General features: G+C 40.1%; 43 protein-coding genes and 4 pseudogenes. 12 read left to right on the top strand and 35 right to left on the bottom strand.

What is annotated here, in order from left to right; genetic code table 11:
• Window positions 1-210: 210 nt before the first annotated feature.
• The 7 genes and pseudogenes from SIN01_RS05640 (at window position 211) to SIN01_RS05605 (ending at window position 6848) form a co-directional block, all read left to right on the top strand.
• Window positions 211-2055, top strand: coding sequence for an ABC transporter ATP-binding protein (locus tag SIN01_RS05640; protein WP_010024819.1), 1845 nt, complete (start codon window positions 211-213; stop codon window positions 2053-2055).
• Entirely contained in the window at window positions 2052-3905 is a 1854-nt protein-coding gene (locus SIN01_RS05635) for an ABC transporter ATP-binding protein (RefSeq protein WP_047035323.1), read from the top strand. Before SIN01_RS05640 ends, SIN01_RS05635 begins: the two co-directional genes overlap by 4 nt.
• Window positions 3906-4032: 127 nt before the next feature.
• Window positions 4033-4581, top strand: coding sequence for a tyrosine-type recombinase/integrase (locus tag SIN01_RS15380; protein ID WP_162198731.1), 549 nt, complete (start codon window positions 4033-4035; stop codon window positions 4579-4581).
• A pseudogene (locus tag SIN01_RS15190) lies at window positions 4580-4687 on the top strand (RNA polymerase subunit sigma); the annotation flags it as partial. The gene SIN01_RS15380 and the pseudogene SIN01_RS15190, both read left to right, overlap by 2 nt.
• Entirely contained in the window at window positions 4684-4914 is a 231-nt protein-coding gene (locus tag SIN01_RS05620; protein WP_010027523.1) for a helix-turn-helix domain-containing protein, read from the top strand. The pseudogene SIN01_RS15190 and the gene SIN01_RS05620, both read left to right, overlap by 4 nt.
• A 513-nt stretch (window positions 4915-5427) precedes the next feature.
• Window positions 5428-5649: a DUF3173 domain-containing protein gene (locus SIN01_RS05610; RefSeq protein WP_010026914.1), complete on the top strand. Its 222-nt coding sequence runs from the start codon at window positions 5428-5430 to the stop codon at window positions 5647-5649.
• Between the two features lie 5 nt (window positions 5650-5654).
• Window positions 5655-6848, top strand: coding sequence for a site-specific integrase (locus SIN01_RS05605; protein WP_010026913.1), 1194 nt, complete (start codon window positions 5655-5657; stop codon window positions 6846-6848).
• 133 nt (window positions 6849-6981) lie between these two features.
• Here the strand turns inward: SIN01_RS05605 and SIN01_RS05600 are convergent, their stop codons facing one another.
• The 9 genes and pseudogenes from SIN01_RS05600 to SIN01_RS05560 form a co-directional block, all read right to left on the bottom strand.
• Window positions 6982-8220, bottom strand: coding sequence for a tyrosine-type recombinase/integrase (locus SIN01_RS05600; RefSeq protein WP_010026912.1), 1239 nt, complete (start codon window positions 8218-8220; stop codon window positions 6982-6984).
• Window positions 8213-8419, bottom strand: coding sequence for a DUF3173 domain-containing protein (locus tag SIN01_RS05595; RefSeq protein WP_029548309.1), 207 nt, complete (start codon window positions 8417-8419; stop codon window positions 8213-8215). The genes SIN01_RS05600 and SIN01_RS05595 overlap by 8 nt, the downstream gene beginning before the upstream one ends.
• A 497-nt stretch (window positions 8420-8916) precedes the next feature.
• A complete protein-coding gene (locus SIN01_RS15650; protein ID WP_084688971.1) occupies window positions 8917-9081 on the bottom strand; it encodes a helix-turn-helix domain-containing protein in 165 nt (54 codons plus the stop codon).
• A 58-nt stretch (window positions 9082-9139) separates the two neighbouring features.
• Window positions 9140-9607 carry an RNA polymerase sigma factor gene (locus tag SIN01_RS05580; RefSeq protein ID WP_010024635.1) on the bottom strand — a complete coding sequence of 156 codons (468 nt, stop codon included), beginning with the start codon at window positions 9605-9607 and terminating at the stop codon, window positions 9140-9142.
• Window positions 9608-9879: 272 nt separating this feature from the next.
• On the bottom strand, window positions 9880-10596 hold the full coding sequence (locus SIN01_RS05575) for a 4'-phosphopantetheinyl transferase family protein (protein ID WP_010024634.1): 717 nt from the start codon (window positions 10594-10596) through the stop codon (window positions 9880-9882).
• Window positions 10593-11963: an MFS transporter gene (locus tag SIN01_RS05570; protein ID WP_010024633.1), complete on the bottom strand. Its 1371-nt coding sequence runs from the start codon at window positions 11961-11963 to the stop codon at window positions 10593-10595. The genes SIN01_RS05575 and SIN01_RS05570 overlap by 4 nt, the downstream gene beginning before the upstream one ends.
• Window positions 11953-12795 carry an alpha/beta fold hydrolase gene (locus tag SIN01_RS05565; protein ID WP_029548143.1) on the bottom strand — a complete coding sequence of 281 codons (843 nt, stop codon included), beginning with the start codon at window positions 12793-12795 and terminating at the stop codon, window positions 11953-11955. The genes SIN01_RS05570 and SIN01_RS05565 overlap by 11 nt, the downstream gene beginning before the upstream one ends.
• Window positions 12792-13583, bottom strand: coding sequence for a thioesterase domain-containing protein (locus SIN01_RS15545; RefSeq protein WP_272947209.1), 792 nt, complete (start codon window positions 13581-13583; stop codon window positions 12792-12794). The genes SIN01_RS05565 and SIN01_RS15545 overlap by 4 nt, the downstream gene beginning before the upstream one ends.
• A gap of 96 nt (window positions 13584-13679) precedes the next feature.
• Window positions 13680-15494, bottom strand: a pseudogene (locus SIN01_RS05560) (non-ribosomal peptide synthetase); the annotation flags it as partial.
• A gap of 302 nt (window positions 15495-15796) precedes the next feature.
• Here SIN01_RS05560 and SIN01_RS15760 point away from each other — a divergent pair.
• A pseudogene (locus SIN01_RS15760) lies at window positions 15797-16638 on the top strand (IS4 family transposase); the annotation flags it as partial.
• Between the two features lie 88 nt (window positions 16639-16726).
• Here the strand turns inward: SIN01_RS15760 and SIN01_RS05555 are convergent.
• The 6 genes from SIN01_RS05555 to lgt form a co-directional block, all read right to left on the bottom strand.
• Window positions 16727-17023 (bottom strand): ArsR/SmtB family transcription factor, encoded by a 297-nt coding sequence (locus SIN01_RS05555; protein WP_010024626.1) that lies wholly within the window; start codon window positions 17021-17023, stop codon window positions 16727-16729.
• Window positions 17024-17239: 216 nt separating this feature from the next.
• Window positions 17240-18400: a murein hydrolase activator EnvC family protein gene (locus tag SIN01_RS05550; protein WP_010024625.1), complete on the bottom strand. Its 1161-nt coding sequence runs from the start codon at window positions 18398-18400 to the stop codon at window positions 17240-17242.
• Between the two features lie 855 nt (window positions 18401-19255).
• Window positions 19256-20890: a mercury(II) reductase gene (merA, locus tag SIN01_RS05545; protein WP_010023127.1), complete on the bottom strand. Its 1635-nt coding sequence runs from the start codon at window positions 20888-20890 to the stop codon at window positions 19256-19258.
• Window positions 20891-20910: 20 nt separating this feature from the next.
• Window positions 20911-21303 carry a mercury resistance transcriptional regulator MerR gene (gene merR / locus SIN01_RS05540; RefSeq protein WP_010023125.1) on the bottom strand — a complete coding sequence of 131 codons (393 nt, stop codon included), beginning with the start codon at window positions 21301-21303 and terminating at the stop codon, window positions 20911-20913.
• Window positions 21304-21419: 116 nt separating this feature from the next.
• Window positions 21420-22583: a geranylgeranyl reductase family protein gene (locus tag SIN01_RS05535; protein WP_010023123.1), complete on the bottom strand. Its 1164-nt coding sequence runs from the start codon at window positions 22581-22583 to the stop codon at window positions 21420-21422.
• A 604-nt stretch (window positions 22584-23187) separates the two neighbouring features.
• Entirely contained in the window at window positions 23188-23973 is a 786-nt protein-coding gene (gene lgt, locus SIN01_RS05525; protein WP_010023121.1) for a prolipoprotein diacylglyceryl transferase, read from the bottom strand.
• Window positions 23974-24299: 326 nt separating this feature from the next.
• Between lgt and SIN01_RS05520 the strand changes: the two genes are divergently transcribed.
• Together SIN01_RS05520 and SIN01_RS05515 are read left to right on the top strand one after the other, a co-directional pair.
• On the top strand, window positions 24300-24674 hold the full coding sequence (locus SIN01_RS05520) for an ArsR/SmtB family transcription factor (RefSeq protein ID WP_010027495.1): 375 nt from the start codon (window positions 24300-24302) through the stop codon (window positions 24672-24674).
• Window positions 24667-26781: a heavy metal translocating P-type ATPase gene (locus tag SIN01_RS05515; protein ID WP_010027496.1), complete on the top strand. Its 2115-nt coding sequence runs from the start codon at window positions 24667-24669 to the stop codon at window positions 26779-26781. The genes SIN01_RS05520 and SIN01_RS05515 overlap by 8 nt, the downstream gene beginning before the upstream one ends.
• A 281-nt stretch (window positions 26782-27062) precedes the next feature.
• Here SIN01_RS05515 and SIN01_RS05510 read toward each other — a convergent pair whose 3' ends face one another.
• From SIN01_RS05510 to SIN01_RS05430, 17 genes and pseudogenes are all read right to left on the bottom strand, one after another.
• The gene (locus tag SIN01_RS05510) at window positions 27063-27716 is read right to left on the bottom strand and encodes a methyltransferase family protein (protein WP_010027497.1); all 654 of its coding nucleotides are present in this window, start codon (window positions 27714-27716) and stop codon (window positions 27063-27065) included.
• Between the two features lie 61 nt (window positions 27717-27777).
• A complete protein-coding gene (locus tag SIN01_RS05505) occupies window positions 27778-28149 on the bottom strand; it encodes a cupredoxin domain-containing protein (protein WP_010026851.1) in 372 nt (123 codons plus the stop codon).
• A 19-nt stretch (window positions 28150-28168) separates the two neighbouring features.
• A complete protein-coding gene (locus SIN01_RS05500) occupies window positions 28169-30280 on the bottom strand; it encodes a copper-translocating P-type ATPase (protein ID WP_010026853.1) in 2112 nt (703 codons plus the stop codon).
• Window positions 30281-30680: 400 nt separating this feature from the next.
• Window positions 30681-32516, bottom strand: coding sequence for an ATP-dependent zinc metalloprotease FtsH (gene ftsH, locus SIN01_RS05495; protein WP_047035333.1), 1836 nt, complete (start codon window positions 32514-32516; stop codon window positions 30681-30683).
• A gap of 196 nt (window positions 32517-32712) precedes the next feature.
• A complete protein-coding gene (locus SIN01_RS14995; protein ID WP_155217843.1) occupies window positions 32713-32886 on the bottom strand; it encodes a hypothetical protein in 174 nt (57 codons plus the stop codon).
• A 438-nt stretch (window positions 32887-33324) separates the two neighbouring features.
• On the bottom strand, window positions 33325-33489 hold the full coding sequence (locus SIN01_RS14990; protein ID WP_010025839.1) for a hypothetical protein: 165 nt from the start codon (window positions 33487-33489) through the stop codon (window positions 33325-33327).
• A gap of 29 nt (window positions 33490-33518) precedes the next feature.
• Window positions 33519-33710, bottom strand: coding sequence for a hypothetical protein (locus SIN01_RS05485; RefSeq protein WP_010025838.1), 192 nt, complete (start codon window positions 33708-33710; stop codon window positions 33519-33521).
• Window positions 33711-34027: 317 nt separating this feature from the next.
• Entirely contained in the window at window positions 34028-35437 is a 1410-nt protein-coding gene (locus SIN01_RS05475; RefSeq protein ID WP_010025835.1) for a sensor histidine kinase, read from the bottom strand.
• Window positions 35434-36141 (bottom strand): response regulator transcription factor, encoded by a 708-nt coding sequence (locus tag SIN01_RS05470; protein WP_010025834.1) that lies wholly within the window; start codon window positions 36139-36141, stop codon window positions 35434-35436. The genes SIN01_RS05475 and SIN01_RS05470 overlap by 4 nt, the downstream gene beginning before the upstream one ends.
• A gap of 149 nt (window positions 36142-36290) precedes the next feature.
• The gene (locus SIN01_RS05465; RefSeq protein WP_010025833.1) at window positions 36291-36950 is read right to left on the bottom strand and encodes a TIGR01906 family membrane protein; all 660 of its coding nucleotides are present in this window, start codon (window positions 36948-36950) and stop codon (window positions 36291-36293) included.
• 196 nt (window positions 36951-37146) lie between these two features.
• A complete protein-coding gene (locus SIN01_RS05460) occupies window positions 37147-37962 on the bottom strand; it encodes a DUF4247 domain-containing protein (RefSeq protein WP_010025832.1) in 816 nt (271 codons plus the stop codon).
• A gap of 19 nt (window positions 37963-37981) precedes the next feature.
• Window positions 37982-38485 (bottom strand): DUF4178 domain-containing protein, encoded by a 504-nt coding sequence (locus tag SIN01_RS05455; protein WP_010025831.1) that lies wholly within the window; start codon window positions 38483-38485, stop codon window positions 37982-37984.
• Between the two features lie 95 nt (window positions 38486-38580).
• Window positions 38581-39246 carry a PspA/IM30 family protein gene (locus tag SIN01_RS05450; RefSeq protein WP_010025830.1) on the bottom strand — a complete coding sequence of 222 codons (666 nt, stop codon included), beginning with the start codon at window positions 39244-39246 and terminating at the stop codon, window positions 38581-38583.
• Window positions 39247-39691: 445 nt separating this feature from the next.
• Window positions 39692-40096, bottom strand: a pseudogene (locus SIN01_RS05445) (transposase); the annotation flags it as partial.
• A gap of 111 nt (window positions 40097-40207) precedes the next feature.
• Window positions 40208-42337 carry a heavy metal translocating P-type ATPase gene (locus SIN01_RS05440; protein ID WP_370646049.1) on the bottom strand — a complete coding sequence of 710 codons (2130 nt, stop codon included), beginning with the start codon at window positions 42335-42337 and terminating at the stop codon, window positions 40208-40210.
• Window positions 42338-42417: 80 nt separating this feature from the next.
• The gene (locus SIN01_RS05435; protein ID WP_029548228.1) at window positions 42418-42780 is read right to left on the bottom strand and encodes an ArsR/SmtB family transcription factor; all 363 of its coding nucleotides are present in this window, start codon (window positions 42778-42780) and stop codon (window positions 42418-42420) included.
• Window positions 42781-42881: 101 nt separating this feature from the next.
• A complete protein-coding gene (locus SIN01_RS05430; RefSeq protein ID WP_010025826.1) occupies window positions 42882-43238 on the bottom strand; it encodes a zinc ribbon domain-containing protein in 357 nt (118 codons plus the stop codon).
• A gap of 347 nt (window positions 43239-43585) precedes the next feature.
• Between SIN01_RS05430 and SIN01_RS05425 the strand changes: the two genes are divergently transcribed.
• Both SIN01_RS05425 and SIN01_RS05420 read left to right on the top strand, forming a co-directional pair.
• Entirely contained in the window at window positions 43586-44470 is an 885-nt protein-coding gene (locus SIN01_RS05425) for a cation diffusion facilitator family transporter (RefSeq protein ID WP_010025825.1), read from the top strand.
• Between the two features lie 193 nt (window positions 44471-44663).
• Window positions 44664-44861: a DUF1737 domain-containing protein gene (locus SIN01_RS05420; RefSeq protein WP_010025824.1), complete on the top strand. Its 198-nt coding sequence runs from the start codon at window positions 44664-44666 to the stop codon at window positions 44859-44861.
• A 332-nt stretch (window positions 44862-45193) separates the two neighbouring features.
• Here the strand turns inward: SIN01_RS05420 and copZ are convergent, their stop codons facing one another.
• From copZ to SIN01_RS05405, 3 genes are all read right to left on the bottom strand, one after another.
• The gene (gene copZ, locus SIN01_RS05415; RefSeq protein ID WP_047035337.1) at window positions 45194-45409 is read right to left on the bottom strand and encodes a copper chaperone CopZ; all 216 of its coding nucleotides are present in this window, start codon (window positions 45407-45409) and stop codon (window positions 45194-45196) included.
• 64 nt (window positions 45410-45473) lie between these two features.
• Window positions 45474-45689, bottom strand: coding sequence for a copper ion binding protein (locus tag SIN01_RS05410; RefSeq protein WP_047035339.1), 216 nt, complete (start codon window positions 45687-45689; stop codon window positions 45474-45476).
• Between the two features lie 67 nt (window positions 45690-45756).
• Complete coding sequence (locus SIN01_RS05405; protein ID WP_047035340.1) at window positions 45757-48156, bottom strand: heavy metal translocating P-type ATPase; 2400 nt, start codon at window positions 48154-48156, stop codon at window positions 45757-45759.
• Window positions 48157-48321 lie beyond the last annotated feature (165 nt).

Raw genomic sequence — 48321 nt, 5'->3', positions numbered from 1 at the left:
TATATATAATCACTTTCTAAAGATGACATGCTTCCTGAATCCCCACTATTTTGCATCCGTACATTAATTTACATCATGAGGTATCTATTATCTATTTCAAAATCTATGTGGGAAAACATCCTGTTTTTGAGGCCAAGCACAAAATAAGATATTAATCTTTTTAATCATCATAATATATGCTAGTTCAAATTTTATAAGGAGTGAGAAGTGGTGGCGTCAGAATCTTTAAAGCCAGAATATACTGTTTTCCAAAATGTGAATTACATTGTCAAAAATTTGTGGTATTGGCAAAAGTCATTACTATTAGTATCCTGTGTCAGAATACCAGCTTTAGTCCTACTACCTTTTATTGGTATTTTAATACCTAAAATAATCATTGATATGCTCACAACGCACGCAAGTTTGTCGCATTTTATGATGGTCATAGGCGCTCTTACTTTAGCAGTGATAATTTGTAATACCATTAGCCAATACCTCGAAAACTGGACGAGATGGAATGCCATTACGAATCGGATTAATTATATAGGTCTAATTTTTATGAAGTCTATGGATACAGATTATGAGAATTTAGAAAATCCTGAAGGATTAAAAAGACAAGAGAAGGCACATCGTGCGGTCTCTGTTAATAGCAGTGGTACAGAGGCGATTATTGATACACTGGTATTGCTGGTTGTTAATTTAGTTGGGCTCCTTTTCTATGGCAGCATACTATCAATATTAAATCCGCTTTTAATACTCTTTCTATTCATTACAGCAGGCATTGGATTCCTTGCTACATATTCCTCGCAAAGATATGAACACAATAACAAAAACAAGTGGACTTTTCTAGACAAGAAAATAGATTATATACTGTCTAAATGCTCAAGCTTTTCATCAGGGAAAGATGTACGCATCTTTCCTGCTGCACAGTGGTTTGATAAATGTTTTAAAGAACTAATCAAAAAAAGATCTATCTGGTGGCGGAAAGTAGAAAACCGGAATTATTTTGCAAATGGCCTCGTTGGATTTATGGCTTTGTTACGCGATGGACTTGCCTATGTTTATCTTATTTATCTTGTTTTAAATGGTAAAATGTCGGTTGCAAATTTTACCCTTTATTTTGGAATGATTGCAGGATTCTCAGTGTGGCTTACCAGTCTAACCGATCAAATAACAAAATTGCAACATATAAGCCTGGAAATATGTGATGTTCGTGATTACCTTGCTTTTCCGGATCGATTTAATCGCGGGCAGGGTGAGCCCTTGCCTCAAAAAGACGCTTGGCCATGTTCTGTAAAATTTGATAATGTATCTTTTTCTTATCCAGAAAGTAATAAAAAAATATTGGATAATTTCTCTCTAGAGATCCGTGCAGGTGAAAAGCTGGCACTTGTTGGAGAGAACGGGGAGGGTAAAACAACTTGTATAAAGTTACTATGCGGTTTCTATCATCCTTCTTCTGGGCGCATCCTCATAAATGGTAAGGATATGACGACTTTCAATCGTGACGACTATTATCGCCTTTTTACAACGGTGTTTCAGGATATACATATTAATCCAGTTTCTATCTTGCGAAATATCGCACCAGCACTTGACACGCCAATTAACAAAGTTAAAGCCAATCAATGTATAAAACTTGCTGGTCTAGAGAAGAAAATAGACAGCTTACCTGCAGGTTTGAATACCCCAATGATTAAAGAAGTTAATGAAGAAGCTGCCCAATTTTCTGGAGGAGAATTGCAGAAGCTGTTACTTGCTCGTGCCCTTTATAAAGATTCTCCCATTTTAATTCTTGATGAACCGACGGCTGCGCTTGATCCAATCGCTGAAAACGAGATGTATCAACGCTACGGCGAATTGACTTCAGGAAAAACATCCATATTTATTTCCCACCGTCTTTCAAGTACACGATTCTGTGATCGAATTGTTTTCTTGTCGAAAGGAAGAATTATTGAAAGTGGTACACATGATGAACTAATGCAACAAAATGGGAATTATGCCAAATTGTACAACATTCAAAGCTACTATTATCAAGGTAAGATTAAATCAATCGAAGCAGGTGGTGATTTCCAATGAAATCCGTTGGATCAAAAAGGCAATTCAAAAGCTTTTTCCGTGCATTGAGAATGATCCAAAATATGACACCCCTATTAATACCTGCAACTGTCCTGAATGCACTTTTACAGTCTTTTATGCCTTTCATTCCTATCTTTATGACTGCAAGAATTATTGACGAACTCTTCGGTGCAAGGTCAGTTGCACGCCTCTCACTACTGGTCGTCAGTACAATTGTGCTTAGCTTTATTGTGTTTCTAATACTCAAGGGAACCGAGCGAATTAAAAAGATCTCAAATCAACGGCTTTTTTATTTGGGAAAATACGAAATGGATCGGTTGATACTAAGAACAAATTATGAGAACACAGAAAAACCACGTTTTCATTTGAGAAAACAAAAAATAGAAGATGCCTCCATTATAGGTAAAAGAGGGATATGGAGAATCCCTGATTTATTGGAGCGAACTTTGACTAGCTTTTGTACTGTCGTGATCTCTATTATCCTTGCTTACCCAACATTTATACCCTCCAAGTCTCAAAATGCAACTTCTTTCGAGTCATCAATATGGCAATCTATAGTGTTGATCATTCTCATTATTTTATCTTCTTGTTATTCACTATTTTCAAACTCAAGATTTAGTAAAAAATTTTTTAAAGAATTGGACCATGGAATGAAATTCAACCGACTGTTCTCTTACTATGAAGATTTGTTAAGGGATGACAATAGATTTGGAAAAGATGTGCGGATTTATCATCAGAGCGAGCTTATATTAAAATCATTTAATGATTTTAATAAACTCAATACCAGATTCCAATCAAATATCGGTAGACTACAAGGAAGGTTTTCGGGCATCAATGCTGCAGTTACATCCATAATTAGTGGTTTTGTTTATTTATTTGTTGGCATAAAGGCATTGAATGGTTCAATAAGTATTGGATCTGTCGTTCAATATGTTGGTGCGATTAATCAGTTCACAACCTCTTTCTCAAAAATGATCACTTCCATATCGGACAGTTGGCATAATATTAAATATGTCCAACTGTATTTTGACTTCTTAGACACACCAAGTTTAAAATCTGAAGGACAGATTCCAATTTCAATAGACAGGAACAGCAAATATGAGATTGAGTTTAGAAACGTTTCATTTAAATATCTTGAATCAGATGCCTATGCTTTGAGAAATATCTCGTTAAAAATTAACAGTGGTGAGCGTATAGCAGTAGTCGGAATGAATGGCTCTGGAAAAACAACTTTTATAAAATTGCTTTGTCGGCTTTATGATCCACAAGAAGGACAGATTTTATTAAATGGAGTCAATATACAACAATACAAATTTCAAGACTATATGAATTTTCTTTCTGTAGTTTTTCAGGATTTCCAGCTTTTTGCTTTTCCATTAGGACAAAATGTCTCTAGCGATATAAATTATGATGAACAACGTACACTAGAATACCTGGATGAGGTTGGAATTGGTGAAAAAGTTCGATCCCTGCCAAATGGATTAGAGACGCCTCTGTACAAAGTGGATGAAGATGGAGTGGACATTTCAGGTGGAGAAGCGCAAAAAATCGCGATCGCTCGTGCTCTGTATAAAGATTCACCATTCATCATCTTGGATGAGCCAACCGCAGCTCTTGACCCGAGAGCTGAATTTGATATTTATTCTAAGTTACAGAGAATCGTAAAGAACAAAACGATCATTTTTATCTCACATCGTTTGTCTTCCTGCCGGTTCTGTAATGAAATTCTCGTTCTCGATAAAGGAAAACTGATTCAAAAAGGTACTCATGATGAACTGGTCCAAGACAAAAGTGGCAAATATTTTGAACTGTGGAATGCACAGGCACAGTATTATCAATTAAATTCTTGAGTTTTGTCTTCTCATACGTCTATTACTACGGTTATTAGCCTATTATATTCTTAGTTAAGATAACTCACATCACATTTGGTGTGAAAACAATAGTGGCTTTATCAGTCGTATCACACCATTAAGACAATTGGGGAAATTTCTGAATGGTATTGGAACAGAAGCATATATTCTCCCCGATTCTTTTCATGGTCATGTTTCCCATCGCATCCCTCATATCTTTACGGAAGAAGAATTATTTTTATTTTTTGCTGCGACAGATAGTTTGACTCCTTGCTATCAATCTCTTGCACGACATCTTGTTGCCCCCATTCTCTTCCGTTTATTGTATTGTTGTGGGCTACGGCCTTTCGAAATAAGACTCTTAAATAATGAAGACGTTAACCTCAAAACAGGAAACATTTTCATTAAACAATCAAAAGGACATAAAGATCGCATTGTCATGCTTCCCCATGATCTCTTGAAAAGTTGCCGCACCTATAGAATAAAAATGAACTGTTTTTTTCCTGACAGTAACGCTTTTTTCCCAAACCATATTGGGGCTAATTATTCTGCACATCAGTTACGGTATCTTTTTGAACTATGTTGGTCAAAAGCAGGCATTAAAAATTATGAATTTCCAAAACCAAGGGTATATGATTTTCGACATACCTATGCGACATATCGCTTGTATCAATGATACACAAATTGCAGAGTTGCTGAAAGTGAACCGTTCAACCGTCTATCGACACCGAACCAGTGGACTAGCTTTTATCAAAAAGTTTATGGAGGGACATGCCTTATGAAAACAACTCATAAAATGGTTCCTTTTGATGTGATTGTAGCAGCTACTGATGGTGATACAGATGCGATCAACCGTGTTGTGAAACACTACAGCGGTTTTATCACTAAGCGCTCGCTTCGTCCGATGAAAGACGACTATGGGAATCATCATATGGTTGTGGATGAAATGCTCCGTGGTCGGATTCATACCCGGTTGATTACCAAAATCTTATCTTTTGAAATCAAATAACCTTTATTCTCATCGTTGATATATATCGATGTGGGTCCACGTTTTTCAAGCAAAGAGTTCGCCATTCTATTCAAGCAATCTGCAACAGTTTGCTTGAACAGGCTGACAAGCCAATGTTCCTTGACAACTGAATCCAGCAATCGAATACGTTCCGATAAAGAAAGAGCCAGTGGGCTGACACGCCAAGACCTAGTAAAATAGCGAGCGACTCCTATCAGTGACCCCACAGCCAATCCAAGGCCGGATTGGCTGCCATGACTTCTTTATCGGGATAATGATACGCCCGTATCGCCATAGTCCGAGCGTTAACAGCGTCGCAGGCAGTGGGTGCGGCTGCATGAGAACCATGCAGGGGTGAAACTCCCGTGAGCTTAGCCAAAAGCTGTTCGATGTGTGCATAAATGATTTTGTAAGGAGTTGAGACAAACAGATTTTCTCATCGAATCAAAAATATTTGCTATAATTATAGGCGAATATTGGAGTTTTCTTAGCCTATAGTGGAAAGGAGCATCGATGATCACCGTCACTAAAAAAGACTTAATTAAGCTAGGATACGGAAATTCTTTTTCAGCCGATATCATTAAAAAAGCAAAAGAATTGATGATTGCCAAGTGGCATTCTTATTATCAGTCCAGAAAACTGGACAGGGTGCCTCGTGAAGCTGTTGAAGAACTTCTGGGGATCACATTTGTGAAGGAAAACAGGTCTGATTCGTTTTTGCACGGTCAGGAGTAAAAACGATGATCACAGACCCAATTAAAAAAGCCAAAAACGGAACCTACTATTTCCGAGCAAATCTAGGCTATGATTCAAGCGGTAAAAAAATCCAAAAATACCGCAGTGGATTTAAGACAAAGAAAGAAGCACGAGCAGAATATTCCAAGTTGCTGCTGATGAAACCTGAGGAACTGACCCATTCAAAAGATAAGATGTCATTCAAGCAGTATGTAGAGGAATTGTTTCTACCGTGGTACAAAACAAAAGTAAAGATGCAAACCTATGAAAACCGATTAAATATCATCTTGAAACATTTTCCCTATTTTTACAAATTGGCAGTTTGCGAGATTGAACCGATTCACGTGCAAAAATGGCAACTCAGCCTATCAAAGAACCTAAAGCCTTCTTACGTTCGAGCAATACAAGGATTGTTCTCCATCGCCATGGATCGAGCGGTGGTCCTTGGCATCGCAACCTCAAATCCATCTAAGATCATTGGAAATGTCAAAAAACAAAAGCCACAAATTGATTTTTGGACAAAAGAAGAATTTGAGAAAGTCATTTCGTTGATTTATAAAGAAGACTTTTATCAACATTTTCTGTTCATCTCTCTCTGGTTCTTGTTCATGACAGGAATGCGCATTGGTGAAGCGACTGCCATTCAATGGGATGATCTTGATTTTGAAACAGGCGTGCTGTCAATTGACAAAACGCTCTATTACAAAAATCAGAGTGATTACCGTTTTACTGAGCCCAAAACCAAAGCCAGTGTCCGTCACATTGTGATTGATCCCACGACGTTAAATCTCTTACAAGAGTGGAAAGAAGTGCAGCAGAAGCTGATCAAAACAAACTTTGTGATGAGTTATAACGGTATTCCTACTCAAAAGCATACCATCGCTTATGCGATTGGACGTTATGCGAAAATGGCTGGCGTTCACCGAATCCGAATTCATGGCTTGCGTCATTCTCACGCTTCGCTTCTGATCAGCATGGGCGAAAACCCGCTCATTATTAAAGAGCGTCTGGGTCATAAAGACATTGAGACGACCTTAGGAACCTACGGCCATTTGTATCCCAACAGCAACTTTGACGTCGCCCATAAATTGAACGGAGTCATCGCCTTTAAACCGGCACAACAAAATTACGATGATTCCCCAAAGAACCAATTCACGGTCAACTATCTCAGAAGACGGGAATATGAAAAAGTGCAATGAAAGTGCAATGGGAAATTAAAAAAGAGCCGAAATGCCCATGAATACTGGGTTTCCAGCTCTCCGATTCCTACTCCCACTCTAAGTTTGCAGGTGTCGTCAAAATGCCTTTATATCAGCATTTCCAACACCTTTTCTATACCTTGGCGGGGATTCTGGCGGAACTCATTTTTTTAATTGCTTGATTGCCATTAAATTGAATCGCTGACTTTGGAGCGGTTTGAATATGGATATTTCCAGCCATCTCTTCAGCGATTAATTCGTCAATGCCAGACCATAAATGAGAGTAATGCTTCAACGTAATTTCGGGACTTGAATGTCCCATTCGTTTGGATAAAATTAAAACAGAAACATTAAATTCATTGATGAGATACGAGGCATGGGAATGACGCAACCCTTTCGCTTGAATACGGTGAACATTGGCTAATTTAGCATAGCGTCCAATAATTCGAGAAAGAGTGGATTTAATCATGGGCATGCCGTCATAGCTAAAGACAAAATCTTGAATATTCAACTCGGATTGTCGTTCTTTCCAATCTTTAAGCACTCGAATGGTATCATCATCCAGCGAAATGATTCGCTTTCCATCAGCGGTTTTCGTGTAATTTTTGCGTTCCCAGTCCATCTTATTTCTCATAAATAAGATATGATGAACACGAAGCCGCTTATTTTCAAAATCAATGTCCTCCCACCATAAGGCTGTTCCTTCACTCACTCGGATCCCTGTCATAAAGTAAACCCACAACATAACAAAACACAAATGTTCATATAAATCATCTAAACAAATCGTTGAAATGACTTTTTCAAACTCTGTTTTTGTCCAATAAGGAACAATTGCTTTTCCCTTTGGGATGGGTTTGACTTTTTTAGAAATATTGTACTCAAGATACTCCATTTCAACAGCCATATCCAAGCTCTTGCGAAACACACCAAAAACCAAACTAGCATACGCTTGAGAATATCCAGCCCCATCTTCAGAAAGTAACCACGTCCGATATCTTTGGACATCTTCTATAGAAAGTTTTCGAAGTTGGATGGCTGAGAAGCGATCTCTCATACGCTCTAAAGTACGTTTACGAACATAGAATGTACTTTCTTCTACATCTGTCTTGTAAGCAGGAATATAGACGTTATCCATAAACTGACCATAAGTCATATGATAATTCGCATAACCCTGAGTGGACAAATACTCATTCTTAACGCGTACCAATTCCTTGTAGGCTTGCAAAGCAGAAGTGAACTTTTTCCCTTGGCGATTGGTTCTTGATTTTTTTCTTAATCGTTTTCCAGTCAGTCGATCTTTTCCTAATTCCGTTTCATAATAGTATTGTCCAGTATCATCAACATAAACACCAGAATACTTTGTTTTAGCCACGAGTGTTTTTCTCCAATTCTAGTCCACATCCTAGAATCGATTCAACAGTCTCTTTTGGCACACGCCCTAAGCGCTTATTATTGTAAAATGGATATCCTTGTTGTACCATAATTTGTTTTGCCTGTCTAATGATATTAACAGCCGTATATTTAGAGTATCCTTTTTTAATTAAATCATCTTTGGTTATTAATTCATTCATAAGGCAAGCCATTCCCCCTTTAACCTCAAAAGATAATTCAATAAGTTTGAATCTCAGAATTACCGTCTTTATGGTTATTAATTGATTAGCAAATCGAACAGCTTTGGCAAAGCTCACGGGGGTCTCACCCCTGCATGGTTCTCATGCAGCCGCATCCATTGCCTGCGACGCTTTTAACGCTCGGACTAGGCTATGCGGGAGTATCATTATCCCGATAAAGAAGTCATGGCAGCAATCCTGCCTTGGATTGTTTGTGGGGTCACTGACAGGAGTCGCTCGCTATTTTACTAGGTCTTGGCGTGTCAGTCCGCTGGCTTTTTCTTTATCGGAACGTATTCGATTGCTATATACGACGCCTGATTAGACGTTTTCTTTTTCAAAGAACGTAGGCCTTTGTCAGCCTATCAAAGCATACGAAGTAATCAATATGCTTTAATAGAATGACAAATTCTAAATTATCGCTTATAATAAATCTTGTTATTCGTGTTTATAGGATACTAGATTTCAAAGTCTAAGATCATTTGCAGTAGAGCAGTGGTCAGCTGTTCCTGCATCTCTTTGTCTACGAAGAAATAACCGTTGCTGTATTCGTCTGTGAGCGTTTTTGTAGCAAGTGTGACAATATAGCCTTCGTAATGTTTTAATATATATTGAATGGCTATGGCATCACCACTGTTTCTGCTTCAATGATAGAAAAGGGGATCAATTTTTTCTTCTCTCTCATGGCTCGTCCTCCAATAGCGTTTTGAACATTTCTAATGCACTATGGCGGTTGCGATAGACTGTGCTTCGGTTTACACTTAATTCTTTAGCAATTTCTGCGTCTGACATTTCCAGAAAGTAGAACATCAGAATAATATCACGCTTGCGCTTTGACAAAGTATCCAGCGCTTCAGCAATTTGACAATCAGTAACTTGCACATCCATTGATAAGACTTTATAAAATCGACGGTCCAGACGGTAAGTATCAGTAGTGTGTAATTTATTTATATCTAAGTCTGAAACTTCTGAAAATAGACTTTCGTGCCTTCTTCGTCTACCAATAGAGCGACGGTAGTTACTTTTAGTACGTATCATCACCTTTCTTGCCATATAATCAAATTGAAACTGTATGGTTGTCTGAAAATCATCTTGAATCTGATAATTAACCTTTTCAGGATGTATTTTGTTGAAAGAAGATGGCCTCACAAGTATCACCCCCCTTCCAAGTCAGCAAGAAAAAAGAAAAGTTTGATTCTTTTTCTCTTTCATACTGACTCTCACCAAAGGGAAGCTATTTGTTGCAGGAAACCCCCTATCTAAAGTATTGAAAAAAGCCCGAACGGATGTAATCATCCATACAGACTTTCGAGTGCATATACATAATCTTTATTATTCAGACAAGTTTTTACAAGTTAAACAGTAACAGTGGGTATGCTAGTAATTTCATCAAATATAGTTACCTGGTTCATTATTATAATCTAAACCTCTGGATAATTCGTTGATGGGACAGCACCATCATAAAAAATTTGAGAGTCAACCATCTGAACTTTTTCTGTTTTTCTTGTATCAGCTACTGATAGGATATAATCATTATCTATCTCATACTGCTTAAATTTCCAAATACAGTTTAAATTCTCTCCCTCTGATGTAGTGGATATTTTAGGATACCGATTCTGATTAAGTTCAATAGAGAAAGAGGATAAGTCTCTGCTTAAACCTTCCCCAACAGCTTTTAGAAAACATTCCTTCATCGTCCAGATCTTAAAAAATCGTTTTTTCCGCTCCAAACTATTCTTTGAGAGCTTAAGAAATTCGCATTCTTTCTGCGTAAAAAATTGCTGAGCCACATCCAATTCAATATCTTGAATCTTTTCAATATCTATTCCAACAGGCTCATTATCTACCACGCAAACTACCCAGCTACCAGAGTGTGAAAGATTAAAATGAACATTTTTTGGGGTCATTAGTCGCGGTTTTCCATTTATTCCAGTACAAAATTTAATTTCTTGCTTAGAACAACCGCTAAATTGATTGACCGCATATCGTACTAAAAGTTCAGCAAAAACACTCCTAATTTTGTCTTCTTGTTTTCTGTATTCCTTTATCCTAACAATTCGTTCTTTGCTAATCCTTGACAATAACTTTTTGTATCGCAAAACCTCAATATTGAAATCAAGCTTTATCGCCCAAATCATTTTACAAGAGTTGAGCGGAGACCGACTGAGGAAAGAATGCCGAGTAAAGAAAGAACACTTGATCCAATCATTGCAGCGCTAAAGCCATTCGTAAATGCCGTTGTCGTCACTATATCTCCAAAGGCATAGAAAATGATGACAGAAACAGTGATTCCTACTGCACCACCAAGGAGCCGAAACATATTATAGATCCCTGACGCTTTAGCAATCTCAGCTCTGCTGACAGAACCAAGTGCTGCTTTCTGCAATGCGGGCCCTGCCATTGAAATTCCAGCACCGGCAACGATAAGCGGAATAATCATTAACCAATATGGGTTCCCTGGTACCGAACTCAGCACAATCCACAAATAACCTATTCCTTGAAGAAGCAGACCAGTGATCGCTACCAAGCGCTCACCAAATTTATCGACGGCTTTTCCAGCTATTGGCGCGATAATGACCAATGTCCCTGTCCAAGGTAAAAGTTGAAGCCCGGCAATCAATGCGTTTGATTTATCTGCAACCTGTAAATATTGTGGCAAGAAGAACACAACGCCATACATGGATGCATAAAGCAGAAAAGTAGAGATGACTCCACCACTGAAAGTCCATGATTTGAAAAAGGAAAGTGGAATCATTGGCCTTTTTTCATACCTCTGTCTCAAAACAAAAACGACTCCCAAAACAATGCTGAGCACACCAACAATTAGTGTTGAATTCTGGATCATTTTAGAAGTACTTTCTGATAACGCCCAGATAATCCCTGCCGAAGAAAGGACAATGAGTATAGAATCAATGATGTTTAACTGATTGTCCTGTAACTGAGTTTCTGGTAGTTTACGTTGTGACAGATAAATACCAATAAGACCTATGGGAACATTGATCCAGAAAATCCATTGCCAGGCAAGCTTAGCAACAATCAGGCCACCCAGTGCAGGCCCTACAATGAGAGCAAGTCCGCCTATCCCACTCCAAATACCCAGAGCCTTTCCGCGTTCGGAAGGAGGAATGGATGCCGTTAATATGGCCATCGACATAGGGGTCATTACAGAGGCACCGATTCCCTCTATGACCCGGGAAGCGATCAAAAGATCGATATTACTTGATAATGCACAAAAGACTGAACCCAAAACAAAGATAAAGAGACCGATATTATACAGCCTTCTGTGTCCGATGCGATCTCCAATCGAAACACCAATCAATAAAACAGCTGCAATTGTAATGTTATAGGCATTGAGCGCCCATTGTAGCTCGCCAACCGAAATTCCAAAGTCATTTCGAATCGCTGTTGACGCGGTTGTTACAATCATCGAATCCATCATCGCCATGAAGAAGCCAAGCGATGTGAGCACGAGTACCCAAGTTGGATTTGTTTGTTTATTTACCATTGGATACCGCCCTCCTGTCAACTCCACTGAGATGCTCAATAATTTTCTGCAGAAATATCTCTGGAGACGTTACTGGGACAACATGCATTGCGCCTGGAATGATCTGTATTATTGAATTGGGAATTATTTTTGCAGCTTCCTTTGCGACAAGCCTATACGCAGGACGAGCATACTCACCATAACTTATAGTAACAGGGCACAAGATTCTTTTTAAGTCCTCCGAAGAAGCTGGTAAATTTGGGGCACTCCGTTCAGTAAACATCAACGGAACTGTGCTTGCATTATCAAAGAATCTCTGTTTTAGTTCCTCATCGAAATCTTCAAATACTCCTTCCCGATTGCAGGCTCCATTAACAATATATTTAACAGCTTCTTTTGTATTCCCAGCTTTTACTGCTCCTATAGCGGGGCCAGCCATTTCTACACGATCACGCTGGATTTGCTGCAATATTTTTTTATCTAAAACAAAAGATGAAATGCCAGGTTCATAAGCAAACACGGATTTAACCAGATCCGGCCTTCTTGCAGCAACCAGCAAAACAAGTGACGCTCCATATGACCATCCAACGAGGTGAACAGGCGGAGTACAAACTTTTTCTAAGAAATCAACAATATCTTCTATATGATTATCAACACTAAAATTACTTTCTCTGAACTCCAGCGAGTCTTCCCAAAAACCCTCGAGCGTAGGAAAAAAAAGATGACCCGAATCGTACCAATGCTCTCTTACCTGTGACCAAATCCGTCGATCGGAAATATAGCCATGAACAAACACGATCTCTTCGCCCTGCCCGACCTCGTCATAGCATAGGGCACGATTGTTACTCATCATTTCTCAGCTCCTTGTTTGCTAACCATTTTCGATAACTCGGATCGAAATATCTCCTGAAATTTATCAACAAATTCAGGATTGAGGATTGTATGGTGCTCTCCTGGAACTTCTATGTACCGCACAGGGGAGCGAGAATATTTATCCCACTTCTTTAACATTGTTTCAAAGTAATCCGCTTTACTTCCCCATATCGGTTGAGCATAAAAGACGGTAATGTCATTTACGCTTCCCTTAGGTTTGTAAGAACCTCCAATTTGAGAAAGACCATAAGCCAGATCGTTCCAGTGTTTAAATGTCGTCAAATCTTGTCCAAGCTCTCGAATTCTCGAGGTCGGTGCCAATGAAAAAAGATAGTCTACTGGATTTATATCCTCAGATTCTCTTAGATAATTACCAAGAGTATCAAGTTGACTTTTATCAATAAAGCCGAGAAAGAAAGACAATATAAGAGCACTTTCTACCCTATCAACCTTACCTCGTGGATGTTCAATTACTGGCGGAGCATCAATTACTAAAACATGTACCTTCTCTCCCATCGCTTCCAAAGTTTGTGCAACTGGTAGTGAAACTGGACCACCATAGGAATATCCTGCAATGTAGTACGGTCCATGTGGTTGATATTGCTTAATAGCAGCAGCATAGGTCGATACAAGTTCATCAAAAGATTCAAAAAATTTCTCGTTTGGATTGAATCCACGTGCTCTTAAAGCATAAATAGGTCTTTCATCCATGAAAAAATTAGCCAGATTTACAAAAACCAGAACCTCTCCGACTCCTGGGTGAATCATAAAAATGGGTGCTCCAACTCCTTTTTTCTGAAGCGGCACGATTGGATTGTATTCTTTATTATTAGCTGTTTTAGAAGAAGCAAGATGAGCTATGCCTCTAGGTGTAGGGTCTCGAAGCAAGTCTACTAAAGAAAAATTCCGTTTGGTGTCAAATTGTCCTTTAAGACTAGTAAGTAAACGTAATATCTCTAGCGATGTACCACCTAGTGAAAAGAAATTACTAGTCGCACCTATTTCTCCTGTTGAAATCCCTGTTATCTTAGAAAATAAATTGATTATTTTCTCTTCGTATCCATTCTCAGCAGGCACAATTGGTGGAGTATATTCTTTTTCTAAACTAGCAAAATCTGCTATTAAGCTATCAAACTCTCCTGATTCGTATTTCTTTCGCAGCTTAGAACGCTGAATTTTACCAAGACTTGTCTTAATAAGTATATCTTTGGATACAGGAAGCACTAAAAGAGGACGGAATCCCCAGCGTAATATTGTGATATTTCTAATCGCAATGTTAATATTCCTAAGTTGTTGAGGTGTATTATAATCACTCAGTGGAGTATAGAAAACAACAAGTGACTCGGTATCCGATCCAACTGGCCGCGTTGAGAATGCAGCAATAAAAGAAGGCGCTATACCTTCAAGACTTCCAATTACTGTTTCCAGTTCGTAAAGAAAGTAATTGTTACCATTAACAATAATGCTATCTTTACTTCTCCCTACTAAGCGTAAAGATCCTGAGTCAGGCTCAATAATGCCAAGATCTCCTGTTTTAAACCATCCATCTTCAGTAAATGCTTCCTTTGTAGCTTTTTCATTGGAATAATATTTATTGAAGATCATAGCACCGTGCAGCTGAAGTTCCCCTTCTTGGCCTGGGTTCATGACCTCCCCGTTTTCCCCAAGAATTCGAATTTTCAAACCAGGAATAGGTTTCCCGAGAGTTGCGAACTCACTCTTGCCGATTTCATTCTCAAAATTAGTTGAATAGATTGATCCAGCACAGGTTTCAGTCATACCAAATGCTGGCCAAATGACTGAACGTTTCATACCTAGATCTGCAAATGCATTTAAGAAGCGGTCTCCCGTTTCACATACGTTAGCCTCACCTCCAGAAATAATACGTTTGAGGCAAGAAAAATCCATTTGCTGAATTTTTTCTGGCAAACCATTTGTACCATCTATCAGTGAAGTGATTTGTCCCAGTAGGAAGTTAGGTGTAAATGTATGTGAAACTCGATATTTGCTAATTATTTTCAAAAAAAAGAGTGGATCTGAAACAATATCAACCGCTGGAACTTGAATCTGCGTTGAGCCCGTGAACAATGGCAAGAAGTGGCACTCTGTTAATGCCGCAACATGATCAAAAGCAATCCAATTCATGGTAATATCGGTATCCTCTATTCCTGTAGCAAGTCGCTTTCCTTCTAATGAATTAAGGATATTTTCATGAGTCAGAGTAATTGCTTTCGGAGCACCTGTTGAACCAGAGCTCAGCATTAAAAAGGCAATATCCGGAACATTATCGCTATCGACTTTTGCAGGTGCAGATACAGGGTTATGTAAATCTTCTACCTTTAGGATTTTGTTATCTACATCAAATAATTTAAGGTTACGCGATGAAATGATAAAAGTGGGATTATTAAGCAATTTTGATATATGGTTTAGATTGCCTCTCCATACTTCCATATCTGCAACTCGTGGAATTATTGGGCAAGGTATTATTCCTCCCAAAACACAGGCCCAAATTAAAGGAATGAAATCAGAGTGTTCCTCTAGAGCTAAGACGACAATATCTCCAGTTTTAATTCCGCTTTGATGCAAATTGTTAAGTATCAACCTAGATTCGTTATAGGTATCAAGATAAGTGGTGATTTTTTCCCCTCTAGAATCTACATAAATAATTGATTTGTCTGGAAAATTCTCAACAGATTAAGAAATCATTTCGGAAAGATTTGCTGGATACCGATGAAAGCCCTCTTGTATTCCACGTTTAGCGGTAATATTATCGCTTATCATAATTATCCCCATCTCCTTTATCAGTTCAAAAGTACAAATTGTTTTAAACTATAATATATTATACTGCTAATGCATTAATGGTTCAATAGTACAAATACATTTGAACTTTAATGTAGTATACCACCTATATATTTACTTTTCAAGAACGTTATCTAGTTTAATATTTCTCAAATCAACTTTCACAGTTCAAAAATAAGGACGTGACCCTGGAATGGTCAGACGGAACCACGTTTCTCCCCGTTAACTTTTCCCTGCTCAGTTTAGAAAAAACAGTGATAAATAGGATTCATGCTGGTATCGACAAGAAGTGTTCCGGATACAAACGTCGGATCAAAGCCTTGCAGATAGCTCCAGATCAAATTCCTGCCATGGTGGAACGGATGTCAAGGGGGTTCATGCCCCCTATGTCCTGATGGACAGTTGGTTCACACAGCAGCTGCTGGTCAAAGCGCTGACCTGTCAGGGACTAGATGTCATTAGCATAGTGAAAGCGACAAATCAGCGTTATCAGGTTGACCGAAACAGTTTGGATTAAAACCTCTGTTCCGGCTCGCTGAACCAGTCGCCAGTCAAAAAGGCATTCTGTGTTCAATCCGCACCACCCTGCCAATTGGATTCCGTCCAAAGTGGTTTTCGCACAAAACCGTTACCAGCAGGACCGCTGGATTGTCATTTTTAGTACCGACTGCACGATGACGGAATATAAATTATCCGAATCTAAAGAAGAGACGGGACATTGAGTTCTTCTTTAAAACGACCAATTTTTTCTAAAACTACAAAAATAATTTTAGGGACGGTCGTATGACCCCATGATCAGCCATACAGCAATCGTATTTACTCGGTTCATTCTTTTCTGGACTGGCGAAACCGCTGCAGTTCGGACGAACTGACACTAGGCGGCATGTTCTAAGAACCTTGCGACGAAATAAGGACCCTGGATTGGGGCGTTGCCCTGACCCATCTACTTGACCTTTTCCATTTAGATTTAGCCGAAACCAAAAATACAATCAAGAAGTGTATCGTCTGTCAACTCCAGCAATAGATTGACAGACTACCCAACTATATCAGGGTTTACCTACCAGGATTAAGCTGCGAAAGTTGCGTTCTCAATAAACAAAAAATTTCTAAATTCAAAGAGAATCTAGAAATTTTGTCACATATTTATCAAAGATATCATAATTAAGAGAAACATATTTCTCTCTGGACTGCTTTCGTGTAAGAATTAATCCTGCTTCTCGAAGAATTTTAAAATGATAAGAACCTGCAGATTTACTCATTTTAACTATCTCTCCGATTTCACCACAAGTTACCCCTCGATTTACCTTTTTTAAATATCGAATAATCTCCAATCTGATTGGATCCGATAGAGCCTTAAAAACTTTTACTCTTAATTCATCTTCTTGTTTTTCTGTTAGTTTAATAATCATAATACTATTGTATCAACTTCAGAGAATTTTATCAACCGAAATTACTATTGAATAAAATAGATACACCTCTGAATTGGCTATAATAATATAATGAGCTCACTGATGAAAACCACCGTACAGCTCATTCTATCTACAAGCTTAGTATAAAAATTTTTTATTCTATACCTGATTTTATAATTGTATTCTACTAAAATCTAATCGAAATTCAAACGGCTTTTATTGAATATAGCTCACTGGATTAACTGCCCCTTTATGTGGTGGTGGAGTCCAAGGGCCTATATACAATTCAAAATGCAGATGAGACCCAAATGATTCGCCTGTATTACCCATTCCGCCAATCACTTGTCCCTGAGTCACTCGTTCACCTGTAGATACATTATAAGCGTTTAGGTGAGCATAGACCGTCGTATACAATTTTCCATCAATTTGATGGGAAACCATTACCGTATTTCCATAACTTGAAGATTGATACGCTCTGAAAACTACTCCGTCAGCTGCAGCCTTAACTGGTGTTCCCTCACTGTTAGCTATATCAATTCCTGGATGAAAGCTGTTATCAAATGACCGATTACCAAACCCAGATGAGATATAACCCTGAGTAGGATTAATAAAATCTGATTTGTTTAACGATAACTTTTTTAATGATAAAGTCGATGCTCTATTTTCTGCTGAACTCGTTTGAGCCTTTACAATGTCCTTTTCTTCCTTCTTATCCATTGACTTTTCTTTAATTTTGGATGCTTCTTTTCTTAATAACGCTAACTCATTTTTTTGATCTTTCTGTTTCTGAAGTAGATCATTTTCTAATTTTTTTAGATCTGCCAATCCATTTTTCAGATTTATCAGTTCTTGTTTTAGTATCTTTTGTTTTGATACTTGATCCTTCTTATCTTTCTCTTGAGCAGTCAGTATTTTGTTATCTGTTTCAGTAATCAATTTCAAGGCGAATAATCGATCCAGAAAATTTCCAAAACTATCTGCACCAAGAAGAACATCAAGATAACTGATTGCCCCTCCATTTATGTAAATGGAACGTATCCGTTCTTTTAATAATTTATCCCTAATACTGATCTGTTTGGTAAGCCGATCAATCTGATCTTTCATCGATTCGGATATTGCTTCACTTTCAACCAGTTTAGATTGTTTATCTGCTACACTTCTTTTTATCTTCTCAATCTGCTTTTCGGATGATTTAATTCTATTTATCGCTACATCTTGTTGTCTATCATTCTTCGACAACTGTTGCTCAGAAGATAAGCTTTGTTTCGTATTGAATTGACGTTCTGAAGTGGCGTGTGCGTAGCTCTCCGTATAACTCGTTATCAACAAAAACGCTGTACCCAAGATCATTGTTGTGCGTAAATATTTTCTTTTCACTACTATCTTTCCCCTTTAGCTTCTTTTCTTTTCTTTGGAGTTTTAAGGTGAAAGACCCCCGCTAGAGCCATTAATCATATCGTAACAGTTCAATATGACAAATTTCGACATGTTTCGATCTCAATATTATTTCGTTTAATTAATTAATCGCGATTTATTTTTTTATCTGAAACCTCCTCAATTTCTCTATAATGTGGTTTAGTTATTAAAATAATGATAATCAATAAATGTGTGGATTTTGTGTGGAAACTATGTAGAAACAAATTATGTTGTAAGATTTAGAACATGTTGATGAACATCACTAAATACGATGATTGATAGAAATAAATTGAGGAATAAATATGAAGGAAAGAGCTGTTCATGAATATTCGGAAATGGCAAAAAGTCATGGAAACAGATCAGGTGCTCACCCTGTCGGTGGGTGCTTCTCAGTTGATTTCCGTGATTTGTGAGAAAACCAATTTAATGAAACGATCAATCATCTGCCGGATTGGGATGAGATCCGTTCGAAAGCCTCTCTCGGCGTTCGGTCGAGCGTTGGATCACCTGCACGAGGCCGGCCCCTGGCGTGTGTATTCCACCCCTGTCTCTTTCCGCCTATCAGAAACCGGGTCTCCCGGTGTCCGGTGTCCGCAGCGATACCACATCCTATTTGTTTTAGGGCAGCTACACTTCGCCAGATGGGGCGGACGGGACACCTGCCATTACGTATGGCTACAGTAAACAGCATAATCCTGATTTGAAGCAGATCGTCATCGGGGTTATACTTTTTTAAATTATGAGAAAAAGCCGATTTCCCATTTTTAAGGAAAAATGGGAAATCGGCTTTAATTTGTTTCTTTATTATTAACATTGTTATCCTGCACAACAAGAAAGTGTAGATATATCTTTGTCAAATGTGAGTGCTGCTAACCTTAAGCCTTCGGCCATAGTGAGATAAGGCGTGAGGGTATCTTGAAGATCTTCCACAGTCATCCCAAACTTTACGGCTAATGTCGCAGCATAGATCACGTCTCCCGCATTTTCAGCAACAATATGGACGCCCAAGACCTTGAGTGTCTTTGCTTCTGCCACTAATTTAAAGACACCAGTCGTCTCTCGATTAACGATTGCTCTGGGCACGGTACTTAAAGGCAGAACAGACGTTTTTACCTTAAGGCCTTTTTTTATTGCCTGCTCTTCCGTTAATCCAACCATGGCAGTTGATGGAGTTGTAAACATAACGCTCGGTACAAAGTCTAAGTCGGTTTTTTGACCAAGTCCTCCGACGGCATTGTCTGCAGCAAGACCGCCTTGATAAGCAGCGACATAGACGAATTGCGGGCCGAGCGTGACATCCCCAGCTGCATAAATACGTGGATTGGTCGTTCTGGAAAATTCATCAATGAGGACTTCACCCCGGGTACCGACCTTAACGTTTGCTGAATACAGATTTAAGTTTGCTGTGTTCGGTTTGCGTCCTGTTGCGACAAGCAACTGCTCTGCTTCAATAACTTGTTCCTTACCCTCAGTCTTTATATGGACTTTCTTTATCTGCCCGTCTTGTTCGATACGCTTGAATTTTATTCCGGTAATAAAATGAATACCTTGTTGTGTTAAAGCTCGTGTTATGGTTTCCGATATTTCCGGATCATATTTTTTTAATAATTGATTGCTCTGCTGCATCAATGTTACTTCCGTACCTAAATGATGAAAAAGCTGACCTAATTCAAAACCTACATAACCGGAACCGATGACCGCAAGACGTTTCGGGATCTTTTTCAGTTCAAGTAAAGTTGTGCTGGTTAAGAAATCCACATGATTTAATCCGGGAATATCGGGTATGAGCGGTGAAGCACCGGTGGCGATTAAAAAACGCTTTCCCGTCAGTTGTCTGCCATTCACTTCGATCGTTTTTTCATTGACAAACTTTGCCTCTCCTTTAATAAGTTCAAAACCATAAGTTCCAATTAAATTTTCATACTTTTGGATCCGTAATGTTTCAACCAATTCATTTTTTTGCTCAACCAGTTGCGCTAAATCAGCTTCAGCTGCTGAAGTGTGCAATCCCTTGAATGGATGATTTTTTGCCTGGTTATTAATTTCCCCGGCTCTGAGCAAGGTCTTAGAAGGAACACAGCCGATATTAACACAGGTACCGCCAACTATACCTCGTTCAATCATTGCCACTCTGGCGCCATACTCTCTGGCTTTAATGGCTGAAGCAAAAGCCGCACCGCCAGAGCCAATAATAATGTAATCGTAGTCGTCTTCTTTATCAGAATCTCCTTCTGATTGGATCTGCATAAAATTTACAGGTTGATAGTGTGCTTCAACTATTGCCCGTTCCACAGTCTCCTTTTTAATACTAACCGGGAGCCCAAAAAGAGCTTCCCCACGTTGATAATTAACCTTAATGTTTCTTGCACCAATATGTTCCAGAGTACTTGCCACATGGTCTTCACACCCGGCACAAGTCATCCCCTGAACAGTCATTCGATACGTTATCATATGATTTCCTCCTCGTATTCTCACATTAAGGATTCAATAATGGGGCACTCATAAATCTCTTTATTCTCAGGACATCTTTTTTTCAGATCGACAAGCATCTTTTCAAGTTTGTTTAATTCCTCGATTTTATGCTGTATCTCACCAATCTTGTTAACGGTAAAATCATATATATCTCTGCACTTCACTTCATTGCGGTCAACAACGCCTAACAACTTGTCAATTTCATTCAATGTAAATCCTAATCTCTTCAACTTTTTAATAAAATTCACTCGGTCCACTGTTTGAGCCTTATAGATACGGTATCCTTTCGCTGTACGAGAGGGAATTGGAATTAGCCCCAGCCGTTCATAGTACCGGATCGTTTCTTTGTTGACGTAAGTTCGGCTGGCCAGCTGTCCGATTCGTAACCCCATTTGTTTCACCTCATATACAATATAAACCCTGTACCAAAGTACAGGGTCAACCTTTATTCCTAAACATAACTCCGTATCATGACGGTAATATCATTAATTGGTCTTTTAGAATGGACTCAAGTGAAAATAGAGCTTTTCAGATTCAAAAAATGGCCGTACGATTTTACTATATTGAATTTCTTGTACAGTTTGCTATAATCTCTTTTTCCTTCTAATACATCAAAAACTAAGCTTAATAACTTAGGAAAACGAGAAACAATCTTTTGCATCAATTTCGGATTTTTGTAAAATTTCCGGCCAAACTGATCCAATGTACTGAGTTCGGGCATGATTGTCAGATCAACATCTCTTTGATAGGTTAAGAATGCTTCACTATATCTATCCCTGATCGACTTTATTAAATGGTCAGAAAGTAATTCAGCACTCCACAAAGCATAGTAGATGCCCTCTCCGGCAAATGAATCGACCAGTCCGGCTGCGTCTCCGATTAATGCTGTTCGTTGCGTCATGATTGGCTGCCGGGTACCGCCAGCAGACAAAAAAGATCCCTTCGCGCTCAGCAGATCTCCACTCATTTCCTGATGGTCCAAAAATGAAAGCAAATATTTCGACATCAATTTCTGACTTAACGAGTAAGAACCGATGCCTGCCGATAGAATTCCATTTTTTGGAAATATCCATATATATCCATCGGGTACTCTGGTATAATCAATGATAACCTTGTTTTTATATTTTGCGTTTGTTGCCTGGTCACATCTGAATTCATATTCCAATGCCAGAGCTTTCCTTCGTTCCGACATTAACCCCACCTGTTTCGCAACGATACTGTTTACGCCATCGGCTCCAACCAAATACCGTCCTGAATATTTCTCATCCCTTGTAAATACATCGACCCTTCCACCGTACTCGACCACTCTTTTAACGAAGGAATCCTCTTTCAGTTCTGCACCACAGTCAACGGCATGTTTCGCCAGTAGTTGATCCAATTCGTCTCTCATAACCATATAAATAAACGGCGTTTTATGTTTAAACTCCTGAATGTCATGATTTCCTTCCACCGTGATAAGTGAAGTGATCTGATCTCGAATAATCGGTGTGATATCAATCGGCATTTTCAGGAGGGCTCTCTTGGTAACCCCGCCTCCACATACTTTATAACGTGGAAAACTTTGCTTCTCTAAAATTAAAACATGAAGTCCTACTTCAGCAAGCTTTGCTGCCAGTGAGCTGCCACCAGGACCTGCTCCGACAATAATTACATCATAAATCTTTGAATCCATTTTGTTTCCAACCTTTTAGCCTTCAATCTTTTAGAGACTGATGCAATTCTCACATCATGAAAATACGTACATTCCTCATAAAAATAGAAAGTCACCCTATGTCCTGCTTGCCATTTGCTAAAAATCATTTCACCACTATTTATTCATATCACTATGATTATGGTCATGCGTGTTTATGCTGTTAGGATTCTGTGTGTTTGAAGGTGGCTGAATGATCGTACTGATTGTCTGGGGTACAGCAGAAAATACAATCACAATCGAAAGAATCGAAGCGATGGCATAAACCCATGCGACCGGGCGTTCATGTCTCCATTTGCGTTTCGCTACGAAAATAAACCGGATCGAAATGACAAGGGAAATGAGTAACAGGATGACTTTTAAAAGGGGAGGCATATTAAATAAAACTGCCCCGATCGACGTTAAACCGACAGAAATCAACAGTATATGCAGCCAGTGATGGGATGTAGCAATAATGGCGAAAAGGACAGAACCTATGGTTTTTAGTAAGGTTTTCCCTCGATTTGACTTTTTATTTGCTGAAACTGATCCAGATTTTCTGTTCCTCATGCCGCTTCTCCTTTTCTTTGTTTCCTAATTTTCTTTGTTACTCTCGATGAGCAGCTTTCATTTGTCTATAGCGTCCGATCATAAAACCGATCGCTAAGATAATCGTTGCCAAAGCCGTCAATTGAGCGACTTTCAGATTAAGTAATGTCCTTAGGCTGTCTCCTCTCCAGAACTCTAAAGTAAATCTCAACGTTGAGTAAAGTATTAACATCTGAAGGAATAGAAACCCTTGGAATGGTTTTCTATATTTAATCAATAGCAAAAAGCCAAAGATGATCAAATCACCGATGGCCTCAAATAAGGGCATCGGCAGGACCGGCGTGCTGCCAAAGATGTTGTAGACAAATGTTCCCGGAGGATAGGAAACAGCCAAGATGGAATTGCTTGGAATACCATAAGCGTCACCGGTAAGAAAATCTGATATGCGACCAATCGCCATTCCGAGTATTAACGCCGGTGCCACGATATCGGCTACCTGCCAAACTGGCAATTTATGCTTCTTAGCGAGCCAGATCCCTACTAAAGTACCGCCGAGAATGCCACCTTGTATTGCCAGTCCCCCCATCCAAACCATAAAAATTTCTGCTGGATGAGCAGCGTAATACGGCCATTTGAAGAGAACAAACCACAATCTTGCTCCAAGAACACCACCCAATACACAATAAATAGCGAATTCCACCATGTAATCCGCTTGAATACCTTGCCTCTTGGCCTCACGATTTATCAACCATAAACCAAAGAGCGTTGCCAGAGCTACCGAAGCACCCAACGTATTAATTGGAATCGGTCCGATTCTAAATAAAACAGGTCCTGGAAACCACATGAACCTTCCTCCCTTTTAATAAAAATAATCACTTTATAAGTTGAATCCTATTGCAAAAATGTGTGGAAACGATGTGGAAACGATAAACTTCGGTTATGATTATAGAAAAATTTTTGGTGATGCATATCAATGAAGAAGGTCATGGAGATTGACCAAAGGAAAAAAAGTCATCTATCTTTTATCATCTTATTTTTCTGTAGTTAATGGCACATAATTGACATCTCTAGCACACTAAAAAAATTTATTCAAATGTACATTTGAATAAAATAAGAAATGATGTATAATATAATCAAATGAATATTTGAATGATAAGGAGGTCGCTATTAGTGGTCGAAAAAGATACATGTGAAATTTATCGCTATGACGAAGAAAAGGTCAATCGCATACAAGGCCTTTTAAAAAATGAAAATGATGGGCTATCTCGCGTTGTTCGATTGTTCAAAGCGCTTGCTGATGAAAATAGGTCAAAAATAGTCTTTGCCTTATGTCAAGATAAGGAGCTATGTGTTTGTGACGTTGCAAACATTATTGGTTCTTCCATAGCAACGGCTTCACATCACCTACGCACTCTCCGTAAGCAAGGTCTTGTAAAATATCGAAAGGACGGAAAAATGGCATTTTATTCGCTTGATGATGAACACATCAAACAATTAATTTCTATTGCAATGACGCACAGAAAAGAGGAGAAAACTCATGTCTGAACAACAAGTCAAGTCATATCGAGTTCAAGGGTTTGACTGCATGGAATGCGCGAACAAGTTTGAAAAAAATGTAAAGCGGTTAGATGGAGTGATTGAAGCTAAAGTGAATTTTGGCGCTTCTAAGATTATGGTTACTGGAAACACAACCATTGAAGCGTTAGAAAAAGCAGGAGCATTTGAAAAATTAAAAGTCAGGGATGAAGCAGAACAAACTGTTGAACATGTACCATTTTGGAAGCAAAAAGAAAATTTTAAAGTCTACATTTCAGCCTTTCTATTGATAATCAGTTGGATTATTGGGACTCAATACGGAGAGCTGAGTCTGATTCCTACCATCGGATTTTTAGCGGCTATTATCATCGGTGGCTACTCGTTATTCATTGAAGGTTTTAAAAATCTGATTCGGCTTGACTTTGATATGGACACTCTTATGACGATTGCTATTATAGGAGCGGCCGCGATAGGTAAATGGGAAGAAGGAGCAACGGTTGTTATTCTCTTTGCGATTAGTGAAGCGTTAGAAAGTTATTCAGCAGATAAAGCGAGACAATCTATTCAATCGTTAATGAAAATTGCACCAAAAGAAACATTGATTCGTCGGAACGGTCAAGAATTGATGGTCCCTGTTGTAGATGTTCAGGTTGGTGACACAATGATTGTGAAACCAGGGCAAAAATTGGCTATGGACGGAGTTGTGACTAATGGAACATCGACTCTAAATCAAGCCGCCATTACTGGCGAGTCAGTACCAGTAACAAAAACCATTAATGACGAAGTCTTTGCTGGGACATTAAATGAAGAAGGTTTGTTGGAGGTCAAAGTTACAAAAAGAGTTGAAGATACAACTCTTTCTAAAATTATTCATTTAGTTGAAGAATCTCAAGCAGAAAAAGCACCTTCTCAGACGTTTGTTGATCGTTTTGCAAAAGTCTATACGCCAGCGATTATTATTTTCGCTGTCCTGTTGTCCGTGATTCCTCCTTTATTCATGGGAGATTCTTGGGGAGATTGGATCTATCGAGGGTTAGCCTTGCTGGTTGTCGGTTGCCCGTGTGCTCTGGTCATTTCTACACCCGTAGCTATTGTCACATCGATAGGAAATGCTGCCAAAAACGGTGTAATTATCAAAGGAGGAGTTCACCTAGAAGAAGCTGGCTCCCTCAAGGTTATTGCCTTTGATAAAACCGGTACATTAACAAGAGGGATTCCAGAGGTTACAGACGTTGTAACTTTTAATAAAAACGAACAAGATATCATAACCTTAACAGCGGCTCTTGAAAAAGGATCTCAGCACCCACTCGCCTCAGCCATTGTTAGGAAGGCTGAGGAAGAAAGGCTGAAATTTAACGATATTGAGATTGAGGACTTTCAATCCATTACTGGTAAAGGTGTCAAGGCTAGAATTAACCAGAACATGTACTATGTGGGAAGCCCGAACCTTTTTGAAGAAACACTTTCTAATGGGATTAAAAAAGCTATTCATAATCAGATTGTAACCCTTCAAAAGCAAGGGAAAACAGTAATGGTTTTTGGAACGGACGGAGATATTCTTGCCCTTATCGCTGTGGCTGATAAGCTAAGAGATTCAGCGAAGAATGTTATCCAAAAACTTCATCAGTCCGGTATTGAACAAACTGTAATGTTAACAGGGGACAACAAAAGTACAGCCGAGACAATAGGAAAAGAAGTCGGTGTTTCTGATATTCAAGCAGAATTGCTACCGGAAGAAAAGCTAAATTATATTAAGTCCTATCGTGGGAAGCAAAAGGTTGCAATGGTTGGTGATGGGGTGAACGATGCCCCAGCATTGGCAGAAGCCACTGTGGGTATTGCTATGGGGGGTGCTGGAACAGATACAGCTTTAGAGACAGCCGACATTGCCCTTATGTCTGATGATTTAACAAAATTGCCCTACACAATAAAATTGAGCCGTAAAGCTTTGGCGATTATTAAACAAAACGTCACGTTCTCACTAGCTATTAAAGCTATTTCTATATTGCTTATTTTCCCAGGGTGGCTAACACTATGGATTGCTATTTTAGCTGATGTGGGAGCTACAATAATTGTCACATTGAACAGTTTACGACTCGCGAAAGTTAAAGAGTAAAAATCAAAGACAAAACCTTCGCTTGATTGGCGAAGGTTTTAGTGCTGATTATGGAAGATGGGGGGATGTGTAAGTTAGTACGTTTTGGAACAGCATTGATACACAGATAAGTTTGGTCGATTATGTGAAGCGGTCCGGTTACCATCATTGTTTGTTCAATGTTTTAATGTTTTCTCAAATTAATCACAGAGGAACACAGAGAGTGAGTAATCTACCACACTAAAATTAATGATTAAAAGAATCCATGTATAAATAGTAAAAGGATCATCTGTCAGTTTCTTTTAATTTGTTTCCTTCTTTGTGAAATTAGTTAAATGTATCTTTGGAACGAATCTAGGTACCTTTTTCATATACTCGAGATATTCCTCACCAAACTCTTGAATCATGTTCTGTTCTTCTCTTTTTGCCAGTTTCCTGTACATAATCAGTAAAGTAGGCGCCATAATGAGTGTAATTAACGTTGGCCATTGAATCAGAAAACCGATAATTGCCACTCCGAAACCGGTGTATTGAGGATGGCGAATAAATCGGTAGATCCCATCCGTGACTAATTTTCCTTCCCCTGAATGTATTTTTCTCCAACCAATCCCGATAATAATCAATCCGCCAAAAATAAACACATTGCTTAAAGGGTGAAGAATATCAAATAAAATCGGAGATCCTCCTGCTACTGCCACCCATAGATGACCATTAATATGATTGAACGGATCAAGAACTGGATAATTCTTCCCAAGGATAGATGTCAGGATATAGATGGTCAGGGGATAACCAAACATTTCGCTGAACAAAGCGACCATAAACCCTGTAAATGCCCCCAAAGTTCTCCAGTCCCGTTTTGTCGTCGGTTTAAACACGGAGTAAGCAAACAGTCCGAAGAAAACGATGTTGAATAGGACAGCACCCCATAGACCGTACGCGTATTTTCCATCAGGCATGAGCAAATCTCCTCTTCATAAATAATCTATAAACCAGCTCATTGTTTCTTGTTTTATTTTTTTAGTTTTTCACAATAATCTTTCCTCTGAACATCCCCATCTGGCAGGTAAAGTCATAGGATCCTGTTTTCATGGGAGGGAGATCAACAATAACCTTTTCTCCAGCCGGCAGCGTCGCGCTTTTCTCAAATCCAGGAAAAATAACCATTCCGTCACAGGCTCCTGTCTCTATACGGGTAAACTCAAATCGAACCGGTTTCCCGCTCTGGACAACAATACGGGACGGATTATAGCCGTTTTTAACCAGGATCTTAGCCTCCTGAAAACCGGAAGCATTCGTTTCCGCAAGGCTTCCTCCTTTTTTCGGTCCCCAGAAGTACCAGGCGATCACACCAATTAATAACAGTCCAACAACTGTAACAAACCAATTCATTTGAATCATTCTCCCCTCTTTAATTAAATTTAAGTTTCAATTGTTTCAAACGGTTCGCGTTCAGGACAACAGTTAAAGAACTGAACGCCATGGCTGCTGCGGCAACCAGCGGCGATAACAGGATGCCCGTGAAGGGATAGAGCACACCCAAGGCAATGGGAATACCGATTGCATTGTAAATAAAGGCGCCGAATAAACCTTCGTAGATGTTTTTCATCGTGGCTCGGCTGACTCTAATAGCCCTAACAACCCCCTCCAGGCTCCCGGAAATGAGTGTGATATCACTTGCTTCAATGGCGACATCCGTTCCGGTTCCAATGGCAATACCGACATCGGCCTGTGTGAGTGCCGGTGCATCGTTAATGCCGTCGCCGACCATCGCCACTTTCTTCCCTTCTTCCTGAAGCCTGCGGACATTTTCCGCCTTATGCTGAGGAAGGACCTCCGCCAGGACCTGATCAATGCCCACCTGTTTGGCGATCGCGCGGGCCGTTCGCTCGTTGTCCCCGGTAATCATCACGACTTCCAGGCCCATTGATTTCAATTCATGAATAACGGAAAGCGAGTCCTTCTTGACGATATCGGCAACCGCAAGGATGCCACCGGCTTCCCCATTGATCGCCAGGAACATCGGCGTCTTTCCCTGATCGGCCATCGAGGCAGCATAAGAGTTAAAGCCGTCCAGAGGAATCCCTTTTTCCTTCATCAGTTTTAAATTACCGAAATAGATCATTTTTCCATCGACCGTTCCTTCAACTCCATGTCCCGGAATCGCATTGAAGCCCTCACTCTTAACAGGCGTCAACCCTTTCTCCTTAGCCTTTTCCACAATAGCGGATGCCAGCGGATGTTCGGATCCCTGCTCAACCGAAGCGCTGATGAGAAGGAGTTCTTCCTCAGTAAATTTTCCAAGGGGAACGATATCCGTCAGTGAAGGCTTTCCTTCCGTTATCGTGCCGGTTTTATCCATGACGATCGTCCTTAGTTTCTGTGCGATTTGCAGCGCTTCTCCCGATCGGATTAAAATCCCGTTTTCTGCCCCTTTTCCAATTCCCGTTGTCAAGGACATTGGTGTGGCCATGCCCAATGCACAAGGGCAGGCAATAATCAATGTGGTTACAGCAACAATCAAAGCGTAGACCCATCCAGGTTGCGGACCAAAGTCATACCAGATGATATAACCAAGAATGGCCGCAATGATAACACCTGGAGTAAAGATGGCTGAAACCTGATCAACAACTTTCTGAACCGGTATACGCGATCCCTGGGCCTGCTTCACCATTTCCACAATATTGGCTAATGCCGAGTCCTTTTGTTCTTTGGTTACTTTGAATGTAAAACTTCCTGTTTTATTCAGCGTCCCTCCGAAAACTTCATCGCTGTCATTCTTTTCCACAGGTATAGATTCTCCGGTCAGCATCGACTCATCAATAGCTGAACTTCCTGAGACAACGGTTCCGTCTATGGCGACCTTTTCACCGGGACGGACAATAATTTGATCACCGATATTTATTTCCTCTAACGGTACCTTGACTTCTTTTCCATCCCTGACAACGTTGGCTGTCTGAGGCTGAAGGGCAACCAGTTTATTAATGGCTTCGGATGAACGTCCTTTAGCTTTTACTTCCAGCGCCGATCCAAGAACAACAAGCGCCGTAACAACTGTAGTGACATCATAGTAGACATCAGCCATTTCAGGTCTCGGAAAAATTTGCGGCCAGAACAGGGCGACCAGAGAATAGAGCCACGCCGCCGAAACACCGGTTGCGATCAGCGTGTTCATATTGGCGGAGCGCTGTTTCAAGCCTTCCCAGGTGCCAACGAAGAATTGACCACCGCTTCGGATCACGACGAACAAGGCGAGTATTCCCATGATTAACCTGGCCCACCACAGTTGCTGGCTTCCCATCGGAAGCAGCTCACGTAACCCAGGAAATAAATTAGGGTAAGAAACTAAAATAACAGGAACAGATACAGTAGCTGCCAGCCACCATTTCTTCATTAGCGACCGATATTCTAATTCCTCAGTTGATTCTCCTTGCTGACCTTGTTCTGGCTTGATGTGACCGGTCATCATCCCATGCTCATGATCTTGATGTTCATGCATGTGCTGTATTTTTTCAGCTTCCATTTTCAATTCTCCCCTCCAAAGTATTTAATAAATGAAAATCTAATGCTCAGTTTGTTTTCTATACTGTTGTTTCTTAGTAAGAGATATCCCTTATGCTATACCATCATTCATGGTGTCTATTTTAAGTATTTTATATCCAATGGGACTTCCTCTTGCATAAAGTAATGTTAAATGATAATCATGTAGATTCTGAGTTGAAAACGTGTAGAAACTGTTAATATCTAAAAAAAGGTTAAATTGAGCAATTGACATCTGCCCAATTTAACCTTTTTCATTTATAACCTCATCAAAAATATTGACTTTTCGTTGGGATCACTATGTTTCTCACGAAGCGTCCATCTTAATGTAATTTTCTTAAAGAACTTTTAAAATACATACTATTTTAATACATTTTCTCGCCTTAACGATTATTTCTGGGTTCGATATATTCTCCACGTTCATACAATGCCTTAATTTGTTCGGCTTCCAGTGTTTCAACTTTCAGCAAGGTTTGCGCGATCAGCTCCAGTTTATCACGGTGTTCCACCAGCAATTCCTTACAACGTGCATATTGTCTTTTAATGATTTGCTGCACCTCGGTGTCAATTTTGTAAGCAACCCGGTCACTAATATTTTGTTCATTTTGCATCATACCTAGAAAGGGCTGACTACCGTTATTTCCAAACTGCAAAGGACCGAGCTTCTCACTCATCCCCCACTCAGTCACCATGCGTCTTGCGATATTTGTAGCTCTCTGAAAATCATTGCTAGCTCCCGTAGATACTTCACCAAATGTGATCTCTTCAGCCACACGGCCACCAAGCAGGCCGGTGATCTGTTCCAGCAGTTCCGGTTTGGTCATTAAATGGCGATCTTCTTTAGGCAAAGAAATAGTGTACCCACCTGCCTGTCCACGTGGAATAATCGTCACTTTATGCACCTCATCGGCACCGTCTAGAGCTAGACCAATGATTGTATGCCCAGATTCATGATAGGCAACAATATTTTGTTCTTTTTTGGAAATGACACGTGATTTCTTTGCGACCCCTGCTATGACACGTTCAACTGCTTCATCAATATCCTCCATATCAATGACGATCTTGTTGGCGCGTGCAGCAACCAGTGCTGCTTCATTTAACAAGTTCTCTAAATCTGCTCCGGAAAATCCTGGTGTCAACTTAGCTACCGTTTTCAAATCAATATCTTTCGATAGCGGTTTGTTTCGTGCATGAACTCGAAGTACAGCCTCACGTCCATTCAGATCTGGACGGCTAACTGGAATTTGGCGATCAAAACGGCCTGGTCTCATCAAAGCGGGATCCAGAATATCCGGCCTGTTTGTCGCTGCAATGATTATGATTCCTTCATCGGCCGCAAAACCATCCATTTCAACGAGCAGCTGATTCAAAGTCTGTTCCCGTTCATCGTTTCCTCCGCCTAGACCGGCTCCTCGCTGGCGGCCGACGGCATCAATTTCGTCAATAAAGATAATACAAGGTGAATTTTTTTTTGCCTGTTCAAATAAATCACGAACCCTTGAAGCACCGACACCCACGAACATTTCAACAAAGTCAGAGCCGCTGATTGAAAAGAAGGGAACACCCGCTTCTCCGGCAACCGCACGCGCCAGCAATGTTTTCCCTGTTCCCGGTGGTCCTTCAAGTAAAACGCCTTTTGGTATTCTTGCACCCAAAGCAATAAATTTTCTCGGTTCTTTTAGAAAATCGACAATCTCAACTAATTCCTGCTTTTCTTCATCCGCACCCGCCACATCTTTAAACGTGACTTTATGATTATCCTCTTTATAAAGTTTAGCCTTACTTTTACCAACGCTCATCATTTGGCCGCCACCACGTGTACGATTCATGAGAAAGAAAACCAGCAAGAACATGAGAACAAATGGGATCAGTGAAGTAAGAAATACGACCCAACCAGGTGTACTTGCTTCTGGTTGAATAGTCAAATTGGATTGTTCAGCCAATGAAGTAATTTGATTGATTTCCTTTTCACTTGCCGGGACATAGGCTCTAAATGTCGTATTCTTTTTTCCATTATTCAAGCGGCCTGTTGCTGTATAGACACTCCCATCCGGCTGAAGCGTCAGTTCTCTGACATCCCCTTTGGCAAGATGTTGTTGAAAGGTACTGAAAGACATCGGTTCAACAATGTTGTTTGGACTGGTCAGCCATTTGGTCACGCCTGCAACAACCAGAACGATAAAGACATAAATGATCATATTTCTATAGACGCGTTTCATCCGTCTCCTCCACTCACGCATAAGGAACCCTGTATTTCAAAAGTGAAAGTCACTCTAATTTTCACCGTTCATCATTTAATTATCTGATGGAGATGTGAATTCTTTATGTAAAGCCACATCGGTGGCAGCTCTAAGTCACAGCGATAAGAGTATTCCCTTCACTCTTATCTGCAGAGTTCAGCTTAACAACACCTGATTAAAATTCAGTTCTAACGGTTCTTTTGTTAAAAAGATTCCGTTTAGATCCTCTCCGTGTTCTCATTGATTCATTTTCCTTTTCTAAAATGGGACAAACATATTCTTCTCTTATTTTTTGCTTTTGCCAAGCTAAAGTCCCCGGTTGTGCTTTTTCATCTTTTGATTTTGTCAATCTACATTTCACCTCTTTTTACATACTGGTTTTATTATCTGCACTGATTAATGAGATCCTTATTAAATAGAGACGAAAAACCCGATAGAGTTTTCGTCCCTATAAAGAAAAGTCGAATTGAAACTTTTTTCAAGTCAATGATGATGTCCATTACCTTTCTTCATCATAGCCGGCATCATGAACAGATGCATCAACGGGCAAATAAGTACAGCCGCGAGTATGAGCAAACTATTTGATCCTGAAAATCCGCCTGTGAAAAACAGACCAATGATCACAGCTATTGGAATAATGAGGCAGACTGCCATCATAAGGTTATGATTGTGTTGATGAGTTCCATGAGCACTATGATTTTCATTTCCCTGATTTTGATTTTCGTGACCCTGACTGTTATGATCATGATTCCCGCAACAATTCATCAAAAATCCCTCCTCAATCTCGTTATGCTTGTTTACTTTTCAGCTGCTGAAGTTCTTTCCGCAACTGATCATTCTGTTCTTTTAACGCGTCAAATTCATTCTGTTTCTCATGAATATGCTGATGTGTGCTGTGTTGATGGCTTTCAGACTGATGACCTTCATGATTGTGATTTCCGCAACAAGACATAAAAAATTCCTCCTCGTAAACTTTGATTATTAATCCTTGTTTTTAAGCTGTTGAAGCTGTTCCCGCAAAAGATTATTCTGTTCTTTCAGGTCGTTCAATTCATTCGAGCTTTTTTGATGTTCAGAATGATCCGTTTCTGAATGATTTCCCTTCATCATCATAAACATCATCGGGAGCATCATAAGGGGACAAGCGAGTAATAGTAGCCAAGACCAGTCCATTGATTTCTTCCTCCTCTCATTCTTCAATAATGATTATAGGAAAGAAATGTGTGGAATCTGTGTGGAAAACATGTAGAAGGCGAGTAATTGTTGAAAAAATAAAAAAAGATTTACATATTACTCTTTGTTCCTGTAATGGAACCATAAATACAGGCTGCCAAAGAGGATCACAGGGCAGGCGACCCACATGCAGACTTTGAAAAAAATCCTCCCAAATGCAAGAAAACTCTCATGACCAAAAGCATTGGCTGAGAAGAGAAGGCAGGTTAGTCCAACGATAATTAAAAAAAGTGAAAAGAACCAATCAATTTTCTTCATTATTTCATCCCGTCCCTTCTCTGCTTTTTTTCATGAGTAAAGATCAATGTGAAAGTAGTCCCGACGCCCATTTGGCTATCAACTCGAACCGTTCCGTCCTGCATTTCAACGTATTTTTTGACGATAGACAGGCCTAATCCAGTCCCCCCGTATTCACGCGCACGTGATTTCTCCACTCGATAAAATCGTTCAAAGATATAAGGCAACTCTTCTTTAGGAATACCAATGCCTGTGTCTGATACGGAAAGGACAGTTGCTTCTTTCTTCCCGGTCAGTCGTACAAGAACGCTGCCCTTCTCCGTATAACGGATGGCATTCTCAAGTAAATTTAACAGCACCTGTTCCATCCGTTTACGATCTCCTCGAATAAGAGGAACCTGATCTTGTAAATCCAGCTGTAAGCTTAGTCGTTTACTTTCTGCTTTAAGTTTAACTTTCTGAACAGTTGTTTTTATGGTTATCTTCAGATCCATCCATTCCATATTAAGTTTGATCTGTCCTTCCTCCATTTTCGAGAGGTCAAACAGGTCATTAATCAAATGTTCGAGACGAACGGATTCTTGATATATAATGGAAAGGTACTGTTTTTTTTCTTTATCAGAATCAACTAATCCATCTGTCAGAACTTTAGCATAACCCTGAAGATAAGTGACTGGGGTTCGAAGTTCATGTGAAATGTTTGAGAAAAACGCTCGCCGCGTATCTCGATATCTTTGCAAACTTGCAGCCAGATCATTAATGGAGTGCCCGAGCATACCGATTTCATCTCGACTCCCGACCTGAAGTCTTGTATCCCAGTTTCCTTTTGCCATTTTATCGGTCATTTGCTGCATTCGAAGCAGTGGACGAGAAAGCAGTTTACTCATGATAAGAATCATACCTAAAGCGAGAAAAAACGCGCCAAGTCCAGAAAGCACCAACAAATTTCGAAGTCTCTGCAAAGAATCGTCTATTTTTTTCATGGAAGAGACAATATAAATCGCAGACCCAGTCGTTTTCCCTATTTGTATGGGTTTACCTACAACATAAAACCGGTTTCCATGAACATCATGGTTTTGAAAAGCTACAGAATGACCGGATAGCAGGCGCCGGGTATCGCGTGACCGTATAAAAGACAGATTCGGCTGTTTCTCCCCTGGAAGCGTCAAAATCCTTCCTTCATCATTCAACCAGAAGACCTTTACATCTGAAAATTTAGCAAAAGCTCGAATCATTGATTGTGAAGAAGTATCATTGGATTCTGCCATGGTTGCAAAGTGTGCAGCAATTTCCTGTGTATTGTCCTTCATTTGAGCATCATAGAAATTTGTGAACAATCGATCAACAGCAAGACCGGAGGATACGAGAATCACAATCATCAGCACGATAACAGCCGCGCCCAATTTCAACCCGATTCGATTGATACTCATGATTTTCCGACCTCTGCCTCAAATTTATAACCGACTCCCCAGCTTGTCTGAATCGGGTTATAGACTAAACCGGATCTCTTTAATTTCTCTCTGATATTTTTAACGTGGATATCGACAACACGCGCATCCCCCTCGAAATCATAACCCCATATTTGTTCGATCAACTGTTCACGAGACAGAACACGTCCTTTATTTTTGGCCAGCGTAGCAAAAAGGTCAAATTCTTTATGGGTTAAATCCACCGATTGATCATGAACAAAAACCTGGCGTCCGTCTCTATCAATCGTTAGTGCGGGAAAATTCAGCACATCGTTATTTGTTTTTTCAGTAGAGGTCGAGGATGCGCGGCGAATCAGCGCATGAACGCGGGCAATTAATTCCTCTGGATCAAAGGGTTTTGTCAGATAATCATCAGCCCCGAGTTCCAGCCCCTGGACCTTTTCTTTTGTCTCACCTAGAGCCGTTAACATCAGAATAGGAACGGATTGTGTCTTCCGAATCGACTGGCACACCTCCCAACCATCCATATTGGGCATCATCACGTCAAGGATGACCAAGTCAAAGGAGTGATTTTTAATTTTCAGCATCGCTTCATTGCCATCCGCTGCCTCAACGGTATCAAAACCTTCTTTAGATAAGTAGATGCGTAGCAAATTGCGCAACTTCCAGTCATCATCCACCATTAAGACTTGTAATTTCTTCATACTCATCACCTTCTCTCATCATACAGCAAATTTTCCAGATTACATATATTAACAAATTGGAATCATGCGTAGCATACATTCTAATTCCTTTTTTAAATCCAGTGATACTTTTTTTAAAAAAACTGGATCTCTTCCTATGGATTGTTTGATTAGAAAACGGACTTATTTTTCCACTTTTTTAATAACTTCCTATGACATACACTTAATAAAATCATGCCTATAACAATCCACATCAAAATAAATAAAGCGGCATGTAGAAAAAAGGCTTCCGGGAGGATCATGATCACAGGATCTGTAACCGGATCGAACAGCCAGTAATTATTTCTAAAAAAAGCCTTGTGAAACAAAGTGAAGGATGCATCAAAGTTTAAAGTGAAAGCAGTTAAAGTAACGATAATGAAGAACAGAAGAATGAAAGACGCTTTTTTCAGAACACTGATCATTCCATGCTTAATACCGCAATACAGGCCAGCCACACTAACTAAACCTGTGATGATAAAGAGCAGCTCAATCGAAGTGAAGATCCTTTTGACATCCCCAAAATGAATTTGTCCGCGAACTGAGTAGGGCAGGGATGGAAGTTTAAAGGATTGAGGCCTTGGATCGACAAGATATTGAATCATGTAATTATAGTTTTCCACAATTCTAGCTGTGCTGATACCCGCGATCTTGTCAATACCAAGATACCAAATATCGAAATAGTACAGAGGTTTAAAGAGCAGAGCAAGCTCTATTGACAGGAAAATAATAAACAACGCAAGATTGATGGCAAGCAGGGACTGAAATACACTGGATTTTTTGAAATGCATCCGCACACACACCCATATGAAATATTTTGATCTGAACCACATAAGCCTGAAGAAGTGTAAAAATAGTGGATTCGTATTTCTGTCAGGAAAAGGACTAAGCCTCTCTTTTACGGCTTAGTCCTGAACAGAATTTCATAGACGACCATTAAATTGAAAGCGAACCGTAGTTTTGTAATCAATTTATTGACAATCGAATTTATCTGCTTCTTCTCATGATCCTTCCAAAACTTTTGAATTTGACTTTTGGTGGAGAATTATTTTTTGGGATTGAAATTCTTGAATTTTTAGGAAAAACTTTACTCGTTCCTTGACCCGTATCTGATTTCAAGATTTTCCCCGTATTTCTCTCAACCGAATTAATCGCCTGTCCTACATCTTTTGTAACGCTATTCCTTATTCTTGAGAATGTACTTGAAAACGAGTTCGAGTTATTCCCGGAGCTGCTACGCTTAATAATCGAACCGGTTGTCTGCTTCGTTATTGGAGGGATCGTTTTCTTTTCGCTGGCGGTAGGGGGCTGATACTTTACCATTGGCCGAATTGTATTACCATCCGTATAGCCACGATAATTACCTAGAGCGCCTTTTCCCAATTGATACAATCGATCCAAGAGAACGGCAGACAGATAGCCTTTCAAAAACGACGAACTGTAATTGTTGCGAACAAATTCTTTATTACTTACTTCAATCAGGGTATTATCGGGGTTCTTTTTGTCTCTTTGAAGATCATATAATTCATCAGAATAGACAAGGAACATTTGCTGGTTGTCGTTTCTTGAGATCTGATCCGGCTTCTTTTGGTCGCTTAGTTTCTTGGCTACTTCTGGAACCGACTGTTTGTCAGCCTGATAAATATAGGACTCCTGATTTCCGTTTTTGGATACGGAGGTCAGCGGATAGCCACCGGTAACGGCTAGCTGTCCGGAGCCGGATGCGGAGCATCCGGTTAAAAGGGAAGCCCCGAGTACAATAGCCAATACAATTTTTATGCTGTTTGACAATCGCTTAATCATATTTAACGCTTCCTTTTTTTCATGACTGAATGATCCTGACGTCCATTGGCAGGACATCCTCTCCCTCATACAACATCATCTGGCCAGCCTGCCATTCGATTCGCAGTAGTTTCCAGTTATCTGATTGAAAGTCCCAAAGATAACGTTCACTAGAGGATGCAAAAGGCGTATCACCTGAAGAATGGGCTGCGCCTACCGCTTGATCTTCCATATGATACAATGCCCCTTCCATTTCAATGGTCGTTGGAATCTCATTAATATCTTCCAGACGTCCATCAATCGCTTCATAAAGAGACAGCTCCAGTTTTTCCCTCTTAGCAACCCGTAAATATTTGATCGTACTCCCATCCTTTATCGTAAAAAAAGCTTCCTGGCGTTGCGGGAATAACACTCGACCCGCAACGGTATAACTATTAAGTGAAAGATCAACAATATCACCAATAGATAAAGTGTAAGGAGTTTTTTCTTCAATCGGTGGTTCTGGCTTCTTTACTAAATTGATGATTCGATGAAATAGGGACATTTTTTATCTCCTTTCAACTTGTAAAAATAAAACCGACAGCCGTCTTTTGTAATTTTCTCGGCGTGCCGGCTCATTGATTTGCCTATTGTTATCCCTTATTTTTTATGCTGTTCGATGAGCTGTGCCAGTTCATCTTCGACCTTCTTGTCCTTCCCCAAATTTTCAAACTCTTCATCGATGGATTTTTCTTTTTTATAGACTTCCCCGCTTGCTTCCGCCTCGGCTTCTAGCTGCAATGTTTTTTCTTCCATACGTTTCAGTCCGGCCATCGCTGTATTGGAATCAAAGCCAGACATGGTGTCATTAATCTTTTTCTGCGCCTCGGCGGCGTTAACACGTGCGACAAGAGTTTCCCGTTTATCCTTCAGCTCGGCAACCTGCTTTCGCATCTCGTCTAGTTTTTGACGAAGATTTTCTGCAGACACCTGATTTTGTTCGTAGCGTTCCTTGTACTCAGTCATTTTTCGTTCAGCGTTTTGCTTATCCTCGATAACTCTTCGTGCCAGATCCAAGTCTCCTGTTTCAACAGCTAGGTGTGACTGTTCTTCACGTTTAGCCACAAGAGCTTTTTGTTCCTCGTAAAGGGCCTTGAATTTTTTTTCAAGAGCAATTTGTGCAGCGACTCCCCGTTCAGCTTCTTGTAAGTCCTCCTGCATATCACGCAGGTACTGGTCGGTCATTTTAACTGGATCTTCTGCCTTTTCGATCACAGCATAAATATTTGAAACGGTAAGGTCACGCAGTCTTTTAAATAGTGACATTCAATGAAACCTCCTGATTGTTTTTCATGTCGATATCGGATCCCCTTAAAAGGGTGACCAACACTTTTTTTACCTTATTGACAAGTACATTCGTCATTTGTTGTTTTGTATCAACTACCCCTCCTTCTCTACTGCAATAAGATTACACGTTAAATGTGTAGAAACCATGTAAAAGTGATATTTCTCTAGAAGTTGATAAATTCAAATAAAGTTGTTTACTAGGAGAACTGTGAAGTAGCATTTTTCTGGTGTATAATTAGCCATTCAAGAAAACAGTTGTTTGCTAATGTTGACATACTCGTATTTAACCACGGGTTTCATGACAAAAAACCAGCTAATATCTTGTCAAGGTATTTCTATTAAAATATAAAAGATCGTGTGAAACTGAAAATGTGTACGCCAAATAACCCTCCATATATTGGAAATATTTGGTGGTATACTTGTTTTAGGTTATATCCTGGAAGGGCTCTTTACGTTTTAATAACGCGTAAATCCAATGAGGAATCTTATTTACACAGGCTATTAAGCGACTTTATAGGACTTTCCTTCTTCTCATTTTTTCTGATAAAAGGCACTCATCTTTTTATTAAAAGAGCGTCTTAATCCGATCTGGACGGCTAAGCACAAAGCACGGCGTAGGCGCTTAGAACCTCGTTTGGTGATTCTATTGTTGTTGGCTGTGAACTTACCAGACGAATAAACGCTAGGATCTACGCCGGCAAAGGCAACAAGTTTTTTCGCATGATTAAGCCGGCCAATCTCTCCGATTTCAGATAAAATCATGGCAGCGATTTTTAGGACCAATACCGGGGATCGACTGGATAATCCGATACTCTTCGCTTTCTTGAGCGAAGATTCTGGAGCCCATTATAGACCGTTACATAAAAAGCTGATTATTCCTTCTCAAGTCAGGAACAACCAGCTTCATATATTTTTTATTTATCTTATATTTTGTTGCAGATTACACGTTTTTAATTCTTAAGACACGCATAGCGTTAAGTACTGCTAATAGGGTTACGCCGACATCTGAAAATACGGCTTCCCACATGGTCGCAATCCCCACTGCACCAAGAATAAGGAAGATTCCCTTTACTCCCATGGCAAAGATAATATTTTGCCATACAATACGACGTGTACGTTTAGCTATATTGATTGCTGTTGCAATTTTAGAAGGTTCGTCTGTCATAATAACGACGTCTGCAGCTTCAATCGCTGCATCGGACCCTAATCCTCCCATTGCTATACCTACATCAGCTCTGGCTAATACAGGAGTATCGTTAATACCATCTCCGACAAAAACAAGCTTTTCCTTCGCTGTTTTTTGTTGATCGAGTTTTTCTATCTCATCAACTTTTTGGTCAGGTAATAGTTCTGCATGTATTTCATCCAGTCCAAGCTGACGACCAACTGCCTCGCCTACGGATTTGGCATCGCCAGTCAACATAACCGTTTTCTTAATCCCTAATGCCTTTAGCTTCTGAATCGCACTGGCTGAGTCTTCTTTAACTTCATCCGAGATAACGATGTATCCCCCATATTTTTTATCAATCGCAACATGTATGAGAGTACCGACAACGGATTTTTGTTCAAAGGCAATGTGCTCTCTGTTCATGAGTTTGGCATTACCGGCTAAAATTTCTTTCCCATCGACGGTCACTTGAATACCATGGCCCGATATTTCATTGTAGTCTTGAATGCGACTTTCATTGATTTCTTTTCCATACGCTTTTTGAATCGACAGGGCGATCGGATGACTAGAGTGGATTTCTGCGAAAGCTGCATACTCTAATAATTTCTCTGCCGTAAGACCGTTCTCCGGTTGAATGTTTGTAACGTCAAAGACACCCTTAGTCAATGTTCCGGTCTTATCGAAAACGACATATTTGACATCGTTCAATGCTTCAAGATAATTGCTCCCTTTTACGAGAACACCACTTTTAGATGCTCCCCCGATACCCCCAAAGAAGCCCAAAGGTATGGAAACAACCAGGGCACATGGACAAGAGATCACTAAGAAGACAAGGGCACGATAAATCCACTCAGAGAAGGTTGCCCCTTGTATCACCAAAGGTGGAATAAAAGCTAAAGCCGCAGCCGCAATTACGACGACAGGCGTGTAATAACGAGCGAATTTCGTAATAAAGTTTTCTGTGGGTGCTTTTTTGCTGCTGGCATTTTGGACTAAGTCCAAAATTTTTGCAACGGTCGATTCACCATAAACTTTGGTTACTTCTACCGTTAAGAGACCATTTTTATTAATAAATCCACCGAGCACGTCGTTGCCTACTTCAATTTCTCTTGGAACAGATTCCCCGGTCAGAGCTGATGTATCAACCATCGAACGACCATCTATAACTTTTCCATCAAGAGGCACTTTTTCACCAGGCTTAATCATAATGACATCGCCAACGCTGATGTCCTCAGGTGCAACTTTTTTGATGTCATTATTCACTTTTAGATTAGCGTAATCCGGACGAATGTCCATTAGTGCACTGATCGACTTGCGTGAGCGATTGACAGCAATGCCCTGAAACAGTTCTCCGATTTGATAAAAGAGCATAACAGCCACACCTTCAGGAAACTGTCCAACAGCAAAAGCCCCTAGAGTCGCTATCGTCATTAAGAAATTTTCATCAAATACTTGTCCTCTGAGGATGTTTCTAAAAGCCCGATAAACGATATCGCCACCGATGATGGCATAGGCGATCACAAACAGCGAAACATCCAAAATGAAAGGAATGGGTGAGAGAGCTGCAATAGCTGTCAACGCCCCACTCACCGCTAAACGAATAATCAGTTGTTGTGTATTACTGCTCTCATGATCATGACTGTGTTCATCACTCTTACCCTTAGATCCCAAGGTAACTTTGACCTCAGGTTCAACGCGTGTTACAGTTTGCTTAATGTCATCGATCAACTTATCTGTTTTTACCGCACCTGTAGGTTCGACAAACAATTTTTGTGTTGCAAAATCAACAGTTGAAGTTTTTATTCCATTAATTTTCCCCACTGCTCTTTCAATCTTTTTAGCACAACTCGCACAATCGATGCCTTCCAAATATATTGGAGCCATTACTACCTTCTTTTCGATCCTTTTTTCAGTATCTGTAGCATTTTTATTTATTTTTGCTTCTGGTGTACTCAATTGAATTCCTCCCTTCTCCACATTATTTATTCTTTGATATGATCATAAGCCTGAACTAAAATCTGCATCACATGCTGATCTGCCAGTGAGTAGTAAACGACTTTTCCTTCTTTCCGGTTCTTGACCAATTTCGCTTGCTTAAGGATGCGTAATTGGTGAGAAATGGCAGACTGTGTCATATCCAGCAAATATGCCATATCGCAAACACACATTTCAGATTGATACAGTGCACGCAGCAGACGAATTCTCGTACGATCACCAAATATTTTAAACAGATCAGCCACATTTTCTAAGTCTTCATCGTTTGACATAGCTTTGCTTACTTTTTGAACGACGTCTTTATGAATAATGGTCTGTTCACAAATTTCCACATCAATGTTTGAACCCATTTTTGTTCTTACCACGAGAACACCACCTTTTTAATGAAATATATGAGCAACTATTCAAATGAAAGGTACAAAATTATCATTTTCTCTTTTCATATAAAGTGTTAACCAATTTTTGTTCCACATTCCTGACAAAATTTTGCACCGTTTTCAATAGGCGACTTACAACTCGGACAAACCGCTATTGATTGTAGGTTATTTCCACATTCATAACAAAACTTGGCGGTAGCACTGTTAGAAGCACCGCATTTTTGACAGACAATTACACGGGAATCATTGTGAAAAACGTTGGGTCTGTCGTTTTGGTAGGGTGGATAATCACTATAATGGTCGTTGCGACGATGGTCATGCTCTTCATCATGATGATTATCACCACGATAACCATATCTACGGCGATCGTGGTGTTTTCCATGATGATCGTCGTCGCGATCTCCAAATAAACGCTCAAAAAAATCTGACATTTTTATGCCCCCTCGTTTATTCAACTTTGTAATCACTTGCGTTAATTATCTTTAATGATCATACACATGAACGTATGATCATATGTTCAATTAAATTATATCTCATACAATTGATTTGTCAATTTCAATTGTATTTTTTCTTGTCAGACTAGCTTTCCATAAAAGGAAATGATCATTTTACAGATTTATTAAAGCTTAAGAATGTGCCAGAACGGTCGCTATTGTTAGCGTTGGGCAACACTTTTTCATGTCAATTAATTTTGTATCATCATCAAAAATGGTTGCTGTAGACACACATGGGTTTGGGTTGTTAAGATGAACGGAATGGTTGGAAAGAAGGCGCTAACATGATACAAGAAAAATACATGAACTTAAAGCGTGGAGAACGAGGAGCAATCATCAGCATTGTTGCGTATCTCTGCTTATCAAGTTTAAAACTCTTTATCAGTTTTTCGACTGGATCACAAGCACTTAGAGCTGATGGGTTAAATAATTCAACTGACATTATTGCCTCCCTTGCTGTACTCATTGGATTGAGACTATCTCAGCGTCCAGCTGACAGCGATCATCTCTACGGTCATTGGAAAAGCGAAACCATAGCATCCATGGTCGCTTCCTTTATCATGATGGCTGTAGGATTACAAGTGTTGCTCGACGGTATTTTATCCATGTTCCAAAGGAATGAAGAAGCACCTGATATTATTGCTGCTTGGACAGGGCTGTTTTGTGCGGCTGTAATGTTTTTTGTTTATCGATATAACAAAAATCTGGCGACAAAAACAAATAGTCTATCGGTTATGGCTGCAGCAACGGATAATCTCTCAGACGCTTGGGTCAGCATCGGAACATCCGTTGGAATATTTGGTTCCCAGTTTAATCTTCCTTGGCTTGACATACTGACCGCTATTTCCGTAGGAATCCTTATTTGTAAGACAGCCTGGGATATTTTTAGAGAATCCTCCTATAACCTGTCTGATGGATTCGATGAAAAAAAGATTAACGCTTATCAAAAATCAATTTTGTCCGTTAATGGAGTTGAAGAAATTAGGAATATAAAAGCAAGAAATTACGGTAATAATGCAGTTGTTGATCTTGTCATTATCGTTGATCATAATTCTGCACTAACAGATGCTCATGAAATCTCAACCCAAGTTGAGCAGGTATTGATCAAAAAATATGGGATTTATGAGGTTAATGTCCACGTCGAACCTAAACCGATTGTAACTGGATAATTTTGAATAGGCGTCCTTATATAATTAGTCGTTTGAAAGAAGCATATACCTTTGAACCGGTTATATGGTTACTGCAGGTCGAGTCCCCAGGTTTATGTCGCAAGACAATTTAATAATGAGACAATGAAGTACGTTCCTAGACTTCATTCGTCTCAACATATACAATAAAAAGCAAGGGTAAGAAGGTGTTCATTTGGAGAATGAGCTTAGATATCATCTAATCACAGGAAAAGATGATGCAAATTTTTGTAAGAGAATTTCTAAATTGCTTGATGAAGGTTATAAATTGTATGGATCTCCATCAAGCACATTTGATGGAGAAGACGTAATTGTAGCCCAAGCTGTTATCTCACAGAAGCAAGTAATCTCTCAAACTGACGTTCCAATATGATCCACATTAACTAAATCACCATTTTCATCGTTAAGCGATCATTACACTGCATGAATCAAAAAAAGTAATCCACACGTTTGTGCTCCTGTCGTGGATTGCTTTTTTCAACAGTTCTTAGCTCAGCAAGATATATTATGCTCTTATATCAATGTAAAAAGGATATTATGTTAGACATCCTTTACTGATGCGGGTTCTCAGACGCCTTGTTATAACTTTCCAGGGAATGCAGAATCAAAGCTACCCGCTTTTTTACTTTAATTCATTGTCTTGTTTCTTTTATGGTATTAAAAAAAGTGCCGCTAACCCATTTCGGGCGAGGCACTTCTTAACAATTAATTCTGTCCGACAACATCGTATCCTTGTTCTTCAACTGCTTCCTTCATCTTACTGAACTGAACCCTTGCCTCATCATATTCAACTGAGGCCTTACCTTTTTCAAGATCCACTGAAACAGCAGATACACCATCTAATCCTTTTAAAGCATTTGTAACTGAGGCCTTACAATGTCCGCAATGCATGCCCTTTACATCAAGTGTCGTCTTTGTCATCGTTTCAATCTCCTTTTTTATACTGAAAATTTTTTATTTAAAGATGAATGGACAGATTTAAACGTCAGTGCTGTCCAACAACATCGTATCCTTGTTCTTCGACGGCTTCTTTCATTTTGTCGTATTGTACTTTCGTTTCATCATAGTCGACAGCGGCTTCACCTGTTTTCAGATCAACGGAAACAGCAGATACCCCGTCCAGACCATTCAATGTTTTGGTCACCAGATTCTTGCAATGGTCTCCCATCATACCTTTAACATCAAGCTTTGTTTTTGCCATAAGTCGTCAATCTCCTTTTCATCTTTTTTGATGCTCTACAGCTTCTCAGTCAAAAAGCCTTTCAATTTCAGACTTTGACCCGTTTCAGACGTAAACTGTTCGTCACGACGGATACGGAACTAAAGGCCATGGCAGCGCCGGCTACCCAAGGCGCAAGCAGGCCGAGTGCGGCCACTGGAATGCCAACCGTATTATAGAACAGTGCCCAGAACAAGTTCTGACGTATGTTCCGCATCGTTTTCCGACTCAAATCAATCGCTTTTGGAATATGAAGCAGATCGCCACCGACCAATGTGATATCAGCTGCCTCAATTGCCACGTCTGTTCCAGTGCCAATTGCCATGCCGATATCTGCTGTAGCCAATGCCGGAGCGTCATTTATTCCATCACCAACCATGGCTACCTTCAGTCCCTTTTCTTGCAGAATTTTCACTTTAGCTGCTTTTTCCTCGGGAAGAACCTCGGAAAACACATGGTCAATGCCTGCCTGTCTGGCAATCGCCTGAGCCGTCCGCTCATTATCGCCCGTAATCATATACACCGAAAGACCACGTGTCTTTAATTCTTCAATGGCTTGCTTCGAAGATGTCTTGATCGTGTCTGCAACGGCAATAATACCCTGAAGCTTGCCATCGTAGGCAACAAACATTGCCGTTTTCCCTTCAGATTCAAGCTTCTTCATCCGTTCCTCAGTCTCAGAATAAGAAATGTCTCCCTCTTTCATCAGCCGCCGTGTGCCGATTGCTATTTCCTTCCCGGAAACAGTTGCTTTAATACCATAACCGGCAAGAGCTTTGAACTGATCCGGTGATGGGAGATCCGGGCTGCTTTGCTTTCCATAGGTAACAATCGCCTGCGCCAGCGGATGTTCACTGGCTGATTCTGCTGAAGCAGCAAGCGTTAAGAGTTCTTCTTTTGCTGCGCCATTCAGTGCAAAAATGTCAGTAACTTCCGGTTTACCATTAGTAATTGTCCCCGTCTTATCGAACAGAATAGCCTGCAGACTTTGGGTTGTTTCGAGATATTCACCTCCTTTAAAAAGAATGCCGTTCTCAGCCCCCTTGCCGGTTCCAACCATGATGGATGTCGGCGTTGCCAAGCCTAAAGCGCAAGGGCAGGCAATCACAAGGACACTAATAGCCGCAATCAGTGCTGGGGCAAACTGACCGGGAGTGACAAACAGAATCCAGACAAGAAATGCCAGCACCGAAATACCGATCACAATCGGGACAAAGATACCCGAGATACTGTCAGCGAGCCGCTGGATCGGTGCTTTTGATCCCTGGGCTTCCTCAACAATCTTGACAATCCCGGCAAGTGCCGTATCTTTCCCTACTTTTTCAGCCTTCATGGTCAGCGTTCCATTTGCATTCACCGTTGCGCCGATTACTTTGTCATCTTTTCCTTTTTCGACAGGAATGGATTCACCGGTAATCATTGATTCGTCAACAGAAGAACGGCCGTTGACAACGATACCATCTACAGGTATTTTTTCTCCAGGTTTGACACGTAACAAATCACCGACAGCAACCTGATCGATCGGTACTTTTCGTTCCTTCCCGTCCTCAATGATTGTCGCCTCTTTGGCTTGCAGTCCCATCAGTTCAGTAATCGCCGCAGTCGTCCGCCTTTTTGCACGTGATTCAAAATATTTACCCAACAGGACAAGCGTAATTAAAATCGCACTCGTTTCAAAATACAGCTCAGGATTGGTGAGTCCGCCGAACTGATAACGGAATGTCTCGAACGCGCTATAAAAGTAAGCAGCACTTGTACCCAGTGCAACCAGAACATCCATATTGGCACTCTTATTTAATAGAGCCTTTGTACCACTGATATAAAACTGGCCGCCAATGTAGAACTGCACAATACCAGCCAAGATGAGCTGGAACCATGGATTCATCAGAAACTGAGGGATCGGTAGGCCTGTGTTAAAGGGCAAGTGTGCAATCATTGTGTAAAGCAACGGCAGCGAAAGAACAGCGGACAAGACCAGTTTCTGCAGCTTTCTTTTAAGTTCCTTCTCTTTTTCGTCCGTCGCCTGTTCTTGTTTCGGGACAGCCTTGTAACCGAGTTTCTTGACTTGATCATAAATCGCAGTAGGTTCGGTGATCCCGGGCTGAAAGATCACAGTTCCAGACTCAGTCGCCAGATTAACCTGGGCTGATACTACACCTGCCATACGGCTCAATCCCTTTTCAATACGCGCGGCACAAGAGGCACAGGTCATGCCGAGAATATCCGTATCCAACCTTTGCGTTCGCACGCCGTAACCCAGCTTTTCAATCTTTTGTACAATGTCCGTGGGTTTTGATTTTTCCTCATGGATGGTCACCTTCGCTTTTTCCAATGCGAGGTTGACATTCGCTTCGACGCCATCCATCTTATTGAGCGATTTTTCAATCCTTGTCGAGCAGGAAGCACAGGTCATCCCTGTAATCCCAATCTGCATTGCCTTTGAACTCATCCATTTCATCCCCTTATATCCGTTCATCCAGAAGTCAATGTAAACCCCCAGAATAAATGATTTGTATTTATTCCAACTAAAAATTCAGGTTAGCAGCTCCTGCCATCTTCTTTCAGCTTCATTATACCCATGGGGGGTATATGTGTCAAATGATAAATTGAGCGA

Origin of the sequence: Sporolactobacillus inulinus (assembly GCF_006539285.1) — a bacterium.
GTDB lineage: Bacteria > Bacillota > Bacilli > Bacillales > Sporolactobacillaceae > Sporolactobacillus > Sporolactobacillus inulinus.
This window is presented reverse-complemented; position numbering and strand designations above follow the sequence as displayed.

Excerpts from the sequence above, each read along its gene's own strand:
- SIN01_RS05610 (WP_010026914.1), top strand. The coding sequence starts at position 5,428 with ATGATCACCGTCACTAAAAAAGACTTAATTAAGCTAGGATACGGAAAT.
- SIN01_RS05405 (WP_047035340.1), bottom strand. The coding sequence starts at position 48,156 with ATGAGTTCAAAGGCAATGCAGATTGGGATTACAGGGATGACCTGTGCT.
- SIN01_RS05605 (WP_010026913.1), top strand. The coding sequence starts at position 5,655 with ATGATCACAGACCCAATTAAAAAAGCCAAAAACGGAACCTACTATTTC.
- SIN01_RS05485 (WP_010025838.1), bottom strand. The coding sequence starts at position 33,710 with ATGGACTGGTCTTGGCTACTATTACTCGCTTGTCCCCTTATGATGCTC.
- SIN01_RS05570 (WP_010024633.1), bottom strand. The coding sequence starts at position 11,963 with ATGGTAAATAAACAAACAAATCCAACTTGGGTACTCGTGCTCACATCG.
- SIN01_RS05535 (WP_010023123.1), bottom strand. The coding sequence starts at position 22,583 with ATGGATTCAAAGATTTATGATGTAATTATTGTCGGAGCAGGTCCTGGT.
- SIN01_RS05505 (WP_010026851.1), bottom strand. The coding sequence starts at position 28,149 with ATGAATTGGTTTGTTACAGTTGTTGGACTGTTATTAATTGGTGTGATC.
- SIN01_RS15545 (WP_272947209.1), bottom strand. The coding sequence starts at position 13,583 with ATGATTCACCCAGGAGTCGGAGAGGTTCTGGTTTTTGTAAATCTGGCT.
- merA (WP_010023127.1), bottom strand. The coding sequence starts at position 20,890 with ATGATAACGTATCGAATGACTGTTCAGGGGATGACTTGTGCCGGGTGT.
- SIN01_RS05635 (WP_047035323.1), top strand. The coding sequence starts at position 2,052 with ATGAAATCCGTTGGATCAAAAAGGCAATTCAAAAGCTTTTTCCGTGCA.
- SIN01_RS05475 (WP_010025835.1), bottom strand. The coding sequence starts at position 35,437 with ATGAGTATCAATCGAATCGGGTTGAAATTGGGCGCGGCTGTTATCGTG.
- SIN01_RS05620 (WP_010027523.1), top strand. The coding sequence starts at position 4,684 with ATGAAAACAACTCATAAAATGGTTCCTTTTGATGTGATTGTAGCAGCT.
- SIN01_RS05510 (WP_010027497.1), bottom strand. The coding sequence starts at position 27,716 with ATGCCTGATGGAAAATACGCGTACGGTCTATGGGGTGCTGTCCTATTC.
- SIN01_RS05465 (WP_010025833.1), bottom strand. The coding sequence starts at position 36,950 with ATGCATTTCAAAAAATCCAGTGTATTTCAGTCCCTGCTTGCCATCAAT.
- SIN01_RS05565 (WP_029548143.1), bottom strand. The coding sequence starts at position 12,795 with ATGATGAGTAACAATCGTGCCCTATGCTATGACGAGGTCGGGCAGGGC.
- SIN01_RS05555 (WP_010024626.1), bottom strand. The coding sequence starts at position 17,023 with ATGATTATTAAACTAACAGAAAAACAAGAAGATGAATTAAGAGTAAAA.
- lgt (WP_010023121.1), bottom strand. The coding sequence starts at position 23,973 with ATGTGGTTTCCAGGACCTGTTTTATTTAGAATCGGACCGATTCCAATT.
- SIN01_RS05450 (WP_010025830.1), bottom strand. The coding sequence starts at position 39,246 with ATGTCACTATTTAAAAGACTGCGTGACCTTACCGTTTCAAATATTTAT.
- SIN01_RS05435 (WP_029548228.1), bottom strand. The coding sequence starts at position 42,780 with ATGGGTTCAAACATTGATGTGGAAATTTGTGAACAGACCATTATTCAT.
- merR (WP_010023125.1), bottom strand. The coding sequence starts at position 21,303 with ATGGGGTTACGAATCGGACAGCTGGCCAGCCGAACTTACGTCAACAAA.
- SIN01_RS05410 (WP_047035339.1), bottom strand. The coding sequence starts at position 45,689 with ATGGCAAAAACAAAGCTTGATGTTAAAGGTATGATGGGAGACCATTGC.
- copZ (WP_047035337.1), bottom strand. The coding sequence starts at position 45,409 with ATGACAAAGACGACACTTGATGTAAAGGGCATGCATTGCGGACATTGT.
- SIN01_RS05575 (WP_010024634.1), bottom strand. The coding sequence starts at position 10,596 with ATGATTTGGGCGATAAAGCTTGATTTCAATATTGAGGTTTTGCGATAC.
- SIN01_RS05500 (WP_010026853.1), bottom strand. The coding sequence starts at position 30,280 with ATGGAAGCTGAAAAAATACAGCACATGCATGAACATCAAGATCATGAG.
- SIN01_RS05515 (WP_010027496.1), top strand. The coding sequence starts at position 24,667 with ATGTCTGAACAACAAGTCAAGTCATATCGAGTTCAAGGGTTTGACTGC.
- SIN01_RS14990 (WP_010025839.1), bottom strand. The coding sequence starts at position 33,489 with ATGTCTTGTTGCGGAAATCACAATCATGAAGGTCATCAGTCTGAAAGC.
- SIN01_RS05430 (WP_010025826.1), bottom strand. The coding sequence starts at position 43,238 with ATGTCAGATTTTTTTGAGCGTTTATTTGGAGATCGCGACGACGATCAT.
- SIN01_RS05460 (WP_010025832.1), bottom strand. The coding sequence starts at position 37,962 with ATGATTAAGCGATTGTCAAACAGCATAAAAATTGTATTGGCTATTGTA.
- SIN01_RS05470 (WP_010025834.1), bottom strand. The coding sequence starts at position 36,141 with ATGAAGAAATTACAAGTCTTAATGGTGGATGATGACTGGAAGTTGCGC.
- SIN01_RS05595 (WP_029548309.1), bottom strand. The coding sequence starts at position 8,419 with ATGAATGAATTAATAACCAAAGATGATTTAATTAAAAAAGGATACTCT.
- SIN01_RS05425 (WP_010025825.1), top strand. The coding sequence starts at position 43,586 with ATGATACAAGAAAAATACATGAACTTAAAGCGTGGAGAACGAGGAGCA.
- ftsH (WP_047035333.1), bottom strand. The coding sequence starts at position 32,516 with ATGAAACGCGTCTATAGAAATATGATCATTTATGTCTTTATCGTTCTG.
- SIN01_RS05455 (WP_010025831.1), bottom strand. The coding sequence starts at position 38,485 with ATGTCCCTATTTCATCGAATCATCAATTTAGTAAAGAAGCCAGAACCA.